General features: G+C 68.8%; 40 protein-coding genes (1 of these 40 running past the window's edge). 13 read left to right on the forward strand and 27 right to left on the reverse strand.

Annotated features, from left to right (window positions below; translation table 11 throughout):
* Positions 1 to 172: 172 nt before the first annotated feature.
* Both A5727_RS00585 and A5727_RS00590 read right to left on the reverse strand, forming a co-directional pair.
* Positions 173 to 607 carry a pyridoxamine 5'-phosphate oxidase family protein gene (locus A5727_RS00585; protein ID WP_068242782.1) on the reverse strand — a complete coding sequence of 145 codons (435 nt, stop codon included), beginning with the start codon at positions 605 to 607 and terminating at the stop codon, positions 173 to 175.
* A gap of 230 nt (positions 608 to 837) precedes the next feature.
* A complete protein-coding gene (locus A5727_RS00590; RefSeq protein WP_502687643.1) occupies positions 838 to 1,302 on the reverse strand; it encodes a carboxymuconolactone decarboxylase family protein in 465 nt (154 codons plus the stop codon).
* 61 nt (positions 1,303 to 1,363) lie between these two features.
* On the opposite strand from A5727_RS00590, the gene pdxR reads away from it, so the two are divergent.
* Positions 1,364 to 2,782 (forward strand): MocR-like pyridoxine biosynthesis transcription factor PdxR, encoded by a 1,419-nt coding sequence (pdxR, locus tag A5727_RS00595; RefSeq protein ID WP_068242788.1) that lies wholly within the window; start codon positions 1,364 to 1,366, stop codon positions 2,780 to 2,782.
* A 12-nt stretch (positions 2,783 to 2,794) separates the two neighbouring features.
* Here the strand turns inward: pdxR and A5727_RS00600 are convergent, their stop codons facing one another.
* Positions 2,795 to 3,415, reverse strand: coding sequence for an HD domain-containing protein (locus tag A5727_RS00600; RefSeq protein ID WP_068242791.1), 621 nt, complete (start codon positions 3,413 to 3,415; stop codon positions 2,795 to 2,797).
* Between the two features lie 40 nt (positions 3,416 to 3,455).
* On the opposite strand from A5727_RS00600, the gene A5727_RS00605 reads away from it, so the two are divergent.
* The 7 genes from A5727_RS00605 to A5727_RS00635 all read left to right on the forward strand — a co-directional run bounded on the left by A5727_RS00605 (position 3,456) and on the right by A5727_RS00635 (position 17,750).
* Entirely contained in the window at positions 3,456 to 3,869 is a 414-nt protein-coding gene (locus A5727_RS00605) for a GtrA family protein (protein WP_068242794.1), read from the forward strand.
* A gap of 57 nt (positions 3,870 to 3,926) precedes the next feature.
* On the forward strand, positions 3,927 to 5,297 hold the full coding sequence (gene dprE1 / locus A5727_RS00610; RefSeq protein WP_068242797.1) for a decaprenylphosphoryl-beta-D-ribose oxidase: 1,371 nt from the start codon (positions 3,927 to 3,929) through the stop codon (positions 5,295 to 5,297).
* Positions 5,298 to 6,062, forward strand: a complete 765-nt coding sequence (dprE2, locus tag A5727_RS00615) for a decaprenylphospho-beta-D-erythro-pentofuranosid-2-ulose 2-reductase (protein WP_068242800.1) — start codon at positions 5,298 to 5,300, stop codon at positions 6,060 to 6,062. It abuts the gene before it with no gap.
* A 1-nt stretch (position 6,063) separates the two neighbouring features.
* On the forward strand, positions 6,064 to 7,920 hold the full coding sequence (locus A5727_RS00620) for a galactan 5-O-arabinofuranosyltransferase (protein ID WP_068242804.1): 1,857 nt from the start codon (positions 6,064 to 6,066) through the stop codon (positions 7,918 to 7,920).
* Positions 7,920 to 11,165: an arabinosyltransferase domain-containing protein gene (locus tag A5727_RS00625; RefSeq protein ID WP_068242807.1), complete on the forward strand. Its 3,246-nt coding sequence runs from the start codon at positions 7,920 to 7,922 to the stop codon at positions 11,163 to 11,165. The genes A5727_RS00620 and A5727_RS00625 overlap by 1 nt, the downstream gene beginning before the upstream one ends.
* 130 nt (positions 11,166 to 11,295) lie before the next feature.
* The gene (locus A5727_RS00630) at positions 11,296 to 14,541 is read left to right on the forward strand and encodes an arabinosyltransferase domain-containing protein (protein ID WP_068242810.1); all 3,246 of its coding nucleotides are present in this window, start codon (positions 11,296 to 11,298) and stop codon (positions 14,539 to 14,541) included.
* The gene (locus tag A5727_RS00635; protein WP_068242813.1) at positions 14,538 to 17,750 is read left to right on the forward strand and encodes an arabinosyltransferase domain-containing protein; all 3,213 of its coding nucleotides are present in this window, start codon (positions 14,538 to 14,540) and stop codon (positions 17,748 to 17,750) included. The genes A5727_RS00630 and A5727_RS00635 overlap by 4 nt, the downstream gene beginning before the upstream one ends.
* 54 nt (positions 17,751 to 17,804) lie before the next feature.
* Here the strand turns inward: A5727_RS00635 and A5727_RS00640 are convergent, their stop codons facing one another.
* The 18 genes from A5727_RS00640 to glf all read right to left on the reverse strand — a co-directional run bounded on the left by A5727_RS00640 (position 17,805) and on the right by glf (position 45,534).
* Entirely contained in the window at positions 17,805 to 19,229 is a 1,425-nt protein-coding gene (locus A5727_RS00640) for a phytoene desaturase family protein (protein WP_068242816.1), read from the reverse strand.
* Position 19,230: 1 nt separating this feature from the next.
* A complete protein-coding gene (locus tag A5727_RS00645) occupies positions 19,231 to 20,997 on the reverse strand; it encodes a DUF3556 domain-containing protein (RefSeq protein WP_068242818.1) in 1,767 nt (588 codons plus the stop codon).
* A gap of 86 nt (positions 20,998 to 21,083) precedes the next feature.
* The gene (locus tag A5727_RS00650; RefSeq protein ID WP_068242821.1) at positions 21,084 to 22,472 is read right to left on the reverse strand and encodes an oxygenase MpaB family protein; all 1,389 of its coding nucleotides are present in this window, start codon (positions 22,470 to 22,472) and stop codon (positions 21,084 to 21,086) included.
* Positions 22,473 to 22,588: 116 nt separating this feature from the next.
* Complete coding sequence (locus A5727_RS00655; protein WP_068242824.1) at positions 22,589 to 23,242, reverse strand: nitroreductase; 654 nt, start codon at positions 23,240 to 23,242, stop codon at positions 22,589 to 22,591.
* Positions 23,243 to 23,375: 133 nt separating this feature from the next.
* On the reverse strand, positions 23,376 to 24,362 hold the full coding sequence (locus A5727_RS00660; RefSeq protein ID WP_068242827.1) for a DUF4331 family protein: 987 nt from the start codon (positions 24,360 to 24,362) through the stop codon (positions 23,376 to 23,378).
* A 36-nt stretch (positions 24,363 to 24,398) separates the two neighbouring features.
* The gene (locus A5727_RS00665; protein WP_197507539.1) at positions 24,399 to 25,955 is read right to left on the reverse strand and encodes an acyl-CoA carboxylase subunit beta; all 1,557 of its coding nucleotides are present in this window, start codon (positions 25,953 to 25,955) and stop codon (positions 24,399 to 24,401) included.
* A 20-nt stretch (positions 25,956 to 25,975) separates the two neighbouring features.
* Positions 25,976 to 31,579, reverse strand: coding sequence for a polyketide synthase Pks13 (gene pks13 / locus A5727_RS00670; RefSeq protein WP_068242833.1), 5,604 nt, complete (start codon positions 31,577 to 31,579; stop codon positions 25,976 to 25,978).
* Positions 31,580 to 31,665: 86 nt separating this feature from the next.
* A complete protein-coding gene (fadD32, locus tag A5727_RS00675) occupies positions 31,666 to 33,558 on the reverse strand; it encodes a long-chain-fatty-acid--AMP ligase FadD32 (protein ID WP_068242836.1) in 1,893 nt (630 codons plus the stop codon).
* A 272-nt stretch (positions 33,559 to 33,830) separates the two neighbouring features.
* Positions 33,831 to 34,847 carry a carboxylesterase Culp6 gene (culp6, locus tag A5727_RS00680; protein WP_068242839.1) on the reverse strand — a complete coding sequence of 339 codons (1,017 nt, stop codon included), beginning with the start codon at positions 34,845 to 34,847 and terminating at the stop codon, positions 33,831 to 33,833.
* Between the two features lie 9 nt (positions 34,848 to 34,856).
* A complete protein-coding gene (locus A5727_RS00685; protein WP_068242842.1) occupies positions 34,857 to 35,348 on the reverse strand; it encodes a hypothetical protein in 492 nt (163 codons plus the stop codon).
* An 89-nt stretch (positions 35,349 to 35,437) separates the two neighbouring features.
* On the reverse strand, positions 35,438 to 36,337 hold the full coding sequence (locus tag A5727_RS00690; protein WP_068242911.1) for an esterase family protein: 900 nt from the start codon (positions 36,335 to 36,337) through the stop codon (positions 35,438 to 35,440).
* 181 nt (positions 36,338 to 36,518) lie between these two features.
* Positions 36,519 to 37,562 (reverse strand): esterase family protein, encoded by a 1,044-nt coding sequence (locus tag A5727_RS00695; RefSeq protein ID WP_068242845.1) that lies wholly within the window; start codon positions 37,560 to 37,562, stop codon positions 36,519 to 36,521.
* A 151-nt stretch (positions 37,563 to 37,713) separates the two neighbouring features.
* Positions 37,714 to 38,688: an esterase family protein gene (locus tag A5727_RS00700; protein ID WP_082949511.1), complete on the reverse strand. Its 975-nt coding sequence runs from the start codon at positions 38,686 to 38,688 to the stop codon at positions 37,714 to 37,716.
* Between the two features lie 138 nt (positions 38,689 to 38,826).
* A complete protein-coding gene (gene aftB, locus A5727_RS00705; RefSeq protein WP_068242916.1) occupies positions 38,827 to 40,830 on the reverse strand; it encodes a terminal beta-(1->2)-arabinofuranosyltransferase in 2,004 nt (667 codons plus the stop codon).
* Positions 40,831 to 40,921: 91 nt separating this feature from the next.
* Entirely contained in the window at positions 40,922 to 41,824 is a 903-nt protein-coding gene (locus A5727_RS00710) for a decaprenyl-phosphate phosphoribosyltransferase (protein WP_502687644.1), read from the reverse strand.
* Between the two features lie 20 nt (positions 41,825 to 41,844).
* Positions 41,845 to 42,405: a phosphatase PAP2 family protein gene (locus A5727_RS00715; RefSeq protein WP_068242852.1), complete on the reverse strand. Its 561-nt coding sequence runs from the start codon at positions 42,403 to 42,405 to the stop codon at positions 41,845 to 41,847.
* Entirely contained in the window at positions 42,398 to 44,323 is a 1,926-nt protein-coding gene (locus A5727_RS00720) for a glycosyltransferase (RefSeq protein WP_068242855.1), read from the reverse strand. Before A5727_RS00720 ends, A5727_RS00715 begins: the two co-directional genes overlap by 8 nt.
* The gene (glf, locus tag A5727_RS00725; protein ID WP_068242857.1) at positions 44,320 to 45,534 is read right to left on the reverse strand and encodes a UDP-galactopyranose mutase; all 1,215 of its coding nucleotides are present in this window, start codon (positions 45,532 to 45,534) and stop codon (positions 44,320 to 44,322) included. The genes A5727_RS00720 and glf overlap by 4 nt, the downstream gene beginning before the upstream one ends.
* A gap of 272 nt (positions 45,535 to 45,806) precedes the next feature.
* On the opposite strand from glf, the gene A5727_RS00730 reads away from it, so the two are divergent.
* Positions 45,807 to 46,709: a hypothetical protein gene (locus tag A5727_RS00730; RefSeq protein ID WP_068242860.1), complete on the forward strand. Its 903-nt coding sequence runs from the start codon at positions 45,807 to 45,809 to the stop codon at positions 46,707 to 46,709.
* A 156-nt stretch (positions 46,710 to 46,865) separates the two neighbouring features.
* Positions 46,866 to 48,482 carry an N-acetylmuramoyl-L-alanine amidase gene (locus A5727_RS00735; protein WP_068242863.1) on the forward strand — a complete coding sequence of 539 codons (1,617 nt, stop codon included), beginning with the start codon at positions 46,866 to 46,868 and terminating at the stop codon, positions 48,480 to 48,482.
* A gap of 27 nt (positions 48,483 to 48,509) precedes the next feature.
* Here the strand turns inward: A5727_RS00735 and A5727_RS00740 are convergent, their stop codons facing one another.
* From A5727_RS00740 to A5727_RS00750, 3 genes are read right to left on the reverse strand one after another with little or no spacing between them, the layout of a single operon-like run.
* The gene (locus tag A5727_RS00740; RefSeq protein WP_068242866.1) at positions 48,510 to 49,325 is read right to left on the reverse strand and encodes a Cof-type HAD-IIB family hydrolase; all 816 of its coding nucleotides are present in this window, start codon (positions 49,323 to 49,325) and stop codon (positions 48,510 to 48,512) included.
* Positions 49,325 to 50,068, reverse strand: a complete 744-nt coding sequence (locus A5727_RS00745; protein WP_068242869.1) for a lysophospholipid acyltransferase family protein — start codon at positions 50,066 to 50,068, stop codon at positions 49,325 to 49,327. The genes A5727_RS00740 and A5727_RS00745 overlap by 1 nt, the downstream gene beginning before the upstream one ends.
* Positions 50,069 to 50,071: 3 nt before the next feature.
* Positions 50,072 to 50,830, reverse strand: coding sequence for a lysophospholipid acyltransferase family protein (locus A5727_RS00750; RefSeq protein WP_068242872.1), 759 nt, complete (start codon positions 50,828 to 50,830; stop codon positions 50,072 to 50,074).
* Positions 50,831 to 51,088: 258 nt separating this feature from the next.
* Between A5727_RS00750 and A5727_RS00755 the strand changes: the two genes are divergently transcribed.
* Together A5727_RS00755 and A5727_RS00760 are read left to right on the forward strand one after the other, a co-directional pair.
* Complete coding sequence (locus A5727_RS00755) at positions 51,089 to 52,648, forward strand: Rieske 2Fe-2S domain-containing protein (protein ID WP_068242874.1); 1,560 nt, start codon at positions 51,089 to 51,091, stop codon at positions 52,646 to 52,648.
* Positions 52,645 to 52,980 (forward strand): hypothetical protein, encoded by a 336-nt coding sequence (locus A5727_RS00760; RefSeq protein WP_068242877.1) that lies wholly within the window; start codon positions 52,645 to 52,647, stop codon positions 52,978 to 52,980. The genes A5727_RS00755 and A5727_RS00760 overlap by 4 nt, the downstream gene beginning before the upstream one ends.
* Here A5727_RS00760 and A5727_RS00765 read toward each other — a convergent pair whose 3' ends face one another.
* Together A5727_RS00765 and A5727_RS00770 are read right to left on the reverse strand one after the other, a co-directional pair.
* On the reverse strand, positions 52,981 to 53,967 hold the full coding sequence (locus A5727_RS00765; protein ID WP_068242880.1) for an MOSC domain-containing protein: 987 nt from the start codon (positions 53,965 to 53,967) through the stop codon (positions 52,981 to 52,983).
* Positions 53,967 to 54,776, reverse strand: a complete 810-nt coding sequence (locus A5727_RS00770) for a DUF5718 family protein (protein WP_068242883.1) — start codon at positions 54,774 to 54,776, stop codon at positions 53,967 to 53,969. Before A5727_RS00770 ends, A5727_RS00765 begins: the two co-directional genes overlap by 1 nt.
* A 125-nt stretch (positions 54,777 to 54,901) precedes the next feature.
* On the opposite strand from A5727_RS00770, the gene A5727_RS00775 reads away from it, so the two are divergent.
* Entirely contained in the window at positions 54,902 to 55,600 is a 699-nt protein-coding gene (locus A5727_RS00775) for a hemerythrin domain-containing protein (RefSeq protein ID WP_068242887.1), read from the forward strand.
* Here the strand turns inward: A5727_RS00775 and A5727_RS00780 are convergent.
* Positions 55,590 to 57,671: the 3' portion of an ATP-binding protein gene (locus A5727_RS00780; RefSeq protein ID WP_068242890.1), read on the reverse strand. 1,233 nt of this gene lie beyond the right edge of the window; only the last 2,082 of its 3,315 coding nucleotides appear in the window; its start codon lies off the right edge, out of view — the gene reads right to left on this strand; it ends in the stop codon at positions 55,590 to 55,592. The genes A5727_RS00775 and A5727_RS00780 overlap by 11 nt on opposite strands.

Raw genomic sequence — 57,671 nt, forward strand, 5'->3', positions numbered from 1 at the left:
CCCCCCCGCCCCCTCAGCCCCCCCCCCCCACCCCCCCGACACCCCCCCCACCCCGCCCCCCCCCCCCCCCCCCCCTCCACCCCCCCCCCCCCCCCCCCCCCCCGCCCCCCCCCCCCCCGGGGGGGGGGGCCCCGACTGCTGTCCTGCAACGGCGCGGGTCGAGCGTGGGGGGTCAGCCGGGGACGAGGCCCTCGTCGGGTTCCGGGCCGAACACGAACCGCCGGCCCGAGATCTCGGTCGGGGTGACCCGGACGAACCGCAGCTTGAGGGTCGCGATCCACGGATACAGCCCGGCCCTCTCGGCGTCCTCGATCTCCTCGGCGCCATAGAGCACCTCGGCGGTGCCGCGGACGATGACACTCCAACCGCCGGCCACGTTGTGATCGTCGGCCTCGAACAGCACCTGGTCGTTCATCACCGTGCCGAACAGTTTGGTGCCCTCCGCACTGCGGAACAGGATCGTCCGGCGTTGCACCACATAGTTGACCGGAAAGATCTCCGCCCGGCCCCCGATGGTGGTGACGAGCCGACCCAGGTGGACGCCGGACAACAGATCCCAGCTCTCGTCCTCGGTCAGGGGGACGACGGGTTCGGCTTCTGCAGTCATGCTGCCATTCTCGGGACCGCCGCAGGATTCCGCCAGGGTCGTGCGGCATCTGCGCAAGGCCCTATGACCCCAGACGGGTGAGTGCGCTGGGCTTCGGGTGCCCAACATTCCGAACATCGACAGGATCCAGTGGAACCCGCTGCCGCCCGGACAGGCCAAGAAGGTCTGTCCATGGCACTCACCGCCCGGTCAGTGGATCGGCGGCCCGCACGGAATCCCCTGCACCTGACTCACTTCCGCCGCGGTGGCCGAACCCGGGTGGACACACTGAAGCGGTTCCAGGAGTTGATCACGGTGATCAGCGCGATCACGTGCGCCAACTCCTCCTCGGTGAACACCTCGGCGGCGCGCGTGTACACCGCGTCCGAGACGTGGCCGCCGCGGGTCAGGTCGGTCATCTCCTCGGTCAGCGCGAGCGCGGCCTGCTCCTTCTCTGTGAACAGTGACCCGGCCTCCTCCCAGGCCGACAGCAGGTAGATCCGCTGCTCGGTCTCGCCCTGCTTACGGGCGTCGTGGCTGTGCATGTCGAGGCAGAACGCGCAGTGGTTCAGCTGCGATGCCCTGATCTTGATCAACTCGGCGAGTGTGGGATCGACTCCCTTGGTGGCGGCGGCGCTGAAGTTCAGCATCGCCTCGTACACCTCGGGGACGACCCGGTTGAGTTGGATGCGCGAAACGGCTTCTGTGGATTCCAGGACTGTGGTCATGATTCGACGGTAGGCCCGAAAAGGCCTCCGTTCATGGTTCAATTCAGCGGTGATTTCGCGGGCCAATTCGGCCGGTTACGACCTGCACCTTGATCTCCGCGAAGCCGTCGCTCCCGGCACCAGGGGTGTGCGCGATACCCTGCTGACCTCGCTGCGGGAGGCCGTGCGGTCCGGGCGATTGGCTCCCGGCACCCGCCTGCCACCCTCCCGGGCGCTGGCCACCGATCTCGGGGTCGCCCGCAACACCGTCGCCGAGGTCTACTCCGAGCTGGTGGCCGAAGGGTGGCTGGCCTCCCGCCAGGGCTCGGGAACCTGGGTGGTGAACCAGTCCCACACCCCGTCGACGCCTCGGCCTCGGGGGGCGCCGCCGACGCCGCGGCACAACCTGCTGCCCGGTTCACCTGATGTCGCGGAGTTTCCGCGTGCGGCGTGGATCGCCTCGACCCGGCGGGCACTGAACAACGCGCCCACCGAGGCCCTGCGGATGGGCGATCCCCGCGGCCGCGTCGAACTGCGCCGTGCACTGGCCGAATACCTCGCCCGCGCCCGCGGGGCACGGGTGTCACCCGAGAACGTGGTGATCACCGCGGGCACCCGGCATTCGCTGCAGATCCTGACCCGGATGTTCGGTCCCGCCGCACGCATTGCGGTCGAGGCCTACGGACTGTTCCTGTTCCGGGACTGCATCGCCGAGGCGGGGGGTTCCACCACGCCCCTCGGCTTCGACGAAATGGGTGTTGCGGTAACCGATCTGGATTCCCTGAGCACGCCGGCGGTGCTGGTGACTCCGGCCCATCACTTCCCGCACGGGGTGCCGCTGCACCCCACCCGGCGCACGGCGATCGTGGACTGGGCGCACCGCAGCGGAGGCTACGTGCTCGAGGACGACTACGACGGCGAGTTCCGGTACGACCGGCAGCCCATCGGCGCCCTTCAGAGCCTGGCACCGGAGCGGGTGGTCTATCTGGGATCCGCGAGCAAGAGCCTGAGTCCGGTGCTTCGCCTCGGTTGGATGGTGCTGCCGGCCGATCTGGTGGACCCCGCCGTGGCCGCGGCGGGCGGTGAGCAGTGGATGGTCAACGGCATCACGCAACTGACCATGGCTGACTTCATCGCAACGGCCAACTACGACAAGCACATTCGCCGTATGCGCACCGAATACCGCCGCCGCCGCGACGCACTGGTGTCCCGCCTGGCGCCGTTCGAACCCGCAGTCACCGTCAGCGGCCTGTCGGCTGGGCTGCACCTGCTTCTGCTGCTGCCGGACGGCGCGGAGGCCGAGATGCTGCGGCGCGCAGGCGAGGCCGGCGTCGGCATCGCGAGCCTGTCGCGGCTTCGACATCCGCTGGCAGACAACGACGTTCCCCGACCCGACGGCGTCGTGGTGAACTTCGGGACGCCCGCCCAACACGCCTTCCCGAGCGCGGTCGATGCTCTGTGCGACGTGCTCGCCCAGACGATCCACTGACGTCCAGCAGGCTCAGCTGAGCGTCTCCAACTCGGCGGCCAGATTCTCCCGCGCCGCCCGCTCCCACCGTTCCCGGGCCGTGGCCGTGCGGTAGAGATGTGGCTCGGCCAGCAGTGCTCTGATGACACGGGCACGCCCCGCCCGAAAATCCGCCTCGGGCACGTGCGCGTACTCCGCACGCACCGCGGCCGAATTGCGCTGATAGTCCGCACGTGGCAGGGCGAGCACCGCAAGGTCCGCGTCCGAGAGCACCGCGCCGTTGCTGTCCCCCGCGACCGGGTTGTGCTCGACGGTCATCCGGATCAGCCGGGCCACCTCCGCCACGAACGCGGCGGGCAGGCCCAGCGCCGACAGTGCCTTCTCCGCCATGACCGCGCTGAGCTCCTCGTCGTCGGCCCTCCCGGCGTAGACCGCATCGTGGTACCAGGCGGCCAGACGGACCGCGGCCGGATCCTCCGCCAGGTGCTCGAGGTCGTCGATGGCGCTCAGCACACCACGCAGGTGCGCGAGGTCGTGGTAGTGCCGGTGGGGTTCGGCCCAGCATTCCAGCAGCACCTGACCGGCCGCGTCGACGTCGGGCGACGCTGTGAGCGGAGCCAGCAGCGCCCGCCACGCCCGAACCAGATCCTCCACGCATCCATTCTTGCAACACCGGGGTCGTAAGCTTCCCGCGATGGCCGAGACAGCTTCCGATGACACCCGCCTGAGCCTGAAGACCCAGGTGCTGCGCTTCCTGCTCACCGGAGGGCTGTCGGCGATCGTCGACTTCGGGCTCTACATCGCGCTGCTGGCGCTCGGCCTGCACGTCAACGTGGCAAAGACGCTGAGTTTCATCGCGGGCACCACCACGGCGTACCTCATCAACCGTCGATGGACGTTCCAGGCACCGCCCAGCCGCGCCCGGTTCATCGCGGTCATGGTCCTCTACGCGCTCACCTACGCCGTCCAGGTCGGCATCAACTACCTCTTCTATCTCAAGTTCGCGGGTCAGCCGTGGCAGGTGCCGGTCGCCTTCGTCATCGCGCAGGGCACCGCCACGGTCATCAACTTTGTGGTCCAGCGAGCGGTGATCTTCCGCCTGCGCTGACGGTGGGGAATCTCGGCGGGCGTGGACTGACGAGTGCGCGCGGTACCCTTGCCAGCGATGTCCACCCTCACGACGCAGCGCCTCACGGGCTGGGGACGCACCGCTCCCTCAGTGGCCCAGGTGCTGTCCACCCCAGATCCCGCGGAGATCGCGAACGCGGTCACACAGGCCGCCGAAGCCTCCGGCCGCGGCGTCATCGCCCGCGGCTTGGGGCGGTCCTACGGCGACAACGCCCAGAACGGCGGCGGTCTGGTCGTCGACATGACTGCGCTGCACACCATCCACTCGATCAGCTCAGACACCGCGATGGTCGACGTCGACGCCGGCGTCAACCTCGACCAGTTGATGAAGGCCGCACTGCCGTTCGGACTGTGGGTGCCGGTGCTGCCGGGCACCCGGCAGGTCACCGTCGGCGGGGCGATCGCCTGCGACATCCACGGCAAGAACCATCACAGCGCCGGCAGCTTCGGCAACCACGTGCGCTCGATCGACCTGCTGACGGCCTCCGGCGAGATCCTGCACCTGACCCCGGACGGCGAGCACGCCGACATCTTCTGGGCCACCGTGGGCGGCAACGGCCTGACCGGCATCATCCTCCGCGCCACGATCGAGATGACCCGCACTGAGACCGCGTACTTCATCGCCGACGGCGACGTCACCGCGAGCCTCGAGCAGACCATCGCCTTCCACAGCGACGGCAGCGAGGCCAACTACACCTATTCCAGTGCCTGGTTCGACGCCATCAGTGCGCCGCCGAAGCTCGGCCGCGCGGCCATCTCACGCGGGTCGCTGGCCAAGCTCGACCAGCTGCCCGCCAAGTTGGCGCGCAATCCACTGAAATTCGATGCGCCACAACTGCTCACGCTGCCCGACATGTTTCCCAACGGGCTGGCCAACAAATACACGTTCGGCCCCATCGGCGAACTCTGGTACCGGAAGTCGGGGACCTACCGCAACAAGGTGCAGAACCTGACGCAGTTCTATCACCCGCTGGACATGTTCGGGGAGTGGAACCGGGCGTACGGACCCGCCGGTTTCCTGCAGTACCAGTTCGTGGTGCCGACGGAGGCCGTCGAGGAGTTCAAGCGCATCATCGGTGACATCCAGGGTTCCGGGCACTACTCGTTCCTCAATGTGTTCAAGCTCTTCGGGCCGGGAAACCAAGCGCCGCTGAGCTTTCCGATCCCGGGCTGGAACGTGTGCGTTGACTTCCCGATCAAGGCCGGACTGAACGAATTCGTGCACGAACTCGACCGCAGGGTCCTGGAGTTCGGCGGACGCCTCTACACCGCCAAGGACTCCCGGACCACCGCCGAGACCTTCCACGCCATGTACCCGCGCATCGACGAGTGGATCAAGGTGCGCCGCAGTGTCGACCCCGACGGGGTCTTCATGTCCGACATGGCCCGACGTTTGGAGCTTCAGTAGATGGTGTTCGACGCCGTGGGCAACCCACAGACGATTCTGCTGCTCGGAGGCACCTCCGAGATCGGCCTGGCGATCTGCGAGCGGTACCTGAAGAATCAGCCGGCCCGCATCGTGCTGGCGGCACTGCCCGACGACCCGGGCCGCGAGGCCGCCGTCGCACAGATGCAGGCCGCGGGTGCCAAATCCGTGGAACTGATCGACTTCGACGCCGTCGACACCGAGAGCCATCCCGGCGTCATCGACGCCGCGTGGGCCGACCACGAGGTTGACGTCGCCATCGTCGCGTTCGGCCTGCTCGGTGACGCCGAGGAACTGTGGCAGAACCAGCGCAAGGCCGTGCAGATCGCTGAGATCAACTACACCGCAGCGGTTTCCGTCGGCGTTCTGGTTGGCGAGAAGATGCGCGCCCAGGGACACGGGCAGATCATCGCGATGAGCTCGGCCGCCGGCGAGCGGGTGCGGCGGTCCAACTTCGTCTACGGCTCCACCAAGGCCGGACTCGACGGGTTCTACCTGGGGCTCGGGGAGGCGCTGCGCGAGTACGGCGTTCGCGTGCTTGTGATCCGCCCGGGTCAGGTGCGCACGCGGATGAGCGCGCACGTCAAGGAGGCGCCGCTGACCGTGGACAAGGAGTACGTCGCCGATCTTGCGGTCACCGCGTCCGCCAAGGGCAAGGATCTGGTCTGGGCGCCGGGTGCGTTCCGCTACGTGATGATGATCCTGCGCCACATTCCCCGTCCCATCTTCCGCAAGCTGCCCATCTGACATGAAGAGCGCGCTTTCGAGCGCCGGCCGCATGCTGCTGGCGACGGCGATCGCCGTCGTCGTCTGCGCGCTGGCGCTGATCGCGATCAGCCGTGTCGAGTGGCCCGCCTTCCCGTCGAGCAATCAACTGCATGCGCTGACCACGGTCGGTCAGTTCGGCTGCCTGGCGGCGCTGCTCGCCGCCGGCTGGCTGTGGCGCCGCGGCAGGCGCGTCGTCGCGCAGTTGACCGCGGTCGTCTTTCTGGCCGCGTTCGTCGTCGCGACCCTGGGCATGCCGCTGGGGGCCACCAAGCTGTATCTGTTCGGGATCTCGGTCGATCAGCAGTTCCGCACCGAGTACCTGACCCGGCTGACCGACAGCCCAGCGCTGCGCGATATGACCTACGCGGGCCTGCCGCCGTTCTACCCGCCGGGCTGGTTCTGGCTCGGGGGCCGCGCGGCCGCGCTGACCGGGACTCCCGGCTGGGAGATGTACAAGCCGTGGGCCATCACCTCGATCGCGATCGCGGTCGTGCTGGCCTTCGTGCTGTGGAGCGCGCTGGTGCGCTTCGAGTACGCCCTGATCGTCACGATCACCACGGCCGCGGTGACCCTGGCCTATGCCTCCCCCGAGCCCTACAGCGCGATCGTCACGGTTCTGCTGCCGCCGGTGCTGGTGCTGGCGTGGTCGGGCCTGAGGGCCGGTGAACGCGGAGGGGGTTGGGCCGCGATCGTCGGCGTCGGGGTGTTCCTCGGCGTGACGGCGACGTTCTACACGCTGCTGCTCGGCCTTGCCGCGCTGACCGTGACCGTGATGGCCGTGGTGGTCGCGATCGCCCGGCGCAGTGTCGACCCGCTGGTCAGGCTGGCTGTCGCCGGCGTGATCGCGCTTGCGATCGCCGCGATCACCTGGCTTCCGTTCGTGCTGCGCGCGCTGCGCGACCCCCTGTCGGACACCGGCAGCGCCCAGCACTACCTGCCCGCGGACGGCGCGGTGCTGACGTTCCCCATGCTGCAGTTCTCGCTGCTCGGAGCGCTCTGCATGCTCGGCACGATCTGGCTGATCGTCCGGGCGAGGTCGTCGGTGCGGGCCGGTGCACTGGCGATCGGCGTGCTGACGGTCTACCTGTGGTCGCTGCTGTCCATGCTGACCACGCTGGCCGGCACCACCCTGCTGTCGTTCCGGCTGCAGCCGACCCTGACCGCGCTGCTGGCCGCGGCCGGCGCGTTCGGGTTCATCGAGTTCACCCTCGCCGCGGCCGCCCGGTGGAATCGCGCGCTGATCCCCGTCGCGGCCGTCGTCGGGATCGCCGGCGGCATGGCGTTCAGCCAGGACATCCCGGACACGCTGCGCCCCGACCTGGCCGTGGCCTACACCGACACCGACGGCTACGGGCAGCGCGGAGACCGCAGGCCGCCCGCCTCGGAGAAGTACTACGCCGAGATCGACTCCGCGATCGTCGAGGCCACCGGACGGCCCCGCGACGAGACCGTGGTGCTGACCGCGGACTACAGCTTCCTGTCGTTCTACCCGTACCTCGGCTTCCAGGGCCTGACCTCGCACTACGCCAACCCGCTGGCGCAGTTCGACGACCGCGCGGCGGCGATCGAGTCGTGGTCTGATCTCGACGACGCCGAGGCCTTCGTCAAGGCCCTCGACGAGCTGCCGTGGGAGGCGCCGACGGTGTTCCTGATGCGCCGCGGTGCGGGCACGGGGTCGGGGAGCACCTACACGCTGCGCCTAGCCGAGGATGTGTACCCGAATCAGCCCAACGTGCGGCGCTACACCGTGGAACTGGATTCCGCGTTGTTCGACGAACCGCACTTCACCACACAGACCATCGGACCGTTCGTGCTGGCGATCAGGAACCAGCGCTGATGGCCACAATGCAGCGGCAATTACCATCTAGGTCCGTGGATGACGGGGCACCCAAGTATCGAGTGGCGCGCAACGTCGCCGTTCTCGCCGGTCTGCTCGGCGTCCTGCTGGCCATCGCCACGCCGTTCCTGCCGGTCAAGCAGACCACCGCGGAACTGAACTGGCCGCAGAACGGCGAGTTCAGCAGCGTCACCGCACCACTGATCTCCTACGTCCCGACCGACCTGGAGATCAGCGTGCCTTGCCAGGTCGCGGCCGGACTGACGGGCAATCGCACGGTGCTGTTGTCCACCGTGCCCAAGCAGGCCCCCAAGGCCGTCGACCGCGGCCTGCTGATCGAACGCGCCAACGGCAACCTCAACGTCGTGGTGCGCAACACCCCGGTCGTCGTCGCACCGATGAGCGCGGTGCTCAGCCCACAGTGCGAGCGGTTGACGTTCACCGCGCACGCCGACAAGGTCACCGCGGAGTTCGTCGGCCTGACCCAGGCGCAGGGCATCGACTCCACGCCCGACGAGCCGGACGCGCCGCTGGCCGGGGAGCGCGGCGGCTACGACTTCCGGCCCCAGATCGTCGGCGTCTTCACCGACCTGACGGGTCCCGCCCCGCCGGGCCTGAGCCTGTCGGCCACCATCGACTCCCGCTACAGCACCGCCCCGACGCCCCTCAAGCTCGTCGTGATGATCCTCGGCCTGGTGATGACCGTGGCCGCGCTGATCGCACTGCACGTGCTGGACACCGCCGACGGCGTCCGGCACCGCCGGTTCCTGCCGTCGCGCTGGTGGTCGCTGTCGGGTCTGGACGCCCTGGTGGCGGCGGTGCTGGTGTGGTGGCACTTCGTCGGCGCCAACACCTCCGACGACGGCTACATCCTGACCATGGCCCGGGTGTCGGAGAACGCCGGCTACATGGCCAACTACTACCGCTGGTTCGGCACGCCGGAGGCACCGTTCGGCTGGTACTACGACCTGCTGGCGCTGTGGTCACACGTCAGCACGGCCAGCATCTGGATGCGGCTGCCCACACTGCTGATGGCGCTGGCCTGCTGGTGGGTGATCAGCCGCGAGGTCATCCCCCGTCTGGGTGCGGCGGTCAAGCACAGCACGGCCGCCTGCTGGACCGCGGCCGGCATGTTCCTGGCGTTCTGGCTGCCCCTGAACAACGGGCTGCGTCCGGAACCGATCATCGCCCTCGGCATCCTGCTGACCTGGTGCTCGGTCGAGCGCGCGGTCGCCACGAGCCGGCTGCTGCCGGTCGCCGTCGCCTGCATCATCGGCGCGTTGACGCTGTTCTCGGGCCCGACCGGCATCGCGTCGATCGGCGCGCTGCTGGTGGCCATCGGCCCGCTGCGGACCATCCTGCGCCGCCGCTCCGGCCAGTTCGGCCTGCTGCCGCTGCTGGCGCCACTGGCCGCCGCGGTCACCGTCACCGCGATCCTGATCTTCCGCGACCAGACGTTCGCCGCCGAGATCCAGGCGAGCTCGTTCAAGTCGCTGATCGGACCGAGCCTGAGCTGGTTCGACGAGCACACCCGCTACGAGCGGCTGTTCCTGGCCACCCCCGACGGTTCGGTGGCCCGGCGCTTCGCGGTGCTGGCGCTGCTGGCGGCCCTCGGCGTCTCCATCGCGATGTCACTGCGCAAGGGCCGGATTCCGGGCACCGCCGCCGGCCCCAGCCTGCGCATCATCGGCATCACGATCATCTCGTTCCTGGCGCTGATGCTCACGCCCACCAAGTGGACCCACCACTTCGGGGTGTTCGCGGGCCTGGCCGGTTCGCTCGGCGCACTGGCCGCCGTGGCGGTGACCGCCTACGCCATGAAGTCGCGGCGCAACCGGACGATCTTCGGCGCCGTCGTGCTGTTCGTCATGGCGCTGTCGTTCGCCAGCGTCAACGGCTGGTGGTACGTCTCGAACTTCGGTGTGCCGTGGTCGAACGAGTTCCCCGAGTGGCGCTTCGGCTTCACGACGTTCCTGCTCGGGCTGTCGCTGCTGACGCTGATCCTGGCCGTGTACTTCCATTTCTCCGCGCGTGGTGACACACCGTGGCGGTCCACCCGGGCGGGACGAATCCTGCACTCGCCGTTGGCGCTGGCGGCCTGGGCGCTGGTGATCTTCGAGGTGCTGTCACTGACGCTGGGGATGACCGCGCAGTACCCGGCGTGGTCGGTGGGCCGATCCAACCTCGACGCACTGACCGGCAGAACGTGCGGGCTGGCCGACGACGTGATGGTCGAACAGGATCCCAACGTCGGTCTGCTGTCCCCGGTGGACGTACCAGTCGGTGAAGCACTGGGATCAGTGACGTCAATCGGCTTCTCGCCCAACGGGATCCCGTCCGACGTATCCCCGGACGCGGTGTCCGACCAACCGGGCAGCGACAACTTCGCCAACACCGACGCGAACGACGACACCGAAAGCGAGCCCGGCACCGAGGGCGGGACGACGGCGGCCGCCGGGGCCAACGGCTCCCGGGCCCGGCTGCCCTACGGCCTGGATCCCGCGCGTACTCCGGTGCTCGGCAGCTGGCGGGCGGGTGTCCAGCAGCCCGCCGTGATGCGCTCGGCGTGGTACCGGCTTCCCCCCCGCGACGAGGCGGGTCCCCTGCTGGTGGTCTCGGCCGCCGGACGCTTCGATCCGGGTGAAGTGGTGGTGCAGTGGGCCACCGACGAGCAGGCCGAGCAGAACAAGCCCGGCGGATCGGTCGGCTTCGCCGACGTCGGCGGGGCGCCGTCCTGGCGCAACCTGCGCGCGCCGCTGGCCGCCATTCCGCGCGAGGCCACCCAGATCCGGATCGCGGCCACCGACGACGACCTGGCCCCACAGCACTGGATCGCGGTGACACCGCCGCGCATCCCTCAACTGCAGACGCTGCAGACCGTGGTCGGCTCGCAGGACCCGGTGATGCTGGACTGGCTGGTGGGCCTCGCGTTCCCGTGCCAGCGTCCGTTCGGGCACCGCAACGGCGTCACCGAGGTGCCCAAGTGGCGCATCCTGCCCGACCGCTTCGGCGCCGAGGCCAACTCGCCCGTCATGGACTACCTGGGCGGAGGCCCGCTGGGCATCACCGAACTGCTGTTCCGCGCCGAGTCCGTGCCCACGTATCTGCAGGGCGACTGGTTCCGGGACTGGGGTTCGCTGCAGCGCCTGGTGCAGTTCTATCCGGGCGCCACCCCCGCGCACATCGACCTCGGGTCGGCGGAGCGCAGCGGACTGTGGAGTCCGGCGCCTCTGCGCCCGTCGTAGCCCCCCGATTGCGCCCAAACGAACGCATGGGCGAAGAAGTGCGAGAGGAACTCGCCATTGCGTCGATTTCGGCGCGCGGGAGTCAACGCGTCGTAACCCCGCACAGGCCCGTCGCATACCATCGACCCTCGTGCCAGACCTCCGCATCGCCCGCCTGATCGCTGTCGTCGCGGGCATCGCCGGGGTGCTGCTGTGCGGACTCGTTCCGCTCCTGCCGGTGAAGCAGACCACCGCCACCATCACGTGGCCGCAGGCCCCCGCCGCCGACGGCAACGTCAGCGATCTCACTGCTCCTCTGGTCTCCGGCGCGCCCCTGGCCCTCGACGTCTCCATTCCCTGCCGCGCCGTGGCGAGCCTGCCCGCCAACGGCGGGGTGGTGTTCTCCACGGTGCCCGCCGCCGGCATCGACGCCAGCCGCAACGGCCTGTTCGTACGCGCCAACGCCGAAACCGTGTTCGTGGCCTTCCGCGACTCCGTGGCCGCCGCCGCACCGCGGGAACAGGTGGACTCCGGGGCCTGCAGCACGCTGCACATCTGGGCCAACCTGGGCGGGGTCGGCGCGGACTTCGTCGGCATCCCCGGTGCCGTCGGCACCCTGCCGATCGAGAAGAAGCCGCAGGTCGCCGGCCTGTTCACCGACCTGAAGGTCCCCGCGGAGCCCGGCTTGAGCGCGCGTGTCGACGTCGACACCCGCTTCATCAGCTCACCCACGACGATCAAGCTGCTCGCGATGGTCCTCGGCGTGGTGTGCGTGGTGGGTTCGATCGTCGCGCTGGCACTGCTGGACCGGCGCTCAGGACGGCGCGTCGCCCACGCGTGGCGGCGCTTCGCGCGCGTCGGTGTGGCCACCTGGCTGGCCGACGTCGGGGTGATCGGCACCCTGCTGCTGTGGCACCTGATCGGCGCGACGTCGTCGGACGACGGCTACAACACGACCATTGCGCGGATCTCCGACGAAGCCGGCTACAGCGCCAACTACTACCGCTATTTCGGTGCCACCGAGGCCCCGTTCGACTGGTATCAGTCGGTGTTGGCCCAGCTCGCCGGGATCAGCACGCACGGTGTGTGGCTGCGCCTGCCCGCCACCCTGGCCGGCATCGCCACCTGGCTGATCCTGTCCCGCTGGGCGCTGCCGCGGCTGGGCCGGGCGCTGGCCGTCAACCGCGTCACGGTGTGGACCGGCGGCGCGGTGTTCCTGGCCGCCTGGCTGCCGTTCAACAACGGCCTGCGGCCCGAACCGCTGATCGCGCTCGGCGCGCTGGCGACCTGGGCGCTGGTCGAGAACGCCATCGGCACTCGCCGACTGTGGCCCGCGGCGGTCGCGATCATCGTCGCGGTGTTCAGCGTCACGCTCGCGCCGCAGGGCCTGATCGCGGTGGCCCCGCTGCTGGTCGGGGCCCGGGCGGTGGCCCGCGTGATCGGCGGCCGCCGGCCGGTCGACGGGCTCCTGGCGCAGGTCGCACCGCTGGTCGCGGCGCTGTCGCTGATCTTCGTCGTGATCTTCCGGGACCAGACCCTGGCGACCGTCGCCGAATCGGCCCGCATCAAGTACGTCGTGGGCCCAACCATCGCCTGGTATCAGGACTTCCTGCGGTACTACTTCCTGACCGTCGAGGAGAGCGTCGACGGTTCCATGACCCGGCGCTTCGCGGTCCTGATTCTGCTGCTGTGCCTGTTCGGCATGCTGACCGTGCTGCTGCGGCGCGGCGGGGTGCCGGGCGCGGCCAACGGCCCGGTCTGGCGGCTGATCGGCAGCACCGCGGTCGGCCTGCTGCTGCTGACCTTCACCCCGACCAAGTGGGCGATCCAGTTCGGCGCGTTCGCCGGGTTGGCGGGTGCGCTGGGCGCCGTCACCGCATTCGCGTTCGCCCGGGTCGGCCTGCACAGCCGGCGCAACCTGGCGCTGTACGTGACCGCGCTGCTGTTCGTGCTGGCCTGGGCCACCTCGGGCATCAACGGGTGGTTCTACACCGGCAACTACGGCGTGCCGTGGTTCGACAAGCAGCCGGTGCTGGCCGGGCAGCCCGTCACGACGATGTTTCTGATGCTGGCGATCCTGACCGGCCTGCTGACCGCATGGCTGCACTTCCGGATCGACTACGCGGGCCACACCGAGGTCAAGAACACCCGCCGCAACCGCGTACTGGCCTCGACACCGCTGCTGGTGGTCGCGGTCATCATGGTGGTGCTCGAGGTCGGGTCGATGGCCAAGGGCTTCGTCCAGCGCTACCCCGTCTACACCACCGCCAAGGCCAACGTCTCGGCGCTGACCAACGCCGACAGCTGCGCGATGGCCGACGACGTCCTGGTCGAGCCCGACACCAACGCCGGGCTGCTCGTACCGGTCCCGGGCCAGAGGTTCGGCGAGTACGGACCGCTCGGCGGCGAGGACCCGGTCGGATTCACCCCCAACGGCGTCAACGAGACGCTGGAACCCGCCGAACCGGTCGTCGGCAACCCCGGCACGGTGAACTCCGATGGTCCGCCGGACAAACCGAACATCGGCGTCGGTTACGCGGCGGGCACCGGCGGCGGCTACGGACCGGAGGGGGTCAACGGCTCCCGGGTGTTCCTGCCGTTCGGCCTGGATCCGCAGCGCACCCCGGTGATGGGCAGCTATGGCGAGAACACCGTGGCCGCCAAGGCGACCTCGGTCTGGTACGAGCTGCCCGCCCGCACGCCGGAGCGGCCGCTGGTGACGATGGCCGCCGCCGGTGCGATCTGGTCCTACGACGAAGAGGGCGCGTTCAACTACGGGCAGTCGCTCAAGGTGCAGTGGGGCGTGCGCAACCCGGACGGCGGCTTCACGGCCCTGTCCGAGAGCCAGCCCATCGACGTCATCCCGCAGAAGGCCTGGCGCAACCTGCGCTTCCCGCTCGCCTGGGCGCCGCCGGAGGCCAACGTGGTGCGCGTGGTCGCCGACGATCCCAACCTGTCCGAGGACCAGTGGTTCGCGTTCACCCCGCCGCGGGTGCCCGTCCTGGAGACCGCCAGCGCCTTCCTCGGGTCGCAGACCCCGGTGCTGATGGACATCGCCACAGCGGCCAACTTCCCCTGTCAGCGTCCGTTCTCCGAGCACCTCGGAGTCGCCGAACTGCCGGAGTACCGGATCTTGCCCAACTTCAAGCAGGTGGTCGTGTCGTCCAACCAGTGGCAGTCCGCCCAGGACGGCGGCCCGTTCCTGTTCATCCAGGCCCTGCTGACCACGTCGACGGTGCCGTCCTATCTGCGTGACGACTGGTATCGAGACTGGGGTTCGATTGAACGGTTCATCCGCGTGGTTCCCGCCGAGCAGGCGCCGAACGCCGTGATCGACACCGGAAGCCAACGGGTGTTCGGCTGGTACCGGACCGGACCGATTCGGGCGCTGCCATGACCGCCGTCACGAGCGCGCCCGCCGCGCGCGACGCGACCCGCGATGTCACCGTGGCCCGCTGGGTCGCGATCGTCGCCGGCCTGATCGGCTTCGTCCTGTCGGTGGCCACCCCGCTGCTGCCGGTGGTGCAGACCACCGCGACGCTGAACTGGCCACAGGGCGGGCAGTTCGGAAACGTCACCGCACCCCTGATCTCGCAGGCGCCGGTGACGCTGACCGCCACGATCCCGTGTGAGGTGATCCGCGATCTGCCGCCGTCGGGCGGCCTGGTGCTGGGCACCGCGCCCGCCAAGGGCAAGCAGGCCGCGCTGAACGCGCTGCTGGTCAACGCGACCGCTCAGCGCGTCGACGTCACCGACCGCAACGTCGTGATCGCCAGCGTGCCCCGTTCCCGGGTGCTGTCACCGGAGTGCCAGCGCATCGAGATCACGTCCTCGGAGGAGGGCACCTACGCCACGTTCGTCGGCCTGAAGAAATCCGACGGCAGCGAGCAGAAGTCCGGGTTCGCCGACCCGAACCTGCGCCCCGCGATCGTCGGCGTGTTCACCGATCTGACCGGCCCGGCCGCTCAGGGCATGTCGTTCTCGGCCGACATCGACACCCGCTTCTCCACCGCGCCGACGCCTCTCAAGCTCGCCGCGATCCTGCTCGCGATCGCCTCCACCGTGATCGCGCTGCTGGCGCTGTGGCGGTTGGACCGCCTCGACGGGCGGCGGATGCAGCGGCTCATCCCGACCCGGTGGCGGACGTTCACCCTGGTCGACGCCACGGTGATCAGCGCCTTCCTGGTCTGGTACATCGGCGGAGCGAACTCGTCGGACGACGGTTACATCCTGGGTATGGCCCGGGTCGCCGACCATGCGGGCTACATGTCGAACTACTTCCGCTGGTTCGGCAGCCCGGAGGACCCCTTCGGCTGGTACTACAACCTGCTGGCGCTCATGACGCACGTCAGCGACGCCAGCATCTGGATCCGGCTGCCCGACCTCGTCTGCTCGCTGATCTGCTGGCTGCTGCTGTCCCGCGAGGTGCTGCCCCGGCTGGGGCCCGCCGTCGTGGCCAGCCGTCCTGCCCTGTGGACGGCCGGACTGGTGCTGCTGGCGGCGTGGATGCCGTTCAACAACGGTCTGCGCCCCGAGGGCCAGATCGCGACCGGCGCACTGATCACCTATGTGCTGATCGAACGGGCCATCAGTTCGGGCCGGCTGACCCCGGCCGCCCTCGGGATCATCACCGCGGCGTTCACGCTCGGCATCCAGCCGACGGGTCTGATCGCGGTCGCGGCACTGGTCGCCGCCGGTCGCCCCATCCTGCGGATCCTGATGCGACGGCGCAGAGTGGTCGGCATCTGGCCGCTGGTCCTGCCGCTGCTGGCGGCCGGAACCGTCGTGCTGACCGTCGTGTTCGCCGACCAGACGCTGGCAACGGTGTTGGAGGCCACCAGAATTCGCACGGCGATCGGGCCGAGCCAGGAGTGGTACACCGAGAACCTGCGCTACTACTACCTGATTCTGCAGACCGTCGACGGCTCGGTGTCGCGCCGGTTCGGCTTCATGATCACCGCGCTGTCGCTGTTCACCGCGATGTTCATCATGTTGCGGCGCAAGCGGGTTCCCGGCGTGGCCCGCGGGCCGGTCTGGCGGTTGATGGGGATCATCTTCGCGACGATCTTCTTCCTGATGTTCACCCCCACCAAGTGGGTGCACCACATGGGCCTGTTCGCGGCCGTGGGTGCGGCGGTGGCCGCCCTGACCACCGTGCTGGTCTCACCGACGGTGCTGCGGTGGGCCCGCAACCGAGTGGCGTTCCTGGCCGCGCTGTCGTTCGTCATGGCGCTGTGCTGGGCGTCGACCAACGGCTGGTGGTACGTCTCGACGTTCGGCGTTCCCTTCAACAACGACGTCCCCGCCATCGGCGGAATCACGCTCAGCACACTGTTCTTCGCGCTGTTCGTCGTCTTCGCCGCATACGCGGCATGGCTGCACTTCGCGCCCCGCGACCGGGGCAACGGGCGGATCACCAACGCGCTGACGGCCGCTCCGATCCCGATTGCGGCGGGGTTCATGGTGGTGGCGTTCATCGCCTCGATGGCGATCGGCGCGGTGCGGCAGTACCCGACCTACTCGAATGCCTGGGCGAACCTGAGGGCCATCAGCGGAGGCTGCGGGATGGCCGATGACGTGCTCGTCGAACCCGACCCCAACGCCGGGTTCCTGACACCGGTGGGCACCGGCTTCGGGCCGCTCGGCGCCCTCGGCGGGGAGAATCCGGTCGGCTTCTCGCCCAACGGGATTCCCGACCACATCGTCGCCGAGTCGATCCGGCTGAACAATCCGAAGCCGGGCAGCGACTACGACTGGGATCAGCCCGTCAAGCTCAGCCGCCCCGGCGTCAACGGTTCCACCGTGCCTCTGCCGTACGGGCTGGATCCGCAGCGGGTGCCCGTGGCCGGCAGCTACGTGCAGGGTCCGCAGCAGCCGAGCACGCTGACCTCGGCGTGGTACCAGCTGCCCGCGCCCGACGATGCCCACCCACTGGTGGTGGTGACCGCCGCCGGCACCATCACCGGAGACAGCGTCGCCAACGCCCGCACCGAGGGGCAGTCCGTGGAGCTCGAGTACGGCCGCACCGGCCCGGACGGCCAACCCGTGCCCGCGGGCCGGTTGACGCCCTACGACGTCGGCCCGACCCCGTCCTGGCGCAACCTGCGCTACCCGCGCAGCCAGATCCCCGCCGACGCGACGTTCGTTCGGGTGGTCGCCGACGACCGCTCTCTGACGCAGGGTGACTGGGTCGCGGTGACGCCGCCGCGCGTGCCGGAACTGCGCTCGGTGCAGGAGTACGTCGGATCGGAGCAGCCCGTGATGATGGACTGGGCGGTGGGACTGGTGTTCCCGTGCCAGCGGCCGATGCTGCACGCCAACGGGGTCACCGAGGTCCCGCGCTTCCGGATCAGCCCGGACTACTACGCCAAGCTGCAGAGCACCGACACCTGGCAGGACGGCATGAACGGCGGCCTTCTCGGTGTCAGCGACCTGCTGTTGCGGGCCCACGTGATGGCCACCTACCTGTCCCGCGACTGGGGTCAGGACTGGGGTTCGCTGCGCAGGTTCGACACCATCGTCGACGCGACGCCCGCCGAGCTCGATCTGGGTGAGGCCACCCGGTCGGGGCTGTGGAAGTCCGGCCACATCCGGATCAAGCCGTGACACTTCTTCGCCCAAACGAACGTTTGGGCGAAGAAGTGCGAGTGGCCGCCGCCATTACGTCGAGTTCGGCGCCAAGAAGGCGAGCGCGCGGGTGGCCGCGTTGTACCCGCACATGCCGTGCCCGCCGGGCCCAGGTGGGGTGGCCGCCGAGCAGATGTACATGCCCGGCACGCCCAGGTCGTAGGGTGCCAGCGTGGTGCGCGGGCCGAACGCCAGCTGGCGGAGATCCTTGGCGCCGGTGTTGATGTCGCCGCCGACATAGTTGGGGTTGTACACCGACATCTCCGTCGTCGAGCGGACGGCCTGCCCGACGATCCGGTCCCGCACACCGGGGGCGAACCGCTCGATCTGGGCGATGATCGCCTCGGTCGCATCCCCTGAATACCCGTTGGGCACATGGGCATACGTCCACACCGGATGCACATCGCCGCAGGAGCGCTGCGGATCGGCCAGATACTGCTGGCCCACCAGGACGAAGGGGCGCTGCGGCATGCGCCCGGCGTTGATGTCGCGTTCGGTCGCCGCGACCTCATCGAAGTCGCCGCCCAGGTGCACGGTGCCGGCCCGGCGAGTGCCCGGATTGGTCCACGGCACTCCGCCTTCGACTGCGAGGTCCACCTTGAACGCGCCGGGCCCGAACCGGAATCGGCGAAACGCGCGCGCCACCCGGCCCGGCAGGCGCTCCCCCAGAATGTCGGCGACGGCGGGGGGTGCGAGGTCGAACATCGTGACATCCGCCGGCGGCAGGTCGCGCGCCGACCGCACCCGCACGCCGGTCTCGATGGTGCCGCCGAGTTCGGTCAGCACCGCCACCAGCGCATGGGTGATCGAGCGCGTTCCGCCCGCCGCCACCGGCCAACCGTGACGGTGCCCCGCGGTGAGGATGCCCAGGCCGATCGCCGAGGTCAGCGGGCGGTGCAGGGGTTGAAAGGTGTGTGCGGCAACGCCTCCGAACAGTGCGCGGGCCTTCGTGGTGCGGAAGACCCGAGCGAACACGGACGCCGGCAGCACCGTCGGCGCCCCGAACCGGGCGAGGGCCAGCGGATGACTCGGCAGCCTCAGCAACGGTCCCATGATGTCGTCGGCCAGCACATCGAACCCCGCCGACGGACCGGCGAACAGCGCCCGCCACCGCCTCCCGTCGGCACCGAGTCCGTCGGCGGTGTGCTCGACGCTGCGGTACAGCAGGCCCGCATCGCCGTCGTCGAGGGGGTGCGCACAGTCGATCTCGGGCCAGCACCACTGCAGGCCATGGTCCTGCAGGTGCAACGAGGCCAGGAACTTCGAACCGACGGCCATCGGATGGAAGGCCGCGCAGTCGTCCTGCAGCAGGCCCGGCAGAATCGTCTCGTGCGAGCGCAGGCCACCGCCGACCTCGTCGGCCGCTTCGAGCACCGTGACCTGCAGGCCAGCGCGCGCCAGGGCGATCGCCGCCGACAGGCCGTTGGGGCCGCTGCCCACGACGGTGGCGGTGGGCACGTCAGGCGCCGACCTGATCGCGGCGCCACGTGACCGTCAACGGAATGGGCCCGTCGGGCAACCAGGGCTGAGCGTTCACGGCGTCCTCGGGGTTCCAGGTGCCCCGTTCGATGACTCCCAACGCGGCGTCGATCACTTTGTAGTGCTGAATCCTACGGTGGATGGGCTGCGACTCCACCCACACCACGATCAACTCGCCGGGCTCGAACCGCGCCTCGTCCTGCACCGCCCGGATCAGATCCTCGTCGTGCAGGTGGCCGTCTCCGAAGTTGAAGCCCACCAACGTGTTACACACCACCTCAGCCTCCCGCACGGTGCGTTGGTCGATGTCGGGCAGGTTCTTCAGCAGCACCGAGTACAGCCCGCGGCCCTGGCTGTGCAGGGCGCGCCACGCCAGGATCTGCTGATGAAAGATCTCGGCCGTCGACGGGTCATAACCGAAGTCGATCAACTGGTCGACCGGGTTTGGCGACGACCGGGTCACCCGGTCGAGTTTCGCCTCGGCCCCCGGCGCGAAGGCCCAGACCGCCGAGGCCCAGTTGCCCGCGTACTGCCGCATGCTGGGCAGGAACGACACCAGGTCGGGACGCAGGTTGCCCAGCACCGGGTAGAAGCTCAACGCCGCGATGAGCAGCACCGCCAGCCATGGCGACGACATGTCACCGAGCCCGTACCCCGCCCAGTTCGGGAAGCCCAGGAACAGGAACACGGTCACGTAGGCGAACAGGGCATTCCATTCCACCGGCACGGCCAGCGGGAAGGTGGAGATGATGAACAGGTGGAACCCGACCATGATGGCGACCGCGACGGCCGTCAGCCAGGGCCACGGTGAGAACAGCAGGGTCAGCGGCGCGAAGATCTCGACGACGGTGCCCGGTCCGTGCGCCATGAACGTCGCCAGGTGTGACGGTCTCAGATCGTCGGGATGGTGCCGGTAGTGCGCGCGCTTGAGCCAGCGCAGCGGCATCGACGGACTGTTGCTGACCATGGGTGGGATCACGCTGGTGAAGTGGCACCCGAACTTCGACACTCCCGCCCAGAACCACACCGTGACGATGAGGATCTTGCCCGCGATGATCATGTCGACGAAAGGCATTGTCGCAAAGAAGAACAACGCGGGCAGGTACTGCTCGCCCCGGGCGGCCAGGAACACCGTCTTGTCCCGAAGCCCGATCAGGATCAGCGTCACGATGGGCACGATCAGCAGCGCCGGGGGCACCAGGCCGGAGGTGTTGTCGGGCAGTGCGGCCGACAACGACGGGCTCACCGCCCCTCGGGCGCACAGCGCCACCAGCAGCGACACGATCAGCGCGACGTACAACGCGATGTCGGCCCAGGTGCGGCGGTCACCTGAGGTCAGCGGCACCCATTTCCACGGCGCCAGGCGGATGGTGTTGGGCTTGGCCCAGAATCGGAACCCGCCCGTCATGGGTTTGGTCTTGCCGGCCAGCGGCCCCCAGGATCCGCCGAGCCCCAACACCTCGAGCAGCACGGTCCACAGGACGGCCTTCTGGTAGACGATCGGCTGATCCCACCACTGCCCGACATGCCAGAAGGCGGGCAGATCCGACGTCGCGGTGGCGATCGTGACGCCGAGGATGCCGTAGAACACCACCAGCTTGGCGATGTAGAGGATGTGGATCATCCGGGGTACGCCGTAACCCGCGTCGACCCACTTGAGTGCCATGATCCGGATGCGTTCCATCAGCGGCAGCGCGAGGAACTCATCGTGGTCGACATCGGGCAGTGTCGGGGTGATGAATCCCATCTGCGGCTCCTTGCGACGGCTGCCCTAACAGTAGGAAGGTCGCGCGCGCCGGTTCAGTGTTTTGACGCGGATACGTCAGCCGCGCACTAGCCGGTGAATCCCTCTCCCGAGGTCGACCGGTCGTGGCTGGTGTAGGTCAGCGGGATCTGCCGGCCGCTGGCGATCTTGTTGAGCGTCGCGATGCGCTCACGCGCGGCCGCGCCGGTGCGCTTGCGGCGTTCCCGGATCGGATTGGACCACGGCACCCTGTCGGCCAGCATCGCGATGCGGACGTTGAGTCGGGTGAGCCGCTCGAAGTTCCGGACTCGGCGTTCGATGTTGTAGCCGAGCGATTCGAACATGGTGCCCTCCAGCATCGCGTTGATCTGCTGGTACCCGAACACCACGCCGGCCGGGGCGAATGCGATGTTCGCGGTGATCGTGTTGGCGTACTTGTACACCACCTTCTTCAGCGGCCCGGGCAGCGTCTCGGTGAGGGTCTGCAGGTGTTCCGGCCCCGCGATGGCATCCACGAGCTCGGCGCGCCACGGGGACGGCTTACCGCCCCTGGCGAGGACGTAGTTCAGCGACTTGATCAGTTCCAGGCCGTTCGGGGAGTACAGCCGTTCGGGAGCACCCCACAGCCGTCCGGAGAACGAGGAGTACTCGGCGAGATCCTCGAGTTCTGAGTGCGTGAGTCTGCGGCCGAATGCGTGGTCGACCAGACGTCCGAGCAGCATGCCGCTTCCAAACCCCAGCAGCGACGTCACCGGGATGGGTTCGCCGAACTTGAGATAGAGCTCGTCACCCCACTTGCGCCGCAGCCCGCGGCTGGCCAGCGCGTGCATCAGCCGCACCCGCACCACGTCCTGGAAGGCCAGCGAGTGCCGGTCGAAGATCTCCGGCAGCGTGAATTCCGAGAACACCCGGGCGGTTTCGATGAAGCGGCGCGGCCCGTCGTCAGCGAATCGGCCCGTGGCCCCGGTGGCCGCGGAGATGTCGCCCGTCATGGCCGTCTCGTAGACCGCCCATCCGCGGATGATCGTGGTGGCACATGCTGTGCTCGACATCGCCAGCATGCGGCCGCGTTCGGCGGCGACGAGATCGAACTGTGCGGGCAGCTGATCGAGGTGCTCGAAGAGGTCGACCAGTTCCTGCGGGGGATCCTCGACGGTGTCGATGCCTTGGGTCAGAGCCTGTTCGAACAGCGCGCGCCCGCGTTCGTAGCCCAGGCGCTCGAACGCGTCGACCACGCCGATCATGTGTTCGTCGCCCTGCCAGAAGTAGTCGTCGCGCATGCGGGTCATGTCATTGGGTTCGACCTCTTTGTCGACGTCGATCCATTGTCCGAACATGAACTTGCGCATGTGGCGCCACTGGTCGGCGAACTGGTCTCGACCCGGTGGAATGGGCCGCAGCGGCCGGTCCGGGTGGTCCCGTCGATTGAAGTCGACATCCTCGAGGAGGACCTCCGGACGCTCGCCGGTCACAGTCATGCCGCTACCTCACTTGCAGTCGAATATTCAGGACACTGATTATGACGTTAGCTCAGCGCTCGATCGATGTGAACAGCGGTTCGGCAACGATGCGCCACGCCGGTCACGCCCCTGACTCAGCTGTCGAGGAACCTGACATGGTCAGCGACCGGATCGCGGCGCACCCGCAGCCGGTTGCCCGGGAATTCCGGGTCCGGATAGCCGACTGCCAGCCCGCACAGGATCCGCGCGTCGTCGGTCAGTCCCAACTGCGCGCGCACGGTCTCCGGGTAGCCCGCGATGGCCACCTGCACGCAGGTGCCGAGCCCGCGGGCCGTCAACGCCAGCAACAGGGTCTGCAGGAACATCCCCACCCCGAGGCTGTCGACGTGGTCCAGATCGCGGTGCATGTGGACGATCCCAGCCAGCGGAGCCCGAAAGAACTCCCAATTCCGCAGTACCGCAACGCGTCTGCCTTCGGTGTCGTCCCTGGCGATGCCCATGGACCCGTACACGTGTGCGCCGAGTTCGCGCCGCAGATGCGCGAATGCCGGCGGCAGCTCGGGCACCCGCGGCGGCTGGGACCGCGCCTCGGTCAGCAGCGCCTCCACCAGACGGTCCCGGGCCGGACCGGTGGTGAAGACCACCTGCCACGGCTGGACGTTGGAGTTCGACGGCGCCCGCATTGCGAGTTCGAGTGCCTCCTGCACCAGTTCCCGCGGCACGCTTTCGTCTCTGAGGAACAGGCGAGTCGACCGGCGTGACCGGATGGTGTCCTCGAGGTCGAACATGCTGATCTCCTCACGGCGCGCAGCGTCTGCTCACCACAGGATGCTCCTCGACCACCGCGTGCGCCGAGAAGGGCCGCGATGACGGCCCACCTGGGCGTCCATGTCCGCCAGGCTCTTCTCGAGGCCGAAAGAACTAGTGCGGGGGGCCCAGGTAGGGGAATTCGTCGACGGTGTCGGTGTGCGGGCTCAGCCCGGCTGGCGGGCAGATCCCCTTGGTCAGGAAGTCGACCCGGAAGCTGACGACGTCATCGCCGAAGGTCCGCCCGTTGGGGTATCCGGCGGGCAGGTTGGGGTTGTAGGTGAGCAGGTCGGGCAGCGTGCCCTCCTGCTCGATGGCCGCGATGGCCTCGGCCCGCGTGAAACCGCCGGTCATCTTCATCCGGTCGATGAACAGACCGATCCACCGCTCGCGGTCCTGGATGGGATTGGTGGCGTAGTACGCCGCGCGCGTCTCGTCATCGGCCAGGAAGCCGCGCACCGCGGGGTGCCCGACCCGGTCGACGTGGTTCCAGTCGCCGTTCTGGCGCACCGTGCACCGACCCCACACCCGGATGTCCGGGGCCGCCCCCAGAGCCGACGTCGGGACCTCGACCGCCAGCGCGATCACATTGGTGCCGACGTTGGAGTCCACACCGGTCCACGGGGACGGCCGCTTGCCGAGCTCGCCGTCGAAGCTCAGGAGGTTCCTCACGCCGTCGATGTCGCAGAAGAACGGGTCGCTGCGCACCCCGGCGGCGACGGTGAAACTGCCGGAACTGCGCACCTCGGTGGCAGCACCGCGAGTCAGTTCCACGCCGGTGAACAGTCTGGAACCGACGGCCTGGGGTTCCTCGGCGTCGCTGTCCACCGCGAGGTAGACGTCGAACGTCTGGGTGCCGTCCTCACCCGGCTCCGAGAATACGAAGCTGAACGCGATGTCGGTCCGCAGGTCGCCGTCGTTGTCGATGTTGATCCGGTAGACCGCATCCGGACTGAGCGTCTCGCCGCCTGTGTTGGCGGTCAGGATCAACACGGTGTGCGCTGGGTCGGCGGGTGCGGGGAAGACGTACAGATCGCGCAGGTCGAGCCGCTCATCACCCAGTGGTGGGTTGGAGCTCAGCCCGGTGTGTGAGTCGGCCATACCGCCTATCCAACCATGTCGAGTTGGTCACCTGACCTAGATTGGGAGCAGGCCGTGCTTGCGCTGCACGCGGCCCTGGATCTGCTTGTCGCGCAACAGCTGCAGTGACTTGCGCAGCAGCAGCCGGGTCTCGTGCGGCTCGATGACGCCGTCGATGTACCCGCGCTCGGCCGCGATCCACGGCACCGCCATGCCCTGGTTGTAGCCCTCGATGAAGTCCTTGCGGATCTTCTGCACCTCGGGCGCGGTCGGATCCGGGAAGCGCTTCACCAGCAGCTGAGCTGCGCCCTCGGCGCCGATCACCGCGATGCGCGCGGTGGGCCAGGCGAAGTTCAGATCCGCCGACAGCTGCTTGGAGCCCATGACCGCGTGCGCTCCGCCGTAGGACTTGCGGATCGTGAACGTCACCTTCGGGACGTCGGCCTCGACGACGGCGTTGAGGAACCGGCCGCCGCGCTTGATGATGCCGTTCTTCTCCTGCTCGACACCCGGCATGAACCCGGGGGTGTCCACCACGAACACCAGCGGCAGGTTGTAGGAGTCGCAGAACCGGACGAAGCGCGCGGCCTTGTCCGAGGCCTCGTTGTCGATCGCGCCCGACATGTGCATCGGCTGGTTGGCGATGACGCCGACCGGGCGCCCGTCGACACGGGCGAACGCGGTGATCATGGCGGGGCCGCCCTGTTCGGCGACCTGGAACACGTCCCCGTCGTCGAAGATCCGCAGCAGGATCTCCATCATGTCGTAGGCCATGTTGTCCGAATCCGGCACGATGGAGTCCAACTCCAGGTCGTGCGGGGTGATCTCGGGTTCCAGGCCCGGGTTGATGATCGGCGGATCGTCGAAGGTGTTGGCGGGCAGGAACTGCAGGTAGTCGCGCACGTACTGGAACGCCGCGGCCTCCGATTCCACCACCTGATGAATGTTGCCGTAGCGGGCCTGCGCGTCGGCGCCGCCCAGTTCATCGAGCGAGACGTCCTCACCCGTGACGTCCTTGATGACGTCGGGTCCGGTGACGAACATGTAGCCCTGATCGCGGACCGCGACCACGAGGTCGGTCTGGATCGGCGAGTACACCGCTCCGCCCGCGCACTTGCCGAAGATCAGCGAGATCTCGGGCACCAGCCCGCGCAGCAGTTCGTGGCGGCGGCCCAGTTCGGCGTACCAGGCCAGTGAGGTCGCGGTGTCCTGGATGCGGGCGCCCGCCGAGTCGTTGATGCCGATGATCGGGCAGCCGACCATGGCCACCCACTCCATGAGCCGGGCGACCTTGCGGCCGAACATCTCACCGACCGAGCCCTGGAACACCGTCTGGTCGTGGCTGAACACACCGACCGGGCGGCCGTTGATGGTGCCGTGCCCGGTCACCACACCGTCGCCGAAGAAGGCGTTGGGGTCGCCGGGTGTCCTGGCCAGCGCCCCGATCTCGAGGAAGCTGCCCGGATCGAGCAGCGCGTGAATACGCGCCCGAGCCGACGGGATGCCCTTCTTGTCGCGACGGGCCCTGGCCTTCTCGTCGCCGGGATCCTTGGCCAGCTCCAGCTTCTCGCGGAGCTCGGCCAGCTTCTCGGCCGTGGTCACCGGACTGTTCACAGCGGGGACGGATTCTTCAGTCACGATGACTGGTTACCCTTCTGCTCTGCCTGGATCTTGGTGATCGCCTGGCTCATGTGTGCCCCGACCTTAGCGATGTAGGGCTCGTCGATGGCCTGGATGTGCTCGCCGCCGATGTTCACCACCTCCAGGTCCGAGGCGAACTCGCCCCAGCCGCCGTCGGGCTGACGCGTGGAGTACGCGGGCTCGAAGGTGATGGCATCGTCGTGGTAGCGGTCGGCCATGTAGAGCACCACGTGCCCGTCGTACGGCTGCGGCACCGCGATCTCGAGGGTCCGCTGGTCCAGGTACGACGTGCGCTGGTGTTCGATGATGCCACCCGGAATCTGCACGCCGGACTCCTTGACGGCGTCCAGGACGAACTGCACCTGACCCGCGTCGTCGAGTTCCTCGAGCTGCTCGTACGGGATCTCCGGGATCTGCACGTTGAAGGTCTTCTCGGCGAACTTCGCGTAGCGGGCCCAGCGCTGGCGGGTGCCCTCCCTGCTCTGGTCGATCGGCGTGCCGGGGCGCACCGTGTCGATCAGGCCGACGAACTCCACGTCAGCGCCGGCCTCCTTGAGACCGATCGCGCATGCGTAGGACAGCGCGCCCCCGAGCGACCAGCCGGCCAGCAGGAACGGCTTGGCCTTGGCACCGTCCGTCCAGCCGTTGAGCTCCAACAGCTTCGGCACGTACTGCGCGGCGCGCTCCTCGATGGTGCCCTCGACACGCTCCAGGCCGATCATCGGAGTGCCGGCCGGGAGCCGGTTGAGCAGCGGCTCGTACACCACCGTCGATCCGCCCGCGGCGTGGAACACATACACCGGCACCTGGTCGTCGTTCTCGGGTGCGCGGATGGTGCGCACGAACCCGTCGAGCTCACCGGCTTCGAGGAACTCGCGCACCGTGGTGGACAGTGCCTCGATCGTGGGTGCGAACTTCACGTCCTCGGCCGTGATGGTGCCCTCGGCGCGCTCGGACAGTCGCTGCGCCAACTTGGCCGCGGTGTCGTCGTCGAGTGCGGGCAGCGAGTTGAAGATGCCGCCCGGCGACTTGCCCGTGACGATCGCCCACGTCGCGAACGTCAGACGCTCCGCCGCGTCGCGCGGGGGGACGTCGGAGTTCAGGGCGGCGGCGACGGCCTGCTGGTTCAGCGCGGCCGCGGCAGCGGCCAGGTCCGGACCCGGCTTCTCCTCATCGGCGGCAGGGGTGACGGGTTGCGCCACGGCCGGCCCGGCGGGGTTAGTAGGGGGCGGGGGGGTGGGAACCGGCCCAGCCGGATTGGTCGGCGGCGGCGGGATGCTCGCCGCGGTTCCCCCATCGGCCGCGGAGCCAAGGGCTTGGGCGTTCAGCTCGGCGGCCTCGGCGGCCACCGCGGGCTCGGCGGACGGGCCGTCGGCCTCGTCGGCGGGCGCCGTCGCCACATCGCCGTCGGCCTGCGCGGCCACCTCCGCCAGGCGCTGCTCGATCTCGGCGGCCGTGCTCGCACCGCCCAGCAGTTCGGCCTGCGCCTTGGCGTACTCCTCGGGGCTGGCGGTCTGCTGGAACTGATGCAGTTCGGACACCTCGTCGCGGTGCTCGACGGCGTAGATGATCAGCTGCTCGACGTTGTAGAGGTTGGCGTCGCGCACGGCCTGCAGCTGGATGGGCGGCAGGTCGAAGTCGTACTCGACGCGGTTCTTGATCCGCACGGCCATCAGCGAGTCCAGCCCCAGCTCGATCAGCGGGACCTCGCGAGGCAGGTCCTCGGGCTCGTAACCCATTGCGCCGCCGACGATCGCGGCCAACCGGTCACCCACGGTCTCCCCGGAGTCCGGCGACCACTTGGCGAAGCCGGCACCGAGATTCGCACCGGCGGTGAGGTTGTCGGACAGGATCGAGGCGTCGTCGACGACCTCGGGTTCGAGCACCGCGGCCGACACCACGTCGGTGCCGGCTGACGGCAGCGCGACGGCCGCACCCGCGGCGGACGCGGTGGGCAGCGCCGCGGCCTGTCCGGCCCGGGTCACCACCGCGTCGAAGACCAGCGTGAAGGACTCCTCGATGCGGGCGTGCACCTGCACCGTGGCACCGCCGGGGTGCCGGGTCAGCGTGGTGACCAGGCGTGACCCCTCACCCGGGATCGCGCGCTGTTCGAACGCCGTCAGCTGCGCGTCCGGAAGCACTTGGGTCGCAGCGGCTTTCACCAGGTTGGACAGGTCCGTCGCGGTGACCGCGGCCTTGGGCGCGTACTCCCAGATGTGCCGGCCGTCCGGCGTGGCGACATGGTTGCCCGGCATGAGCACCGATGCGTCACCGGTGAACTTCGCGTCCAGCCAGTACGGCTTGCGGCGGAAGCGGGTGGGCGGGACGTCGGCGTAGTCGGTCGCCGGGTCGATGGGCCGATCCGTGGGGTTCGGGAACAGCGTCCGGAAGTCGAGGTCGTGGCCGTGCACGTAGAGATTGGCCAGTGCCACCGTCATCGAGTCGACCTCATCCTGCTTGCGCGCCAGCGTCGCGATGAGCTGGGCGTCGTGCAGTCCTGCGGCCGCGGTCGTCAGGCCCACCTGCATGAGCGCAACCGGGTTGGGAGCCAGTTCGACGAAGGTCGTGTACCCGGAGTCGACGGCGTTGCGGATGCCGTGCGTGAAGTACACGCTGTGGCGCAGGCCCTTCTTCCAGTATTCGACGTCGTGGATGGGCTCGCCGCCCGGGCGGATGTAGCCGCCCTCGTGCACCGTGGAGAAGTAGCCGGTGACCAGTGGCAGCGGTTCGATGCCCTGCAGTTCGGCGGTGAGCTCACCCAGCAGCGGGTCCATCTGCTGGGTGTGGCTGGCGCCCTTGGTCTGGAACTTGCGGGCGAACTTCCCCTCGGACTCGGCGCGCGCGATGATCGCGTCGACCTGGTCCGGCGGGCCGCCGATGACCGTCTGCGTCGGGGCGGCGTACACGCAGACCTCGAGGTCCGGGTAGTCGGAGAACACGGTCTTGATCTCGTCGGCGGAGTATTCGACCAGCGCCATCAGGCGGATGTACTCGCCGAACAGCATCGCCTCGCCCTCGCCCATGAGGTGGCTGCGCGAGCAGATGGTGCGGGTGGCGTCGGCCAGGCTCAGGCCGCCGGAGAAATACGCGGCGGCCGCCTCACCGAGCGACTGGCCCACGACGGCCGCGGGTGCCGCGCCGTGGTGGCGGAGCACCTCACCGAGCGCGATCTGGATGGCGAAGATCACCAGCTGCACGACTTCGATGGGGTATTCGCAGGTCTCGTCGGTGTAGTCGACGGAGTCGTCGAGGATCAGCTCGACGATCGAGTAGCCGCGCTCGTCCTGGATCAGCGCGTCGACCTTGTTGATCCACTCGGCGAACACGTCGTTGCGCAGGTACAGGCTCTTGCCCATCTTGCGGTGCTGGGCGCCGAATCCGGCGAGCACCCAGACCGGGCCGTTGGTCACCGGACCATCGGCCGCCAGGACCAGCGGGCTCTGCTTGCCCTCGGCCAGCGCGCGCAGACCCTTGACCGCCTCGTCGTGGTCGTGGGCCAGGACGACGGCCCGGGAGCGGCCGTGGTTGCGGCGCGAGAGCGAACGTCCGATGGCCTCCAGCGAGGTGGCACGGCCGGCCTCGCTGTCGATCCAGTCGGCCAACTCGGCCGCCGCGGTCCGCTTGCGCGAGGTCAGGAACGCCGAAACCGCCAGCGGCACAATCGGCTTGATCTCGTCTTCGGAGGCCGCGAGCTCCTCGCGCGCCACCTCGAGCAGCCGCAGGGCCTCGTCGGTCAGGCCGGGCAGTTCCGGTTCCGCGTCGACGGCGCGGCCATAGAACTCGTCATCGCCGCGATCGTCGTCGTCGTCGATGAACTCGCCGTACTCGTCCATCCGGACGCCGCCGACATAGACCGCGTTGGCCTCGCTGGTGGCCGCGTCATCGGACTTCGATTCCGAAACCGGTTCGGGCGCAACGAGATCACTGGGCAGAACCTCGCGCACCACCAGGTGGGCGTTGGCGCCGCCGAAACCGAAACCGGAGACACCTGCGATCTTGTGGCCGCTGTAGCGCGGCCACTCGGTCACCTCGTTGGCGACCTTGAGGTGTTCCTTGTCGAAGTCGATGTACGGGTTGGGGCCCGCGTAGTTGATCGACGGCGGGATCTTGTCGTTCTTGATCGCCAGGGCGACCTTGGCGATGCTCGCCGCGCCGGCGGCCGACTCCAGGTGTCCGACATTGGATTTCACCGCACCCAGCAGTGCGGGCTTGTCGGCGGCACGGCCCTTGCCGACGACACGTCCCAGCGCGTCGGCCTCGATCGGGTCACCCAGGATGGTGCCGGTGCCGTGCGCCTCGATGTAGTCGACGGTGCGCGGGTCGATGCCGGCGTCCTTGTAGGCCTTGCGCAGCACCTCGGCCTGCGCGTCCGGGTTGGGCGCGAGCATGCCGTTGGAGCGACCGTCGTGGTTGACCGCCGAACCCGCGATGACGGCCAGGATCTCGTCACCGTCACGGCGCGCGTCGGCGACCCGCTTGAGCACGATCATGCCGCCGCCCTCGGACCGGGCGTACCCGTCGGCGTCGGAGGAGAACGACTTGATCCGGCCGTCGGGTGCCAGCACGCCGCCGACCTCGTCGAAACCGATGGTCACCAGGGGTGTGACGAGCGCGTTCACGCCACCGGCCACGACGACGTCGGCCTCGCCGGAACGCAGCGCCTTCACGCCCTCGTGGATCGCGACCAGTGAGGACGAGCACGCGGTGTCGATGGCCATCGACGGTCCGCGGAAGTCGTAGAAGTAGGACACCCGGTTGGCGATGATGGAGCTCGCGGTGCCGGTGATGGCGTACGGGTGCGCCGTCGTCGGGTCAGCGACGCCGAGGAACTGGTAGTCGTTGGTCGAGGATCCAACGAACACCCCGACCGGTGTGCCGCGAAGGCTCGAGGCCGGGATCCTGGCGTGCTCCAATGCTTCCCAGGTCAGCTCGAGAGCCATCCGCTGCTGTGGATCGATGTTGTCGGCCTCCATCTTCGACAGCGCGAAGAACTCGGCGTCGAAGCCCTTGATGTCCGAGAGGTAGCCGCCGCGGGTGCGGGCCTTGGCGACCCGCTCGGCGATGCGCGGCTCGGAGAGGAACTCCTCCCACCGGCCCTCGGGCAGGTCGGTGATGGCGTCGCGGCCCTCCATGAGCGCGGCCCACGTCTCGTCCGGCGTGTTCATGTCGCCGGGGAACCGGGTGGCCAGGCCGACGATCGCGACGTCCCACTCGCCCGAGTCGCCACCGGTGTCGCGCGACCAGTCCTCGTCGTCCAGAGCGGACAGGTCCTCTTCGGGCTCGCCCTCGACGATCACCTGCGCCAGCGCCTCGATGGTGGGGTGCTTGAACGCGACCGTGGCGGTCAGCGTGGTGCCGGTCAGGTCCTCGATGTCCGAGGCCATCGCGACGGCGTCCCGCGAGGACAGCCCGAGTTCGACCATCGGGGCGGACTCGTTGATGGAGTCCGCGGGCTGGCCGGTGGCGTTGGCCACCCAGTTGCGCAGCCATTCACGCATCTCCGGCACGGACATGTCGGTGCGTGCCGGCGGCGTGGCGGAACCCTCCGCCTTCTGCTCGGCCGATGGGGTGTCGGGATTGGCGTTGTCTTCAGACATCGAAGGCCTCACTCACTTCTCTTCGGCGGAGTCTTGAGGGCGTCGAGAGCCCGTCCTCGGCTCGCTCTCGGGTTCGCCTCGTGTTGTCAGTCCAATGCGTCCGGGAAGGCGTTGGCGACCTTGCCCGCGCGCAGCGTGCCGTCCAGGTAGGCGGCGCGGCAGGCCCGGCGGCCGATCTTGCCGCTGGAGGTGCGCGGGATGGCGCCCGCGGCGGTCAGCAGCACGTCGCGGACCGTGACGCCATGACGCACGGCGATCGCCGCACGGATGTCGTCGGTGATGGGTCCGACCTCGAGCTTGTGGGCGCCCGGGGCACGCTCGGCCACGATCACCAGCTGCTCCGAGGTGTCGTCGGGATCGCGCTTGATACCGGAGTGCGCGTTCTCGAAGACCTCGTCGGGAAGCTGGTTGGCCGGCACCGAGAAGGCCGCGACGTACCCGGTGCGCAGGGCCTTGCTGGCCTCCTGCGCCGAGTACTCCAGGTCCTGCGGGTAGTGGTTGCGGCCGTCGATGATCACCAGATCCTTGACGCGACCGGTGATGAACAGCTCGCCGTCGTAGTAGGCGCCGTAGTCGCCGGTGCGCACCCAGGTGGCCTCGTCGGCGGCGCCCTCGGCGTGCGACGGGCTGGTGCGGGACTTCAGGATGTTCTGGAAGGTCTCGCGGGTCTCCTCCGGCTTGCCCCAGTATCCGGTGCCCATGTTCTGGCCACTGATCCAGATCTCACCGATCTGCCCGTCGGGAAGCTCGGTGGCCGACTCGGCGTCCACGATGACGGCCCACTCGTCGAGTCCGACCTTGCCCGCGCCGGCCTGAGCCACCGCCTTCGGCGAGTCGGGGGACACCTCGACGAACCGGCCCGAGTTGAGCTCGTCCCGATCCACCGAGACGATCCGCGGTTCCTCGGTGCTCGGTGTGGTCGAGACGAACAGCGTCGCCTCGGCCAGCCCGTAGGACGGCTTGATGGCCTTGGGCGGGAAGCCGAAGGGACCGAACGCCTCGTTGAACCGGCGCACGGTGGCCGCCGAGATGGGCTCGCTGCCGTTGAGGATGGCCTTGACGTTCGACAGGTCCAGCGGCTCCGAACCCTCCTTGGGCACACCGCGCGCGGCCGCGTGGTCGAACGCGAAGTTGGGCGCGACCGAGATGGTGCCGCCGGTGTCCTCGGGCTTGCGCGCGAGCTCGCGGATCCAGCGCTCGGGCCGGCGCACGAACGCCGCGGGGGTCATGAAGGTGAAGCGGTAACCGATCATGGGCGACAGCAGGGCCGTGATCAGGCCCATGTCGTGGAAGAACGGCAGCCAGGACAGGCCGCGGTCGCCGTCGTCGCCGTCGAGCGCCTCCACGACCTGCAGCACGTTGGTGGCCAGGTTCAGGTGGGTGATCTGCACACCGGTCGGGATGCGCGTCGAACCCGAGGTGTACTGCAGGTACGCGATGGTGGTCTCGTCCGGCTCGTCGGGCTGGACCCATGTCGCGGCGACCTCGTCGGGGATGGCGTCGACCGCGATGACGCGGGGACGTTCCTTGGCGGGCCGGCTGCGGAAGAACTTGCGGACGCCCTCGGCGGCCTCGGTGGTGGTCAGGATGGCCGACGGCTCACAGTCGTCGATCACCGCGTGCAGGCGGCCGACGTGGCCGGGCTCGGACGGGTCGAACAGCGGCACCGCGATGCGGCCGCCGTAGAGCGCGCCGAAGAAGGCGACGAGGTAGTCCAGGTTCTGCGGGCACAGGATCGCGACGCGGTCACCGGGTTCGGTGACCTGCTGCAGGCGGGCGGCCACGGCCTTGTTCCGGGCGCTGAACTCCGACCAGGTCAGATCGCGGGCGACACCGTCACGCTCGGTGGAGAAGTCCAGGAACCGGTAGGCGAGGCTGTCGCCACGCACCTTGGCCCACGTCTCGACGTGTTTGACGATGCTCGCATTTTCGGGGAAGACGATCCGCCCGTCCTTGATGAAAGGGTTGTGGAACGCCATACATCTCTCCTGTCGAAAACGCCTGTGTGCTCAGCCGTCACGAGCGTGCGGTGCGGCATGGGCCGCCGCATCGCACTGCCGCTGATCCCAAACCCCACAGATCGTACAGATGCGGTGGGGGCGCAGTTCCGGTTCGACCGGTTACGCGCAGGGAGCAGCAACCACTGCTCTTAGTCAGTTCTTAATGTTACGGGCCGGTAGGTCGGTCGCCAAATCTCTGTACCAACGTCACACCGTCTGTGACCTGACCGAGACGGAATCTCCCGCGCGGCCTAGCCGTGTTTGGGGTGCGGCGCATTCTCGATGAGGCCCCGCGCCCAATTGGCGGTCCAGTCCGTCGCCGGCGCACCGTCCAGACTCCAGAACTGGGGGGTCGCGTACAGCGCGTGCACGGGTTGACCCGCTCCCCCGGCCAGCGTCTCCAGGGTCCGAGGCAGATTGGTGATGCTGAAGGCACCCTCCGGCGCGGCGCAGATCAGATCGCCCGGACCGCAGATCTGGTTGACCCGGTCGTTGAGCGCACCGAATCCTCCCGGACGCGGGCCGGTCATGGTCAGACCGAGCGTCGACAGCATGGGCACCTCGTGCAGCGTCACCTCGGCGCCCTGGCCGGGGGGCGTGGGGCCGATGTCCTTGCCCACACCGGTTTGACGCCGCCCGTCGGCGATCAACGTCACACCGAGAACCAGGTCCTCATCCACCGGACCGCGTCCGTTGCCGATGTCGCTGGCGATGTCGCCCGCGATGACGGCGCCCTGCGAGAAGCCCATGAGCACATAGCTGGTCAACGGGCACCGCTCGTTCATCTCGGTGAGCGCCTTGACCGCGGCGCGGGTGCCCTCGGCGCGGCTGTCGTTGTAGGACATCTGCTTGTCGGCGGAGAACGGATTGTGGAACTGCGCGGTGTAGGGAACCGTGTACACCTGCACTCGATCGGAGCCGAACTGCTGCTGCAGCGGTGCGCTGACCTTCAGCATCAGCGACATCGGGAACTGCGTCGGGTTGAACGGGTCATCCGTGGGCCAGGACTCCCAGGTGCCCGGAATCACCAGCGCCTGCACGTCGGGGCAACTCGCGTCCTGGAACTCGGGACGCGGCTTCTTGCCCGGCGTGGTCTGCGTCGGCGGCACGGCCGTCGGGGGAACCGCGGTGGTCGGCCCTTCGGGACGACGCACGATGACGACGATGATCGCCACCACGAGCGCGATGACGACGGCGACGGCCGCGGCCGCGATGATGCCCAGGATGCGGTGCCGACGGCGCCGCGCGGTCTTAGAGGTGCGAGCCATCTTCTCCTGCTAGCAGAGTCGGTCGGTTGCGATGCGCATGTAGGTCGAGGTCACATCGTCGACCTGGCTGGCCAGCGAGGTCACCGTGACTCCGGGTTGCGCTCCGCGAATGTCACCGCGAACCAGGGGGAGCACGAAATCGCGCACCGCCTGATCGTTCTGGCCCGCGGCATGTGCCTGACAGATGTACGAGCCTATCGACAACCCCAGCAGATCACTCGACGGGTGCACGCCTGCGTCATTGAGCGCATCGAGGTAGGCGCGTTGCTCGGCCGACATGGAGAAGTTGCTGGCGACCGCCGGGTCCGGCACCGCCAGGGCCGGGAGGTTTCCGGGTCCGGGCGCTCCGCCCGGGTGGTGCGGCACCGCCGGGGACTTCTGCACGTGTTCTCCGGGCGTGCAACCGCACACCAGGGCGGCGGACGCCACGGCGATCAGCAACGACAGTCCGGCCAGGAGGGCGGTACGCCCTCCGGCTCTGAGACCGGCCCGGTTCTGCACGTCTCCACGGTACCGGCTGAAAACATATGCAGGGTTATGCCCACGGCAGGGCGATACCCAACTGTGTCCGAACCGCGCCCGGCTAACCCCTAACGGATGGCGGCGACGATGTCACCCGACATCGCACCCAACTGCGGTGCCCACGAACCCCAGCCGTGGTCCCCGGTGGTCGGGAAGTCGAAATGGCCGTTGCCGCCACCGTTGGACCGGTACTGCGCGTAGAACGAACGGTTGCTGCCCTGCGCCTGATCGGCGTAGCCGATCATCGCGGCCGGGTCGCTGGCCGTCAGGGTCTGCGGGCTGTAGACCCACAGCCGGGTGTTGTTGTCGATCAGCAGCTGCGAGTGCACCGTGGGGTCGTGCCACTTCCAGCGCCCCAGCTGGGCCGGGCCCCACATCCGGTTGGCGTCGGCGCCGCCGAACTGCATCATGCCGGCCTGGATCGCACCGTTGAGGAACGTGTTGGACGGATTCATGAAGCCCGACATCGATCCCGCGTAGCGGTACCGGTTCGGGTAGAACGCGGCCAGCGTCACCGCGGCCGTGCCGCCCTGTGCGGCGCCGACGATCGCGTGGCCGACGGGGGCGAGGCCCTTGTTGGCGGCGAGCCAGTCGGGCAGCTCACTGCTCAGGAACGTCTCCCACTGCTTGCTGCCGTCCTGCTCCCAGTTGGTGTACATGCTGAATGCACCACCGGCGGGGGCCACGACCGAGACACCGCGCCCGCCCAGGGTGTTCATCGCGTTGCCCACGGTCACCCAGTTGCTGACGTCCGGGGCGGCGTTGAACGCGTCCAGCAGCACCACGGCATGCGGTCCGCCGCCCTGGAACGCCACCGGGATGTCCCGGCCCATGGCCGCCGAGGGCACCTGCAGGTACTCCACGCCGTCGGCGTGCGCGACGCCCGATCCGCCATGCACGGCGCCCGCGCCCCACAGCGAGGCGGTCAACGCCAGGGCGCAGAATGCCCGGACAACGATTCTCAGCATGCTGACACCCACCTTGTGCGCCCCTCACCGACTTCGACTCGCCCCACCCGCAACGTAGTGAATCACATCACCGCAGCACCGGTCGCAGGGTCGGGGCATTCCGCGGAGCCGGCACATGCGAGAAGGGGGGGGCCCCTGCGGGGCCGCCGCCTTCTGTCGCTGGTCTGTTCGACCGCTGGTGCTATCCGCCGTTGCCGACCGGCTCCGCAGCGGCCAGCGCGGCCGGGTCCTGCGGGGTGGCACCCAGCACACGCTGGATGTCCGGCTTCATCGCCTGCAGCTGCTGTCCCCAGTAGGGCCAGTCGTGCGTTCCGCCCGCCGGGAAGTTGAAGACACCGTTGGTGCCGCCGGCGGCGATGTACTCGTCCTTGAACGTCTTGTTGGTGCGCAGCGTCAAGCTCTCGAGGAACTTCGCGGGCAGGTTGTCACCCGCGATGCTGCCGTTGACCTCGGCGGGCTTGCCGTTACCGCAGAAGATCCAGATGCGGGTGTTGTTGGCGACGAGACGGTCCATGTTGACCATCGGGTCGTTGCGCTTCCAGGCGCTGCTCGCGTCCTCGGTCTTGCCCCACATGTCGTCGGCCTTGTAGCCGCCCGCGTCACCCATCGAGATGTTGATCAGGAACGGCCACCACCCCTCGGACGGGTTCAGGTAGCCCGACAGCGAGGCGGCGTACTGGAACTGGTTCGGATGCCAGATGGCCAGGGTCAGCGCGGCCGAACCGGCCATCGACAGGCCGACGGCCGCGGTGCGGGTGCTGTCGACGCCCCTGCCCGCGAGGTACGCGGGAAGTTCCTGTGTGAGGAAGGTCTCCCACTTGTAGGTCTGGCAACCGGCCTTACCGCACGCCGGCTTGTACCAGTCGCTGTAGAAGCTGGACTGGCCGCCGACCGGCATGACGACCGAGAGGCCCGAGCCGTAGTACCACTCGAACGCCTGCGTGTTGATGTCCCACCCGTTGAAGTCGTCCTGGGCGCGCAGACCGTCGAGCAGGTACACCGCGGGCGAGTTCGGGCCACCGCTCTGGAACTGGACCCGGACGTCGCGGCCCATACCGGCCGACGGCACATCCAGGTACTCCACGGGCAGGCCCGGACGGGAGAACGCGCTCGCCGTTGCGGTGCTGCCGACAACGCCGATCAGACCGGGCAGCAGTGCCGCCGCAGCGGCTCCAGCAGCGAGGCGGCGCCCCCACGCACCGCGCATCTTCTCGACAAGTTTCATAGAGCTTCCCATCCCATCTTTTTCGTGTACGCCGCACGATCCGGCGTCAACTGACTCCTCGCAGCGGCCCTCGTTCCGCCACCGACAAAGTCCAACGTGTTCATGTAGTCAACCACAGGTCCTCGACTCGATCTCTTCTCGTCGTCTCCAGCTAACCGGCCAGCGTCGCGATCAGATCGGGCTTCATGGCCTGCAGTTGTTGCCCCCAATACGCCCACGAATGGTTACCCGCGGGCGGGAAATTGAAGGTGGCGTTGGTGCCCCCTGCAGCGAGGTATTTCTCCTGGAATCGCCTGTTGCTGCCGATCGCCAGCGTCTCCAGGCTGGTGGCGTTCAGCGCCTGGTTCGGGTCGGCGTTCTCATCGATCTCGGTCTGCCCGCCGGGTGCGCAGTAGATCCACAGCCGGGTGCCGTTGTTGACGATCGTCTGCACTTGGACCACCGGGTCGTTGCGCTTCCAGGCCGGGTCCCACGGCGGCCCCCACATGTTGTCCACGTTGTAGCCCCCGGCGTCGAGCATCGCGACCCGGATGGCCTGCTTCATGAAGGCGGTCGACGGGTTGAGGAACCCCGACAGCGACGCCGCGAAGCGGAACTGTCCGGGGTGGTAGGCCGACAGGATCAGCGCCGCGCCACCGGACATCGACAGCCCCACCACGGCGTTGCCGCTCGGCGACACCGACTTGGTGGCCGCGAGGTGGGCGGGCAGCTCACGAGTGAGGAATGTCTCCCATTTGTATGTGTAGCCCTGCTTGTTGAAGTTCGACGGCGAGTACCAGTCGCTGTAGAAGCTGGACTGCCCGCCGACCGGCATGACCACCGAGACGCCGGACTCGTAGAACCACTCGAACGCCGGGGTGTTGATGTCCCACCCGCTGTAGTCGTCCTGGGCGCGCAGACCGTCGAGCAGGTAGACCGCGTGCGGTCCGCCGCCCTGGAACTGCACCCGAATGTTGCGGCCCATGGCCGCCGAGTACACATCGAGGTACTCCACCGGCAGACCCTCGCGGGAAAACGCCGCGGCGGTGGGTGCGCCCGCGACCAGCGAGACCGCGGGAATGGTCAGCGCAGCCGCGACCAGGGCGATCAGGCGGCGCGCAGCAGGCAGCACACCAGTCGTCCTCATTCTCAAGACGTGTTCCATCCGTTCGTTCACACTCGCGGCCGGTGCGTGCGAACCGCACCTCCTGCATCCGTATCGCCCGCGCAGTCCCGCAGCGTTACCGAAGGAGCTCGAGAGGCCCCGTCGTGTCAGGGCCTGCGGTCACGGGCCCGTAGCCGGTAGGCCAGTGTAGGGGGCGGTGGGCAGTTCGGGCTCCTGCAGTCCGCAGCGCAGCAGTTCGTACTGCGGCACCCGGTCGATGCGGTACTTCGTGTAGTCGTAGGCATGCAGCACGTTCGACAGGAACCGGCGCGGACCCAACGGAGCCCGAATCGAGGTCAGCACCGCGTCTGTGGCGGGGCACTGCAGTGCGGCCTGGGCCTCACGGATCCAGCCCTCATCGAGATAGGTCGGAATGTAGGGCGGTTCCTTGAGGAACGGACCCTCGGCCACCGCCCAGTCCGGGAACAGATTCTTGTCGTGGCCGATCCGGCCGTCCTCGAGGCGCTCGGTGTGCGCGGCCAACGGGTTGGCCAATCCGATCTGGTCGATCACCCGGACGTTGAGCCCGAGATTCATCCCCGTCATCCCGAGGTTGGTGAAAAAGATTGTGTGCGGGCCTCGTTCGGTCCGGGGCGGCGCACCCGGCGGACGCGGTGGAGGCGGGATCGCGGGCACGACGTCCCACTGGTCGTAGTTGCCTGAGGGCAGCAGCAGGGCACCATCGGGTGTGTTGTTGATGGCGACCAGGGCGGCGCGCATCCGGGGGTAGTCGAGGTAGTCGGCCGCCGTCAACGGGTGGGCATGACCGGTGGCCTGCGCGTAGAACCTGCGCTCGTCGACGATTCCGGAGTGCGTGACGCGGGTGGCGTCGGGGCCCAGACCGGGTGAGTTGGCCGCCCACAGCGACCAACCGACCACGCAGCCCCACAGCACCGTGGTGGCGCCTGCGAGCAGATACCCGGCCTCTCGCGAGAACCGGGCGCCGTCGGGCTTGACCACGGGAATCACCGCCACCGGCGCGAGCATCAGGAACACCGGGGTCAGCAGCACCCGGCCGTGCATGAAGTCGCCGCCCTGGCGGACCCAGTAGACGGCCTGGATCAGGCCGCTGACCACGAAGAACGCGGCCACCACGGGGGGCCGCTGCAGCGTGCGGGCCCAGCGCGGGTGCTCGCGCGAGACGCTCTGGTCGATCCACCAGGGCCGACTGTGGGTGGCCGCCAGCAGCAGGGCCAGCGCCACCAGCAGGATGGCCGGGATCCACAGCGCGTAGGGCTTGTTGAAGTTGGCCAGGTAGATGAAGCCCTGCTCCCATTTGGATCCCGAGGCGTCCTTGGCCACCGCGGTTCCGGGCACAATCAGCGCGTAGTAGCCCATCCGGAAGATCTGGTAGCCCACGGGCAGCAGGCCGCCCGCGACCACGACCATCAGCCGGTGCCGCCACCCGCGCGTGCTGAGCAGCAGCATGACCAGCACGCCGCCGCCGACGAGCGCGAGTTCGGGGCGGATCAGCACACTCAACCCGGCCACAAACGCCAGTGCCGCAACGAATCCCGGCCCGGTGGCGCTGAACCGGGACGGCGCGCGCACAGCCTCGGCGCGCAGGCCCTGCGACCAGCAGACCGCCATCCACCACAGCAGTCCGATGTAGGTCAGCACCAGCCCGTTCTCCAGACCGGAGGTGGCGAAGTCACGCGCGGGCGGAATCGCGATGTACACCAGGACGCCCGCGGGCAGCAGCACGGCGCTGCGCCCCTGCAGGCTCGGGGCGAACAACCGGGCCGCGCCGAGCATCAGCAGCACCACGCCGACCAGCGACAGCGTCAGCGCGAGGGCCAACGCGACGTACTCCAGGCGCGCCGGACCGCCGACGAGGCCGCCGAGGTACATGACGTAGGTCCACAGTGTGGAGGTGTTGGCCTCCACCCGCTCCCCGGCGTTGAACACCGGTCCGTTGCCGGCCATCAGGTTTCGGACCGTGCGCAGCACGATCAGTCCGTCGTCGGCGATCCAGCGCCGCTGCCAGGCGCCCCATCCGAAGAGCACCGTGACGACGAGGATGCTGCACCACAGGCTGATCCGCGCCGACACTGGCAGGGGGAAGACGGGTTTGAGCGGTGGCGCGGGCGGAGGTGTCCGCCGATCGTGCCCGTCGGGCGCGATCGGTTCGGTCGCCGAGGTGGGAGCGGGCGTCGCCCTCGGTGCCCGTCTCAGCGTGGGTGGTGCCGGCTGACGGGAGGCCAGCACGACGGTGTCACCCGAAGTAGATTGCGGCACCGACTGTTCCGATCAACGCCAGGGCCAGCAGTTGCAGGACCCGGTCGCGCAGGGCGATGTCCTCTGGTTCGCCGGCGATGCCACCGTCGATGTCGACCGCGTAGCGCAGGATCGCCACGGTGAACGGGATGATCGAGACGGCCCACCAGGACGCCGTGCCACCGTCGCGCTCGAAGGCGAACAGGCCGTAGCACAGCACCACCGCGGTGGCCGACAGCGTCCACACGAACCGCAGATAGCTGCTGGTGTAGCTCTCCAGCGACTTGCGGATCTTGGCGCCGGTGCGCTCGGCCAACTGCAGTTCGGCGTAGCGCTTGCCCGCCGCCATGAACAGCGAGCCGAACGCCATCACCAGCAGGAACCATTGCGAGAGCTGGATGTTGGTGGCCGCGCCGCCCGCGATGGCTCGGATCAGGTATGCCGACGAGACGATGCAGATGTCGAGCACCGCCTGGTGTTTGAGCCCGAAGCAGTAGGCCAGCTGGATGGCGATGTAGACGCCGATCACCACGGCCAGGCTGGGGCTGGCGAAGTAGGCGATCACCAGCGCTGCCACGCCGAGCGCCACAGCCAGTGTGTAGGCCAGCGACTCCGGCACCACGCCGGCCGCGATCGGGCGGAACCGTTTGGTCGGGTGCTGCCGGTCGGCCTCGACGTCGCGTGCGTCGTTGATCAGGTAGATGCACGAGGCGGCCATGCAGAACACCACGAACGCGATCGCGACGTGGGTGAGCAGGAACCCGTAGTCGTATTCGACGTCGGTGCCCAGTGCCGCCAGCGGCGCCACCAGCACCAGCAGGTTCTTCACCCACTGCCGCGGGCGCAGTGCCTTGATGACACCGCTGAACAGATTGCTGGGCGGGCCGGGTTCGCCGGCCACCTTCTGCGTCCTCTGCTCGCTCACTGGGCTCCTTCGATCCGATCGGCAATCGCCTCAGTCGCTCTGGCCACCACCGCACCCACCAGGACACCGGTCGCGACGTCGCTGGGATAGTGCACGCCCAGCACCATCCGTGACAACGCCATGGGCGGAACCAGAAGGGCAGGCAGCGGCAACCCCGTCGCGCGGCCCATCAGGATGGCCGCCGCGGTGGTCGAGGTCGCGTGAGCGGACGGGAAGCTGAGACGACTCGGCGTCCCGACGTTGACGGCGATCGCGGGGTGGTCCGGCCGGGTCCGGCGGACCACGCGCTTGATGACCACGGCCGCCGCGTGCGCGGTGAACGCCCCGACACCCGCGGTGATCCACTCGCGGCGGCGCCGGCGCGAGAACACCGCGCCGAGCGCGGCCAGCGCCATCCAGCCGAGGCTGTGTTCACCGAAGTGCGACATCCCCCGGGCGACACCGAGCACACCGGGTCGCGTCGCCAACGCGGACTGCACCGCCACCAGCACGGCGTCCTCACCCCGCGGCGGGAGCGCGTCCTGGTTGCCCGCGCTGGCCGCCCCGTTGTCACGCATCGGTGGATTCCAGCAGCACCGATTCCCACCTCTGCCTGCTGGTCAGTTCGGGCAGCGCCTCCCGGTAGACCCGGCGCATGGTGTCGTACTTGCGTGCGAGTTTCGCGTGCTGACGCAGTGAGGCGCGCAGCAGTTCGAACATCTTGGCCCGGTCACGCTGCCGGTACACCACACCTCGGCCGTCGGCCGTCGTCACGGTGACGCCGTCGACCTTGCACAACAGGAACCAGCGGGCATCCTGCGTGGCGATGTTGAGTTCGGGCCGCACGTGGTGGGCCCGGTTCTCCCTGCGAAGCTGGTGTGCCACGCCACGAGCCAGCCGAACCCCGATGGTGGGCAGCGACGTCGGCGGCTTGTGCACGGCGCGGCGACCCGACGGTGCGGGCAGCGATGTGGCCCCCGGCAGCACCACGGCGTCGGGGTACTCCTTGCGCATCCGGTGCACCTCGGGCAGCGCCGACTCCAGGATGGAGAAGATGTGCTCGGGCCCGGCGAGGAAGTCCTCGATGGCCCGGTTCTGAATGGCGACGGTCGAATATTCAAGGCAGAGAAGGTGTTTGAGCGTTGCCTTGATCGAACTCTTGAGCAGGCCCCTGACGTCGCCGTCCCAGTGCAGTGCCGAGACCACCAGTCGGTTGCGCAGGTGGAAGTAGGCCTGCCAGTCGATCGCGTCGTCCTTGTCGCTCCAGGCCATGTGCCAGATCGCGGTGCCCGGCATGGTCACCGTGCCGTACCCGTGCTCGGCCGCGCGCAGACCGTAGTCGGCGTCGTCCCACTTGATGAACAGCGGAAGCGGCTGACCCAGCTCCTCGGCGACCTGGCGCGGGATCATGCACATCCACCAGCCGTTGTAGTCGACGTCGATGCGCCGGTGCAGCTGCCGGCTCTTGTCCGACTCGTCGGCCAGTGGGTACTTGGCGAAGTCGTGGTCGTACTCCGTGAACGGGGCGTTGGTCCACATGAAGTTGGCCCGGTCGACCACCTCACCCATGACATGCAGATGCGAGGGCTCCTGCAGGTTGAGCATCTGCCCGCCGATCAGCGTCGGCGTCTTGGCGAACCGGTTGAGCGCGAGCGCCCGCAGGATCGAGTCGGGCTCGATGCGGATGTCGTCGTCCATGAACAGGATCTGCTCACAGTCGGTGTTCTTGAGCGCCTCGTACATCACCCGGCTGTAACCGCCCGAACCGCCGAGGTTGGGCTGGTTGTGGATCGACAGGCGATCGCCCAGTTTCTCGGCCGCTGCGGCGAAGTCCGGATGGTCGACGGCCTTGCGGTTGCCCTGATCGGAGACGATGACCGCACCGATGACGTTGTCCACCAACTCATCCGACGTCAACGCGGCCAGCGCGTTGACACAGTCGGACGGGCGGTTGAAGGTCGGGATGCCGACCGCGATGTCGGCGCGGCCCGGGGCCTCGACGGGGGCGTACCAGCCGGCGCTGTGCAGCGTCACCGCACTTTCGGTGGTGATGTCGAACCAGATCCAGCCGCCGTCCTCGAAGGGGTCCAGGCCGATCTCGAACTCGGTCCAGGCCGGCGTGGACGGGTCCGGGCTGGACACCTGCGTGCCACCGACGGTGATGCGCGCCCCGGTGGCCTTGGTGCGGTACACGTCGACGCGCGCGCTTCCGGTCAGTTCGACGCGCAGCACCACCGACTCCAGCGTCGACCAGCGCCGCCAGTAGCTGGCCGGGAAGGCGTTGAAGTAGGTCGCGAAGGACACCTCGGACTCGGACCCGATCTCGAGCGTCGTGCGGGTCGGGGCGTGCGCCCGGCGGACGTTGGTGTTGGACTCCTCGATGTAGAGCTTGCGCACATCGAGCGGTTCGCCGGGACGCGGCAGGATCACCCGGGACAGCAGGCTGACCGCCCGGGACTCCGCTGTGCCGAGCGGTCCTGAGGGGATGTCACTCATGCTGTACTGCTCTCTTCACTGTCGGTCAGGGGCGCACCGTCGACCAGGTGCGGCGCCAGGGTGTTGTCGTACATGTTGAGCGCGCTGGCGATCGCCATGTGCATGTCGAGGTACTGGTAGGTGCCGAGCCTGCCCCCGAACAGCACCTTTGCCGAGGCGGTCTCGGCTTTGGCCCGGGACCGATAAGCCGTCAGCAGCGCACGGTCGGCGTCGGTGTTGATCGGATAGTAGGGCTCGTCGTCGTTGTCGGCGAACCGCGAGTACTCCCGCATGATGACGGTCTTGTCGGTCGGGTAGGCCCGCTCCGGGTGGAAGTGCCGGAACTCGTGGATCCGGGTGTAGGGGACGTCGGCGTCGTTGTAGTTCATCACCGGGGTGCCCTGGAAGTCTCCGGTCGGCAGCACCTCGAGTTCGAAGTCGAGGGTGCGCCAGCCCAGCCGGCCCTCCGCATAGTCGAAGTAACGGTCCAGCGGGCCGGTGTAGACGACGGGCGCCGAGGGGGACTCGCTGCGCAGCTGGTCGCGGACGTCGAACCAGTCGGTGTCCAGGCGGACCTCGATCCGCTCGTCGGCCGCCATGTTCTGCAGCCAGGCCGTGTAGCCGTCGACGGGCAGACCCTCATAGGTGTCGTTGAAGTAGCGGTTGTCGAACGTGTACCGCACCGGCAGGCGGGTGATGTTGGACGCCGGCAGTTCGGTGGGATCGGTCTGCCACTGCTTGGCGGTGTAGGCCTTGATGAAGGCCTCGTAGAGGGGCCGGCCGACCAGGCTGATGGCCTTCTCCTCGAAGTTCGCCGCATCTTCGGTGGCGATCTCCGCGGCCTGCTCCCTGATGAGCTGCCGCGCCTCGTCGGGGGTGAAGTAGCGGCCGAAGAACTGGGACACCAGGCCCAGCCCCATCGGGAACTGGTAGGCCTGGCCCTTGTGCAGCGCGAAGACACGGTGCTGGTACCCCGTGAAGTCGGTGAACTGCCGCACGTAGTCCCACACCCGCTTGTTGGACGTGTGGAAGAGGTGGGCGCCGTACTTGTGCACCTCGATGCCGGTCTGCGGTTCGGCCTCGGAGTAGGCGTTGCCGCCGATGTGGGGTCGCCGCTCGACGACGAGGACGCGCTTGCCCAACTGGGTGGCCACGCGCTCGGCGATCGTCAAACCGAAGAAACCGGATCCGACGACAAAGAGGTCGTAGCGACCTCGATCAGGAGAACTCATCGGCAGCAAGGGTATCTGACGGGGCCACTTCGGCCGATTCGACGGGCTGCGCCGCTTCCTCACTGTTCAGGGCGCTGCCGGAGGCGCTGTGGCCGTCGGACGGTGCGGAGGACGGTACCGGGGACGTCTCAACGGCGACGCAGCGGTGTCGCGATTAGCTCACGATTCCGCATCGTCACTCCAGTCACAACAGTCACAGCGGTACCGTCGATCCCGTAGTTCGACCACGTAGTTCCTGTGACACACGTAGTCCAGATATTGAGGAGACTTCCGTGCCAAACCGACGTCGACGCAGGCTCTCGACAGCTATGAGCGCAGTCGCCGCCATGGCCGTCGCGAGTCCATTTGCCGTCATCGCAGTTTCCGAGCTCTACCCCGCCCCGCAGCAGCATGAGTTCAAGCAGGCCGCCGTCGTGACCGACCTGCCCAACGAGCTGATGTCCGCGCTGCAGCAGGGCCTGTCCCAGTTCGGTATCAACCTGCCGCCCATGCCCACGGGCCTGAGCCCCGCGGGTGCCATGCCGGCCACACTGACCAATCCCGCGCTGGCCGGCACCCCGAGCCTCGCCGCGCCCGGGCTGACGCCGAGCCTGGCCACACCCGGGCTGACGCCGAGCCTGGCCACACCGGGACTGACCCCGGGCGTCCCGGCGGCGCCCGTCACCCCGGGCCTGACCACGCCCCCGGTGACGCCGGGTCTGACCAGCCCGACGACCCCGGGCCTGGGCGACACGTCACTGACCAACCCGGCGCTGACCCCGGCGCTGAGCCCGACCGGCCTGACGCCGTCGCTGCCGACCACGGGTCTCAACCCCGCGCTCACCCCGACGGATCCGCTGGCGCCGATCCCGGGTGCCACCCCCGGCCTGGGGCTGGGCACCGAGATGCCCATCAGTGCGCCGATCGGCCTCGATCCGATGGCGGGCACCTACCCGATCCTCGGTGATCCGTCACTGGGCATGGGCGTGCCCGCGGCCTCGACCGGCGGTGGCGGCCTGATCAGCGACCTGAGCAGCGCGGCGCAGCAGTTGGGCGCCGGACAGGCCATCGACCTGCTCAAAGGCGTCGTGATGCCCTCGATCATGAGCGCCGTGCAGTCGGCCGCGCCCGCGGCTCAGGCCGCAGCGGCTCCGGCAGCCGAGGCCGCCGCGGCAGCAGCACCCGCGGCGGGCTGAACACACCTCCCTACAGACGGCACCGCAGGGTGGGCTCAAACCCTCGACCCCATCCAGAGCCCAAGACCCTGCGGTGCCGTTGCTCGTTTTCACTTGTTTCACTTTCGTACCGTGTCGAAACACACGTAACAATCGACACATACGTAACATCAGTCCGTGCCTCGTCGCTCCGGTCGCCGGCCACCGCCGGCCCTGCTGCTCACCGCCATCGCGGCGACAGCGGTGATCCTGCCCTGGGCCGTGGACGACACCCCCGCTCAGGACGCCCCCAGCGCTGCGAACACGCGCCTGGTCGAACAACCACTCGACGGTCTCGGCGGTGGCGAGAGCATTCGCGAGGTGTCCCAGGCCACGCCGTTCTCCATGGTCGCGATCACCGGCGACAACCTGACCGGCACCTCGGCCCGGGTCCGCGCCAAACGCGGGGACGGCAGCTGGGGCCCCTGGTACTCGGCTGAAGCCCTGCGCACCACCGGAAGCGACGACGCGCCCGGCGGCTCCCCCGGCACCGATCCGGTGTTCGTCGGCAACACCACGGCGGTTCAGATCGCGGTGACCCGGCCCAAGGACGCACCGGTCACCACCGCTCCGCCCAAGCATGACGACCTCGGTTACCGCCCCGCCAGCACCGAACGCTCACTCGGCCAGAATCTGTCGGCCATCCTGATCAGCCCGCCCCAGGCGCCCGTCGACGTGCAGTGGACGCCACCCACCGCGGCCATGGCGCCCGGGCAACCGCCCCCGATCATCACCCGTGCCCAGTGGGGCGCGGCACCGGCAGGCAACTGCGGCACCCCGGTCTACGACGACGGTGTGCGCGCCGGGATCGTGCACCACACCGCCGGCAGCAACGACTACGCGCCGGAGGATTCCGCGGCGATCGTGCGCGCCATCTGGGCGTACCACACCGCGACCCTGGGCTGGTGCGACATCGCCTACAACGCGCTGGTCGACAAGTACGGCCAGGTGTTCGAGGGGCGCGCAGGCGGCCTGGACCGACCGGTCGAGGGCTCGCACACCGGTGGCTTCAACCGCAACACATTCGGCGTCGCCATGCTCGGCGAGTTCAGCGTCGACCGCCCCACCGACGCCCAGTTGGGCGCGGTCGGCCGGCTGCTCGGCTGGCGCCTGGGCCTCGACCACGTCGACCCGCGCGGCACCGTCGTCCTGACCTCCGCGGGCGGTGAGTTCACCCACTTCGCCCGCGGCTCGATGCCCACGCTGCCGACCATCTTCACCCACCGCGACGTCGGCAACACCGAGTGTCCCGGCGCCGCGGCACTGGCGGCGATGGACACGATCCGGGACCTGGCCGCGCGATTCAGTCAACCCGCGGGACCCGTGACGCTCGAGGACCGGTTGCGCGGCGGCGCGATCTACGCCAAGTGGCAGAAGCTCGGCGGCCCGGATTCGATTCTGGGCGCACCGACGTCGCCGGAGGCGTCCGCCGACGGTGACATCCGGTACGCGACGTTCGAGCGGGGCGCCATGTACTGGTCACCGAGCAGCGGCGCCGCTCCGGTCACCGGTGCCATCTACGCCGCGTGGGGCTCGCTGGGGTACGAGCGCGGTCGGCTGGGGCTGCCCACCAGCGGGGAGATCCACGAACCGCTGTGGATCAAGCAGAACTTCCAGCACGGCACGCTCAACTTCGACCGCGAGACCGGACTCGTGACGCGCGTCGTCGACGGTGTCGCACAACAGCTTCCGGCGCCGCCGGCCGATGGTCCACCGGTGCAGCTGGAGCGGTTCACCCCGATCAGCGTCGGCTGAGCCCGACCTTCCGGCGAGCGGAACCGGTCAGAGCCACCAGCGTTCGAGGACCCGCGCCAGGCCGTCGTCGGAGTTGGGCGTGGTCACCTCGTCGGCCGCGGCGATCGCCTCCGGATGCGCATTGCCCATCGCCACGCCGTGTCCGGCCCAGCCGAGCATCGGCACGTCATTGGGCATGTCCCCGAACGCGATGATGTCGGCGGCCGTGATGCCCTGCGGTGCCGCGACTTCGGCCACCCCGGTGGCCTTGCTGACCCCGCGCGGGACGATCTCGATCAGCCCGTTGTTGGTGCTGTAGGTGATGTCCCCGTCGTCGCCGACCCATTTGGCCAGCTCGGTGGCCATGTCGGCGCTCTGCGCCCCGGCCCTGCGGATCAGGAGTTTGACGGCCGGCTCCGCCAGCAGGTCCTCCAGCGACACCTCGGTGTTGTCCGGGTTCAGCCAGGCGTGCTCATAGCCGGGCGAGCTGATGAACTGCGGTGTGGCGGCGTCGTGGGCGCTGCGCCCGATCCGCTCCACCGCCAGACCCACACCGGGGATCGCCCGGTTGGCGATCTCAGCCCACCTGGCCAGCGCCTCGGTGGACAGCGTGCGGGCCGACAGAATCCGATCCTGGGCGGGGTCGTAGATCACCGCACCGTTCGCGCACACCGCCAGCGGCGCGAAGCCCAGCGCGTCGACGACGGGTGCCACCCAGCGCGGCGGACGGCCCGTGGCGAGCACGAACTGGGTCCCGGCTGCGACGGCGGCCGCGACGGCGGCTCGTGTACGGGGGGTGACCTGCTCGTCGTCGTCGAGCAGCGTGCCGTCGACGTCGGTGGCGATCAGAGTGGGCAGTGTCATCAGTGCTGGGTCCGCCTTCGCGCGCGTTCGGCCAACTCCGCTTCGTCGAGAGCCTTGGCCTCTTCCATGGTGGGGGCGCCGCCGCCCAGTCGGCGCGGCACCCAGTACGCACCCGCGGGATGCGGGTACTCCTCCTGCACGCGATGCAGGATCGTCGTCATCGCGTTGCGCATCTCCGCCTCCAGACGGTCTGCGGTGCCCTCGGGCCGGATCGGATCCCCCACCACAACGGTGATCGGAATCTTGTTGCGGCCCAGGCTTCTTGGATGGTCCTTGGTCCACATCCGCTGGGCCCCCCACACGATGAGCGGGATCAGCGGCACCTGGGCCTCGAGCGCCATCCGCGGGGCGCCGGACTTGAACTCCTTGAGCTCGAAGGACCGGCTGATGGTCGCCTCCGGGTACACCGCGACCAGTTCACCGTCACGCAGCCGGTCGACGGCCGCGGCATAGGCCCCGGCGCCCGCGCTGCGGTCCACCGGGATGGTCTTGGAGTGGGTGATCAGGAAGTTGACGAACTTGACCTCCTGCATCTCGGCCTTGATCAGGAACCGCAGGCGGCGCCTGCGCTGCGTGGCGGCCAGTGCGGCGGGGAGGAAGTCGATGTAGCTGGTGTGGTTGATCGCGATCACGGCGCCGCCGGTGGCGGGAATGTTCTCCAGGCCGTGGAACGTGATCTTGGTTCCGGTGACGCGCCTGGCGATGCCGGCGGCGATCTCGAGGCTGCGGAAAACGGGTTCCATCGGCTACTCCGACCGCTGCGCCCGTCGCGCAGCGCGTTCGGCGGCCTCCTCGGCGTCCATCTGCGACGCCTCGGCCAGCGACGGCGCGCCCCCGCCTAGGCGTTTGGGCACCCAGAACTCGCCCGCCGGGTGCGGCCCATAGGCCTCCTGCGTCTGCTCGAGCAGGTGCTGCATGCGTGAGTGCAGAAGCGCGGTCAGCTCGGCGGCCGGCAGCGTCGGCGCGATCGGCTCTCCGACCGTGATCGAGATGGGCACCTTCGGACGCCACATCTTCTTGGGGTGGCCCTTGGTCCAGATCCGTTGGGCGCCCCAGACGATGTGGGGCACGATCGGGACGTCTGCGGCGATCGCCATCCGGGCCGCGCCCGATTTGAACTCCTTGATCTCGAAGCTGCGGCTGATCGTGGCCTCGGGATAGACCCCGACGAGTTCGCCGGCCTTGAGCCGACGGACCGCCTCGTCGAACGACTCGGCGCCCGCCAGCCGGTCCACCGGGATGTGGCCGAGCTTGCGCATGAGCGGGCCGCCGATGCTGTGATCGAAGACCTCCTGCTTCGCCATGAAGCGCACCTTGCGGCCCAGCCCCTGCCGGTACGCGGGCAGGCCGGCGAAGGTGAAATCGAAGTAGCTGGTGTGGTTGATCGCGATGACGGCGCCACCCTTCTTGGGAAGGTTCTCGACGCCGGTCACGGTGAACTTCAGGCCCTGGACCCGCCAGACCGCGCGGGCCAGCTGGATGACGGTGCCGTATACGGGTTCCACAACCAGCCAGCCTAGCCGTTCTGCCCTGCCGTGATCCTCGGCTGCGAAGGGGTTGCATTCGCACCCGTGCCCGAGCCCCGGGGCCCCGTCCCCACGCCGCGCCGAACCGCGGCTCATGGCATATAGAGGCCAATGGCACCGATGGAGATGCCCAACGAATCGCACACCACGGACGCCTGCGGAACGCCTCCGGGACTGGCGCCGGTTAAGCTCGACAGTGCAGGTTTCGGGGAAAGAACAACCATTCGGAGCGTATTTGTGCAGGTCACGAGCGTCGGTCACGCCGGCTTCCTGATTGAGACCAAGGCGGGAAGCATTCTCTGCGACCCGTGGGTCAACCCGGCTTATTTCGGCTCGTGGTTCGTCTTCCCGGACAACTCCGGACTGGACTGGGACGCCCTGGGCAACTGCGACTACCTGTACGTGTCGCACCTGCACAAGGATCACTTCGATCCGCAGACGCTGCGGGACCACGTCAACAAGGACGCCGTGGTGCTGCTCCCGGATTACCCGGTGCCTGACCTGCGTCGCGAACTGGAGAAGCTGGGATTCCACGACTTCGTGGAGACAGCGGACTCGGTGAAGCACCGGGTCAGCGGCCCCAAGGGCGATCTGGACGTGATGATCATCGCGCTGCGCGCCCCGGCCGACGGGCCGATCGGCGACTCCGGCCTGGTGGTCTCCGACGGCGAGACCACGGCGTTCAACATGAACGATGCGCGACCCGTGGATTTGGACGTCCTGGACCAGTTCGGCCACATCGACGTGCACATGCTGCAGTACTCGGGCGCGATCTGGTACCCGATGGTCTACGACATGCCGGCCCGGGCCAAGGAGGCGTTCGGCACACAGAAGCGCCAGCGCCAGATGGACCGTTGCCGGCAGTACATCGCCCAGGTCGGCGCCACCTGGGTGGTGCCCTCGGCGGGTCCGCCGTGCTTCCTCGACGACGAACTTCGCGACCTCAACGACGATCACGGCGATCCGGCCAACATCTTCCCGGACCAGATGGTCTTCCTCGACCAGATGCGTCAGAACGGTCACGACGGCGGCCTGCTGATGATCCCCGGTTCGGTGGCCGACTTCAGCGGGTCGACGCTGAACGCGCTGACCCACCCCCTGCCCACCGACGAGGTCGAGGCCATCTTCACCACCGGCAAGGCCGACTACATCGCGGCCTACGCCGAGCGGATGGCACCGGTGCTGGCCGCGGAGAAGGCGCGCTGGGCACCGGCTGCGGGGGAACCTCTGCTGGAACCGCTGCGTGCCCTGTTCGAGCCGATCATGGCGGCCACCGACCAGATCTGCGACGGCATCGGGTATCCGGTGGAACTGCGGCTGTGGTCCGCCGAGTACAAGGAGAGCGTTGTCCTCGACTTCCCGAAACGGATTGTGCGGGAGCCCATTCCCGACGAGAAGTTCCGCTACGGGTTCGAGATCGCGCCCGAGTTGGTGCGCACCGTGGTGCGGGACAACGAGCCGGACTGGGTCAACACGATCTTCCTGTCCACGCGGTTCAAAGCATGGCGAGTCGGCGGGTACAACGAGTACCTGTACACCTTCTTCAAGTGCCTGACCGACGAACGCATCGCCTACGCCGACGGCTGGTTCGCCGAGGCCCATGACGACAGCTCCTCGATCACGCTGGACGGCTGGGAGATTCAGCGTCGTTGCCCACACCTCAAGGCGGACCTGTCGAAGTTTGGGGTGGTCGAGGGCTCGACCCTGACCTGCAATCTGCACGGTTGGCAGTGGAACCTGGACAACGGCCGGTGCCTGACCAGTCGAGGCCACGAACTTCGGAGTTCCAAATTGTGAGCCCTCCGCCCAAGCAGTACTACGACGACGGGCTGATCCAACTGGACCAGCACGCGATCACGTTGCGCCGCTACCATTTCCCGTCCGGCACCTCGAAGGTGATCCCGGTCGACACCGTGCGCGGCTACAAGGCCGAATCGCTTGGCCTGTTCACCCAGCGGTTCCGCATCTGGGGCAGTTCCGACCTGCGCCGTTGGCTTCCGTTGGACGTGTGGCGCCCGATCAAGTCCACACTCGTCACACTCGACGTCCCCGGCAGGACCAAACCGGCGTTCACCCCGTTGCGTCCCAAGGAGTTCCTCGAAATGCTCGACGAGGTCCTCGAGCACTAGCTAGCCACGCAGGACGGTGGCCTCCAGGACGCGCTGCAGACCGCGCAGGGCGGTCCTGCCCGCCGCCGAGGCGGCCCGGCGCACGGCACCGGGTTCGGCCACCGCGTGCACGATCACCTCGTCCCCGACCCGGACCACCCCCGCCTCCGTCACCTCGGCGTACACCCCGAGGAAGCGGTCGGTGAGCTGCGCGAGCTGGCGGGTCAGCCCACGGTCGGTCTCCAGACCCGGTTGGGCCCGGGTGGGGACCACGCACCGGATGGTCGGGATGTCGACGTTCAGTGACACCGTCCCGAGACGGAGTTGCGAACCCACCCACTGCGTTTCGGGAAACCCCACCGCCCCGGCGACGTCGACGAGGACGTTGGGCCGGAACCGCCGCACGTCATAGGGCACACCGTCGGGCGACAGTGCCGCCAGGCTGGACGTGCTCATCAGATGCACCGGGCTCAGGTCGACGAACGTTCCCGGCGGGGTGGAGAACCGCGCCAGCGTGAGGACCTGCTTGGTGGTGAACACCGAGGTGTCTGGCAGCGCCTCGTCCGCCGACAGGCCGAAATCCTGACGGACCACACTGGCCGCGTAGTTGGCGAGGCTCTGCCGGAGCGAAAGTCTGTGCGCGCTGGTGTCTTTGACGGGCGGCAGCGGGGTCAGCCGGACTTCGCGGCCGACCACTTCGCTGATTCGGTCGTGAATCGCCGGGTCGTCGCTGTCGAGTTCGGCCCCGTCTGGGAACGTCACGATCACCGTCGGCGCCCGACCCGGCCCCGCGTCGTCCCCGGGTTCGCGTGCATACCGGGCCGTGCAGCCCAGCAGCGCGGGCACCCTGCGCGCCGAGGCGGTCACGTCGTTCTCCAGATCACGCACGGCCCACAGTCGGTCAGCGTGCACACCCCGGCGGTCGATGCGCACCTGCTCGACCGCCGTGCCGCCCATGGACTTCACCGGGAAGCGCCAGAGCTGCTGAACCGACCCGGGTGCGGACATCAGCGTTGCGAAACTCTTTGGCGCAGTTCCGAATTCGCATCCGAGGCGGTGTCGTACACGCGCACGACGGCGGCGTCGCCCGGCTTGAGGTAGGTGGACTCACCCAACGCGGTGTAGCGCGTGGCACCGATGCCGATCAACACGTTCTCCGGACGACCCGAGGCCACCATCAGCGCCCCGACGTCCTCCAGGGGTGTGTCCGGCGACCCCTTCTGATTGGCCAACCGCTCGACGATCCAGTCCAGGAGAACCTCGCCGTAGTAGGAGTAACCCAGCAGTGGGCTGTCGACGCCGTACTCGTGCGCCTTCCCTTCGGCGTCGTCCAGGAAGCACACCAGCCGCAGGGTGGCGGTCGGACCGTCCGGGGTGAGGTCGCTGATGTCGAAGAACTGCCGCGCCACACCTTTGGAGGCCGGGCCCCAGTTCTTCTTGTGGCTGATCTTCGGGGCACCGGGTCGGCGGATGGAGCAGTCATTGAACGCACCCAGCGCGAACGGCTCCAGCGCGGCGACGGTGTCGCCGTCCCACTTCACCCGGCAGGCCAACCCGACCTCGGGCTCGATCTGCAGATTCAGCGGACCGTCGGAGGCCTCCGGCAGCAGGATCTGATCGTGCGACAGTGGGAACTCACCCAGGAAGCTGTCGTAACCCGGTGCATACCAGGGGAATATCCCCTTCGGGGCGACGCCCTCGGAGGCCACGTTGACGAAGTCGACCGCCTCCCCTGCCTGTTCGAGGTGTCCTGCGAAGTTACCGGCGACTCCGAACCCGAACCAGGTGCGAAGCTCAGCGAGGTCGATATCGATCATGGCTGCACCCTACTGCGGCCCCGAGCAAGCCGGTGACAAGTCGCACTTAAGTCGCCAGCGCCAGGCTGGCTGGCGAACCTGCGATCCGGGACGTCCCGGATCCGCCTAGCCCGAGGAGCACCACAGTGACCACCGCCGGCACCACCGCGCCCGAGCACGCGGACGATTCCGCACCCGATCTTCTGCGCATCACCCTGGCCCACCGGGCGATGCTGACCGACCTGCTGCGCCTGACCGAGCTGGCCGAGGCCGTGCGCGACCGCGATGTGATCTGCACGCCGGGCCACGCCCGGGCCATCTCGCAGTACATCGAGCTGCTCTGCGATTCCATCCACCACCACCACGCAGCGGAGGACGCCGTGATGTGGCCCGCCATCCAGGCCAGCGTGGGTGATCACCTGGATCTGAGCGAGCTGACCGCGGACCACGAGGCGCTGGAGCCGCGGCTGGCTCAGCTGCGGGCTCGGGCGGCGGCCTTCCGGCTCTCGATGGGCGACCGTCAGGTCGGTGGCCTGCTGGCCCTCGAACTCGCCGAGCTGGCGGCCCTGCTGACCGATCACATCAACGACGAGGAGATCGAGCTGTTCCCGCTCATCACCGAGCACGTCTCCGTGGCGGAATGGGCGTCAGTGGAGGCCGCGGCCCGGGAGGGGGCCCGGATGTCGTTCGACGGGCCGCGCCTCCTGGCGGTCATGACCGACGACGAGCGGACGGCGTTGCGCCGGCAGACGGGCTGGCGGCACCGCGTGCTGCTCACGGTGCTGAGGCTTGCCCATCGGCGGCGGGAGCGGGCGGTCTTCGGCCGGCGCGGCGTCAGTCGGTGAACCGGCGGGCTTCGACCGCCAGTCGCTCGCGCAGTGCCGCGGCCGCCTCCCGGTGCCGGCGCGCATCCTCCGGCCTGCCCAACGCGTCCTCCGCGGCGGCCAGCGCGTCGTCCACCGGTCCGACGATCAGCCCGTCCACGCCCAGGCCGGCGATCCGGCCGGAGTACGGGCGCAGGTCCTCGGCCCGGGCCCGGGCCTCGTCGCGGTCGCCGAGCGCGACCGCCGCGTTGACCCGCAGGACGGTGAAGGGCAGCCAGAAGTACGCCCGCTCGATCGGCTGGCGGTCGGGCCAGAGCGCTCGTGCCTCCGCCTCGCGGCCGGCAGCCATCAACGCCAGCACCGCGGCGTCCAGCGCAGCGACCGACACCTCCCGATAGAAGAACACCAGTTCGTCGGCCAGCACACCCAGATCTCCCAGGCAGAACTCACCCGTCACCCGGCCGACCATCGCCAGCTTGGCCCCGTTGGCGGCGCCGTTCTCCACCATGCGGGCCGCCAGATCGGTGTAGGCGCGCACGGCCTCGTCGAGGCGTCCCACCAGCAGGTGCATCCGGGCACCGAACAGGCCCAGCACACCGAGCAGATGCACGAGTTGGCCAGTGCCCGCCCGGGCCACCGCGAGGTCGACGTGGCGCTTCGCCTCGGCCAGGTCAGACCGATGACCGGCCGCCAGGGACAGCAGCCAGTGGGCTACCGCTTGATAGTCGGCCTGCTCGGTGGCCTCCGCGGTCTCCAACAGTTCGGCGGCCGTCGAGTCACGCTCGGCGTCGAGGTCGGGACCCAACGCGCCGTAAGCCCGCACGTTGAGGGCGGCGCACAGCAGCCGGCCCGCCGATCCGGGGTCCTCGGCGTAGGCGCGACGCGCCAGGTCCAGCATCTCGGTGCTGACCGCCAGGGCCCCGTCCGGGTCGGCGCCCTCCAGTTCTACGTACAGCGCCTTGAGCAGCCTGATGCGATCGGCCACCGTGACCCCGTCGACGGCCAGCATCTCCCGCAGCAGTCCGATCATGTGGGCATCGGACCCGTCGTACTCGCGGTCCCGCCACACCAGGGGGGTGTCCCAGGCGGTGAGGACCCGGATCGTCAGGTCGTGCTGCGACGTCCCGGTGAGCAACTGCAGGGCGGCCTTCATCTCAAGACGTGCTCCGACCGCGTCGCCGGACTGCGCCAGCGCGGCGATCAGACCACAGCGTGCGTCGATCTCATCGCGCAGACCGTCGGCGCTGGGCCGCAACCGACGGCTGGCCGCCAAGTCCAGCATCTGCAGTACCGAGCGCCATTGCCGGGCGGCTTCGGCGTGGGCTCCGAGCGTGCTGGCCTCACGCGCCGCCTCTGTCGCGAAAGCCGCTGCGGTCAAGGCGGTTTCGGCCCTCGCCGCGGCGACAGCGTGGTGCGCCAACGCGGCCGGGTCGACCGACCGGCCCGGGGCGCGGAGCAGCTCCAGCGCGGCACCGTGCAGGCGGGACCGGCGCAGCTTGGAGGTGTCTTCGTAGAGGGTGTCACGGACCAGGGCGTGGGCGAACCGCAGCCGCCCGGGCTCGGGCTCGTCGAGCAGACCCAGCAGGACCGCCGGCTCCAGCGCGTCGAGCAGGTCGTCTGGATCGCTGCGGCACAGTTCGGCGAGCAGGTCGACGTCGATGTCGCGGCCCAGCACCGCGGCCTGACGCAACGCCGTGACGGTCTGCCCCGGCAGTCGGGCCAGCCTGCGGCGCAGCACATCCCGGACGCCGACCGGCACCGACGCCCACACCGCATCCGGCCCCTCGGCGTCCATCAGCCGGGCCAGCTCGCGGATGAACAGCGGATTTCCGCCGGTGCGCTCGCGCAGCAGCCGCAGGGCCTCTCCGCTCGCGGTGGTCAGCCCGCAGTCGGCAGCGAGCGCGGCGGTGGCCGCGGCGTCCAGGCCGTCCAGGATCAGGTGCGCCGCGGTGTGGACCGTCAGCGCCGCCCGGGCCACCTCGAGTTCGCCGTGGTCCTCCGTGGGGCGATAGGTCGCGATCACCAGCACGCGGCTGTCCTTGATGCGGTCGGCCACCAGCCGCAGCAGCTCCAGCGTCAAGCCGTCGGTGCG

This window comes from Mycobacterium sp. ACS4331 (genome assembly GCF_001667265.1).
In the GTDB taxonomy this organism is placed as follows: domain Bacteria; phylum Actinomycetota; class Actinomycetes; order Mycobacteriales; family Mycobacteriaceae; genus Mycobacterium.

What these genes read in the sequence shown, in the direction of transcription:
- A5727_RS00585 (WP_068242782.1), bottom strand. Translation starts at nt 607, where the DNA reads ATGACTGCAGAAGCCGAACCCGTCGTCCCCCTGACCGAGGACGAGAGC.
- A5727_RS00605 (WP_068242794.1), top strand. Translation starts at nt 3,456, where the DNA reads ATGGCCGAGACAGCTTCCGATGACACCCGCCTGAGCCTGAAGACCCAG.
- dprE1 (WP_068242797.1), top strand. Translation starts at nt 3,927, where the DNA reads ATGTCCACCCTCACGACGCAGCGCCTCACGGGCTGGGGACGCACCGCT.
- dprE2 (WP_068242800.1), top strand. Translation starts at nt 5,298, where the DNA reads ATGGTGTTCGACGCCGTGGGCAACCCACAGACGATTCTGCTGCTCGGA.
- A5727_RS00620 (WP_068242804.1), top strand. Translation starts at nt 6,064, where the DNA reads ATGAAGAGCGCGCTTTCGAGCGCCGGCCGCATGCTGCTGGCGACGGCG.
- A5727_RS00625 (WP_068242807.1), top strand. Translation starts at nt 7,920, where the DNA reads ATGGCCACAATGCAGCGGCAATTACCATCTAGGTCCGTGGATGACGGG.
- A5727_RS00635 (WP_068242813.1), top strand. Translation starts at nt 14,538, where the DNA reads ATGACCGCCGTCACGAGCGCGCCCGCCGCGCGCGACGCGACCCGCGAT.
- A5727_RS00645 (WP_068242818.1), bottom strand. Translation starts at nt 20,997, where the DNA reads ATGGGATTCATCACCCCGACACTGCCCGATGTCGACCACGATGAGTTC.
- A5727_RS00650 (WP_068242821.1), bottom strand. Translation starts at nt 22,472, where the DNA reads ATGACTGTGACCGGCGAGCGTCCGGAGGTCCTCCTCGAGGATGTCGAC.
- A5727_RS00655 (WP_068242824.1), bottom strand. Translation starts at nt 23,242, where the DNA reads ATGTTCGACCTCGAGGACACCATCCGGTCACGCCGGTCGACTCGCCTG.
- A5727_RS00660 (WP_068242827.1), bottom strand. Translation starts at nt 24,362, where the DNA reads ATGGCCGACTCACACACCGGGCTGAGCTCCAACCCACCACTGGGTGAT.
- pks13 (WP_068242833.1), bottom strand. Translation starts at nt 31,579, where the DNA reads ATGTCTGAAGACAACGCCAATCCCGACACCCCATCGGCCGAGCAGAAG.
- fadD32 (WP_068242836.1), bottom strand. Translation starts at nt 33,558, where the DNA reads ATGGCGTTCCACAACCCTTTCATCAAGGACGGGCGGATCGTCTTCCCC.
- culp6 (WP_068242839.1), bottom strand. Translation starts at nt 34,847, where the DNA reads ATGGCTCGCACCTCTAAGACCGCGCGGCGCCGTCGGCACCGCATCCTG.
- A5727_RS00690 (WP_068242911.1), bottom strand. Translation starts at nt 36,337, where the DNA reads ATGCTGAGAATCGTTGTCCGGGCATTCTGCGCCCTGGCGTTGACCGCC.
- A5727_RS00695 (WP_068242845.1), bottom strand. Translation starts at nt 37,562, where the DNA reads ATGAAACTTGTCGAGAAGATGCGCGGTGCGTGGGGGCGCCGCCTCGCT.
- A5727_RS00700 (WP_082949511.1), bottom strand. Translation starts at nt 38,688, where the DNA reads ATGAGGACGACTGGTGTGCTGCCTGCTGCGCGCCGCCTGATCGCCCTG.
- A5727_RS00715 (WP_068242852.1), bottom strand. Translation starts at nt 42,405, where the DNA reads ATGCGTGACAACGGGGCGGCCAGCGCGGGCAACCAGGACGCGCTCCCG.
- A5727_RS00720 (WP_068242855.1), bottom strand. Translation starts at nt 44,323, where the DNA reads ATGAGTGACATCCCCTCAGGACCGCTCGGCACAGCGGAGTCCCGGGCG.
- glf (WP_068242857.1), bottom strand. Translation starts at nt 45,534, where the DNA reads ATGAGTTCTCCTGATCGAGGTCGCTACGACCTCTTTGTCGTCGGATCC.
- A5727_RS00740 (WP_068242866.1), bottom strand. Translation starts at nt 49,325, where the DNA reads ATGACACTGCCCACTCTGATCGCCACCGACGTCGACGGCACGCTGCTC.
- A5727_RS00745 (WP_068242869.1), bottom strand. Translation starts at nt 50,068, where the DNA reads ATGGAACCCGTTTTCCGCAGCCTCGAGATCGCCGCCGGCATCGCCAGG.
- A5727_RS00765 (WP_068242880.1), bottom strand. Translation starts at nt 53,967, where the DNA reads ATGTCCGCACCCGGGTCGGTTCAGCAGCTCTGGCGCTTCCCGGTGAAG.
- A5727_RS00770 (WP_068242883.1), bottom strand. Translation starts at nt 54,776, where the DNA reads ATGATCGATATCGACCTCGCTGAGCTTCGCACCTGGTTCGGGTTCGGA.